General features: G+C 60.5%; 55 protein-coding genes and 3 pseudogenes (1 of these 58 cut by a window edge). 16 read left to right on the forward strand and 42 right to left on the reverse strand.

The window, feature by feature from the left end; translation table 11 throughout:
* Positions 1–127 precede the first annotated feature (127 nt).
* From KGB03_RS11630 to KGB03_RS11640, 3 genes are all read left to right on the forward strand, one after another.
* Positions 128–781, forward strand: a complete 654-nt coding sequence (locus KGB03_RS11630) for a DUF2238 domain-containing protein (RefSeq protein ID WP_223527128.1) — start codon at positions 128–130, stop codon at positions 779–781.
* Between the two features lie 155 nt (positions 782–936).
* Positions 937–2,157 carry a GntR family transcriptional regulator gene (locus KGB03_RS11635; RefSeq protein WP_223527129.1) on the forward strand — a complete coding sequence of 407 codons (1,221 nt, stop codon included), beginning with the start codon at positions 937–939 and terminating at the stop codon, positions 2,155–2,157.
* 36 nt (positions 2,158–2,193) lie between these two features.
* The gene (locus KGB03_RS11640) at positions 2,194–2,820 is read left to right on the forward strand and encodes a glutaminyl-peptide cyclotransferase (protein ID WP_223527130.1); all 627 of its coding nucleotides are present in this window, start codon (positions 2,194–2,196) and stop codon (positions 2,818–2,820) included.
* 20 nt (positions 2,821–2,840) lie between these two features.
* Here KGB03_RS11640 and KGB03_RS11645 read toward each other — a convergent pair whose 3' ends face one another.
* Positions 2,841–3,701: a CAP domain-containing protein gene (locus KGB03_RS11645; protein WP_223527131.1), complete on the reverse strand. Its 861-nt coding sequence runs from the start codon at positions 3,699–3,701 to the stop codon at positions 2,841–2,843.
* Between the two features lie 173 nt (positions 3,702–3,874).
* Between KGB03_RS11645 and KGB03_RS11650 the strand changes: the two genes are divergently transcribed.
* Positions 3,875–4,282, forward strand: coding sequence for a hypothetical protein (locus KGB03_RS11650; protein ID WP_223527132.1), 408 nt, complete (start codon positions 3,875–3,877; stop codon positions 4,280–4,282).
* Here KGB03_RS11650 and KGB03_RS11655 read toward each other — a convergent pair.
* Positions 4,230–5,120: a DMT family transporter gene (locus KGB03_RS11655; RefSeq protein ID WP_223527133.1), complete on the reverse strand. Its 891-nt coding sequence runs from the start codon at positions 5,118–5,120 to the stop codon at positions 4,230–4,232. The two genes, KGB03_RS11650 and KGB03_RS11655, sit on opposite strands and share 53 nt — an antisense overlap.
* Before the next feature lie 83 nt (positions 5,121–5,203).
* On the opposite strand from KGB03_RS11655, the gene KGB03_RS11660 reads away from it, so the two are divergent.
* Positions 5,204–6,535: a PLP-dependent aminotransferase family protein gene (locus KGB03_RS11660; protein WP_218538566.1), complete on the forward strand. Its 1,332-nt coding sequence runs from the start codon at positions 5,204–5,206 to the stop codon at positions 6,533–6,535.
* A gap of 198 nt (positions 6,536–6,733) precedes the next feature.
* On the forward strand, positions 6,734–8,005 hold the full coding sequence (locus tag KGB03_RS11665; protein ID WP_223527134.1) for an epoxide hydrolase family protein: 1,272 nt from the start codon (positions 6,734–6,736) through the stop codon (positions 8,003–8,005).
* A gap of 10 nt (positions 8,006–8,015) precedes the next feature.
* Here KGB03_RS11665 and KGB03_RS11670 read toward each other — a convergent pair whose 3' ends face one another.
* A complete protein-coding gene (locus tag KGB03_RS11670; RefSeq protein ID WP_223527135.1) occupies positions 8,016–8,804 on the reverse strand; it encodes an alpha/beta hydrolase in 789 nt (262 codons plus the stop codon).
* 234 nt (positions 8,805–9,038) lie between these two features.
* On the opposite strand from KGB03_RS11670, the gene KGB03_RS11675 reads away from it, so the two are divergent.
* A complete protein-coding gene (locus tag KGB03_RS11675) occupies positions 9,039–9,983 on the forward strand; it encodes an aldo/keto reductase (RefSeq protein ID WP_223527136.1) in 945 nt (314 codons plus the stop codon).
* 18 nt (positions 9,984–10,001) lie between these two features.
* On the opposite strand, the gene KGB03_RS11680 is transcribed toward KGB03_RS11675, so the two are convergent.
* Positions 10,002–10,682, reverse strand: coding sequence for a glutathione S-transferase family protein (locus tag KGB03_RS11680; RefSeq protein WP_223527137.1), 681 nt, complete (start codon positions 10,680–10,682; stop codon positions 10,002–10,004).
* Positions 10,683–10,829: 147 nt separating this feature from the next.
* On the opposite strand from KGB03_RS11680, the gene KGB03_RS11685 reads away from it, so the two are divergent.
* On the forward strand, positions 10,830–11,201 hold the full coding sequence (locus tag KGB03_RS11685) for a nuclear transport factor 2 family protein (RefSeq protein ID WP_111448673.1): 372 nt from the start codon (positions 10,830–10,832) through the stop codon (positions 11,199–11,201).
* Between the two features lie 45 nt (positions 11,202–11,246).
* Here KGB03_RS11685 and KGB03_RS11690 read toward each other — a convergent pair whose 3' ends face one another.
* Complete coding sequence (locus KGB03_RS11690) at positions 11,247–12,638, reverse strand: aldehyde dehydrogenase family protein (RefSeq protein WP_223527138.1); 1,392 nt, start codon at positions 12,636–12,638, stop codon at positions 11,247–11,249.
* A gap of 100 nt (positions 12,639–12,738) precedes the next feature.
* On the opposite strand from KGB03_RS11690, the gene ptrR reads away from it, so the two are divergent.
* Entirely contained in the window at positions 12,739–13,623 is an 885-nt protein-coding gene (gene ptrR, locus KGB03_RS11695; RefSeq protein ID WP_223527139.1) for a putrescine utilization regulator PtrR, read from the forward strand.
* 35 nt (positions 13,624–13,658) lie between these two features.
* Here ptrR and KGB03_RS11700 read toward each other — a convergent pair whose 3' ends face one another.
* The 4 genes from KGB03_RS11700 to KGB03_RS11715 form a co-directional block, all read right to left on the reverse strand.
* Positions 13,659–14,117 carry a MarR family winged helix-turn-helix transcriptional regulator gene (locus tag KGB03_RS11700; protein WP_111448670.1) on the reverse strand — a complete coding sequence of 153 codons (459 nt, stop codon included), beginning with the start codon at positions 14,115–14,117 and terminating at the stop codon, positions 13,659–13,661.
* A 133-nt stretch (positions 14,118–14,250) separates the two neighbouring features.
* Positions 14,251–14,691: an Ohr family peroxiredoxin gene (locus tag KGB03_RS11705; protein ID WP_111448669.1), complete on the reverse strand. Its 441-nt coding sequence runs from the start codon at positions 14,689–14,691 to the stop codon at positions 14,251–14,253.
* Positions 14,692–14,800: 109 nt separating this feature from the next.
* Complete coding sequence (locus KGB03_RS11710) at positions 14,801–15,253, reverse strand: Ohr family peroxiredoxin (RefSeq protein WP_223527140.1); 453 nt, start codon at positions 15,251–15,253, stop codon at positions 14,801–14,803.
* 76 nt (positions 15,254–15,329) lie between these two features.
* Entirely contained in the window at positions 15,330–15,770 is a 441-nt protein-coding gene (locus KGB03_RS11715) for an Ohr family peroxiredoxin (RefSeq protein WP_223527141.1), read from the reverse strand.
* A gap of 236 nt (positions 15,771–16,006) precedes the next feature.
* Here KGB03_RS11715 and KGB03_RS11720 point away from each other — a divergent pair, with 236 nt between their 5' ends.
* On the forward strand, positions 16,007–17,014 hold the full coding sequence (locus KGB03_RS11720) for an Ldh family oxidoreductase (protein ID WP_111449110.1): 1,008 nt from the start codon (positions 16,007–16,009) through the stop codon (positions 17,012–17,014).
* A gap of 138 nt (positions 17,015–17,152) precedes the next feature.
* Here KGB03_RS11720 and KGB03_RS11725 read toward each other — a convergent pair whose 3' ends face one another.
* The 24 genes and pseudogenes from KGB03_RS11725 to KGB03_RS11840 form a co-directional block, all read right to left on the reverse strand.
* Positions 17,153–18,733 (reverse strand): aldehyde dehydrogenase (NADP(+)), encoded by a 1,581-nt coding sequence (locus tag KGB03_RS11725; protein ID WP_223527142.1) that lies wholly within the window; start codon positions 18,731–18,733, stop codon positions 17,153–17,155.
* Positions 18,734–18,946: 213 nt separating this feature from the next.
* Entirely contained in the window at positions 18,947–20,344 is a 1,398-nt protein-coding gene (gene abaF, locus KGB03_RS11730) for a fosfomycin efflux MFS transporter AbaF (protein ID WP_223527143.1), read from the reverse strand.
* Positions 20,345–20,415: 71 nt separating this feature from the next.
* The gene (locus tag KGB03_RS11735) at positions 20,416–21,333 is read right to left on the reverse strand and encodes a dihydrodipicolinate synthase family protein (protein WP_059402454.1); all 918 of its coding nucleotides are present in this window, start codon (positions 21,331–21,333) and stop codon (positions 20,416–20,418) included.
* Positions 21,334–21,472: 139 nt separating this feature from the next.
* Positions 21,473–22,501, reverse strand: a complete 1,029-nt coding sequence (locus KGB03_RS11740; RefSeq protein ID WP_223527144.1) for a trans-3-hydroxy-L-proline dehydratase — start codon at positions 22,499–22,501, stop codon at positions 21,473–21,475.
* A gap of 131 nt (positions 22,502–22,632) precedes the next feature.
* Positions 22,633–23,355: an amino acid ABC transporter ATP-binding protein gene (locus tag KGB03_RS11745; protein ID WP_008157200.1), complete on the reverse strand. Its 723-nt coding sequence runs from the start codon at positions 23,353–23,355 to the stop codon at positions 22,633–22,635.
* The gene (locus tag KGB03_RS11750) at positions 23,348–23,998 is read right to left on the reverse strand and encodes an amino acid ABC transporter permease (protein WP_008157201.1); all 651 of its coding nucleotides are present in this window, start codon (positions 23,996–23,998) and stop codon (positions 23,348–23,350) included. The genes KGB03_RS11745 and KGB03_RS11750 overlap by 8 nt, the downstream gene beginning before the upstream one ends.
* A 10-nt stretch (positions 23,999–24,008) precedes the next feature.
* Entirely contained in the window at positions 24,009–24,674 is a 666-nt protein-coding gene (locus tag KGB03_RS11755; protein ID WP_218538576.1) for an amino acid ABC transporter permease, read from the reverse strand.
* On the reverse strand, positions 24,667–26,370 hold the full coding sequence (locus KGB03_RS11760) for an aconitase X (RefSeq protein WP_223527145.1): 1,704 nt from the start codon (positions 26,368–26,370) through the stop codon (positions 24,667–24,669). Before KGB03_RS11760 ends, KGB03_RS11755 begins: the two co-directional genes overlap by 8 nt.
* A gap of 10 nt (positions 26,371–26,380) precedes the next feature.
* The gene (locus KGB03_RS11765) at positions 26,381–27,199 is read right to left on the reverse strand and encodes a transporter substrate-binding domain-containing protein (RefSeq protein WP_008157204.1); all 819 of its coding nucleotides are present in this window, start codon (positions 27,197–27,199) and stop codon (positions 26,381–26,383) included.
* 250 nt (positions 27,200–27,449) lie between these two features.
* Positions 27,450–28,199 (reverse strand): AraC family transcriptional regulator, encoded by a 750-nt coding sequence (locus tag KGB03_RS11770; protein ID WP_074877194.1) that lies wholly within the window; start codon positions 28,197–28,199, stop codon positions 27,450–27,452.
* Positions 28,200–28,273: 74 nt separating this feature from the next.
* Positions 28,274–29,530, reverse strand: a complete 1,257-nt coding sequence (locus tag KGB03_RS11775; RefSeq protein WP_223527146.1) for an FAD/NAD(P)-binding oxidoreductase — start codon at positions 29,528–29,530, stop codon at positions 28,274–28,276.
* Positions 29,527–29,763, reverse strand: a complete 237-nt coding sequence (locus tag KGB03_RS11780; protein WP_008157207.1) for a (2Fe-2S)-binding protein — start codon at positions 29,761–29,763, stop codon at positions 29,527–29,529. The genes KGB03_RS11775 and KGB03_RS11780 overlap by 4 nt, the downstream gene beginning before the upstream one ends.
* Positions 29,756–30,871 (reverse strand): NAD(P)/FAD-dependent oxidoreductase, encoded by a 1,116-nt coding sequence (locus KGB03_RS11785; RefSeq protein ID WP_223527147.1) that lies wholly within the window; start codon positions 30,869–30,871, stop codon positions 29,756–29,758. Before KGB03_RS11785 ends, KGB03_RS11780 begins: the two co-directional genes overlap by 8 nt.
* Positions 30,868–31,800, reverse strand: coding sequence for a 4-hydroxyproline epimerase (locus KGB03_RS11790; RefSeq protein ID WP_218538582.1), 933 nt, complete (start codon positions 31,798–31,800; stop codon positions 30,868–30,870). Before KGB03_RS11790 ends, KGB03_RS11785 begins: the two co-directional genes overlap by 4 nt.
* A gap of 114 nt (positions 31,801–31,914) precedes the next feature.
* Entirely contained in the window at positions 31,915–32,586 is a 672-nt protein-coding gene (locus KGB03_RS11795; protein ID WP_176471612.1) for a GntR family transcriptional regulator, read from the reverse strand.
* A gap of 99 nt (positions 32,587–32,685) precedes the next feature.
* Complete coding sequence (locus KGB03_RS11800; RefSeq protein WP_223527148.1) at positions 32,686–34,176, reverse strand: M15 family metallopeptidase; 1,491 nt, start codon at positions 34,174–34,176, stop codon at positions 32,686–32,688.
* A gap of 34 nt (positions 34,177–34,210) precedes the next feature.
* Positions 34,211–34,573, reverse strand: coding sequence for a DUF6463 family protein (locus tag KGB03_RS11805; protein ID WP_111448657.1), 363 nt, complete (start codon positions 34,571–34,573; stop codon positions 34,211–34,213).
* A 209-nt stretch (positions 34,574–34,782) separates the two neighbouring features.
* Positions 34,783–34,944, reverse strand: coding sequence for a DUF2986 domain-containing protein (locus KGB03_RS11810; protein ID WP_111448656.1), 162 nt, complete (start codon positions 34,942–34,944; stop codon positions 34,783–34,785).
* Between the two features lie 85 nt (positions 34,945–35,029).
* Positions 35,030–35,104 (reverse strand): annotated as a pseudogene (locus KGB03_RS11815) (phosphotyrosine protein phosphatase); the annotation flags it as partial.
* Positions 35,105–35,106: 2 nt separating this feature from the next.
* On the reverse strand, positions 35,107–35,562 hold the full coding sequence (locus tag KGB03_RS11820; protein ID WP_223527149.1) for a VOC family protein: 456 nt from the start codon (positions 35,560–35,562) through the stop codon (positions 35,107–35,109).
* A gap of 131 nt (positions 35,563–35,693) precedes the next feature.
* On the reverse strand, positions 35,694–37,259 hold the full coding sequence (locus tag KGB03_RS11825) for an amino acid permease (protein ID WP_223527150.1): 1,566 nt from the start codon (positions 37,257–37,259) through the stop codon (positions 35,694–35,696).
* A 155-nt stretch (positions 37,260–37,414) separates the two neighbouring features.
* Positions 37,415–38,575 (reverse strand): iron-containing alcohol dehydrogenase, encoded by a 1,161-nt coding sequence (locus KGB03_RS11830; protein ID WP_192409653.1) that lies wholly within the window; start codon positions 38,573–38,575, stop codon positions 37,415–37,417.
* 3 nt (positions 38,576–38,578) lie between these two features.
* Entirely contained in the window at positions 38,579–39,970 is a 1,392-nt protein-coding gene (locus KGB03_RS11835; RefSeq protein ID WP_223527151.1) for an aldehyde dehydrogenase family protein, read from the reverse strand.
* A 10-nt stretch (positions 39,971–39,980) separates the two neighbouring features.
* Positions 39,981–41,354 carry a glutamine synthetase family protein gene (locus KGB03_RS11840; RefSeq protein WP_223527152.1) on the reverse strand — a complete coding sequence of 458 codons (1,374 nt, stop codon included), beginning with the start codon at positions 41,352–41,354 and terminating at the stop codon, positions 39,981–39,983.
* A 212-nt stretch (positions 41,355–41,566) separates the two neighbouring features.
* On the opposite strand from KGB03_RS11840, the gene KGB03_RS11845 reads away from it, so the two are divergent.
* Positions 41,567–41,884 (forward strand): carboxymuconolactone decarboxylase family protein, encoded by a 318-nt coding sequence (locus KGB03_RS11845; RefSeq protein ID WP_223527153.1) that lies wholly within the window; start codon positions 41,567–41,569, stop codon positions 41,882–41,884.
* Positions 41,885–41,969: 85 nt separating this feature from the next.
* On the opposite strand, the pseudogene KGB03_RS11850 reads toward KGB03_RS11845, so the two are convergent.
* Positions 41,970–42,173: pseudogene (locus KGB03_RS11850) on the reverse strand (helix-turn-helix domain-containing protein); the annotation flags it as partial.
* 288 nt (positions 42,174–42,461) lie between these two features.
* Between KGB03_RS11850 and KGB03_RS11855 the strand changes: the two are divergent.
* Complete coding sequence (locus KGB03_RS11855; RefSeq protein ID WP_218538589.1) at positions 42,462–42,998, forward strand: dihydrofolate reductase family protein; 537 nt, start codon at positions 42,462–42,464, stop codon at positions 42,996–42,998.
* 38 nt (positions 42,999–43,036) lie between these two features.
* Here the strand turns inward: KGB03_RS11855 and KGB03_RS11860 are convergent, their stop codons facing one another.
* Positions 43,037–43,489 carry a hypothetical protein gene (locus tag KGB03_RS11860; protein ID WP_223527154.1) on the reverse strand — a complete coding sequence of 151 codons (453 nt, stop codon included), beginning with the start codon at positions 43,487–43,489 and terminating at the stop codon, positions 43,037–43,039.
* A gap of 238 nt (positions 43,490–43,727) precedes the next feature.
* Here KGB03_RS11860 and KGB03_RS11865 point away from each other — a divergent pair, with 238 nt between their 5' ends.
* The gene (locus KGB03_RS11865) at positions 43,728–44,000 is read left to right on the forward strand and encodes a DUF2790 domain-containing protein (protein WP_223527155.1); all 273 of its coding nucleotides are present in this window, start codon (positions 43,728–43,730) and stop codon (positions 43,998–44,000) included.
* A 63-nt stretch (positions 44,001–44,063) separates the two neighbouring features.
* On the opposite strand, the gene KGB03_RS11870 is transcribed toward KGB03_RS11865, so the two are convergent.
* The 5 genes from KGB03_RS11870 to KGB03_RS11890 all read right to left on the reverse strand — a co-directional run bounded on the left by KGB03_RS11870 (position 44,064) and on the right by KGB03_RS11890 (position 50,173).
* On the reverse strand, positions 44,064–45,002 hold the full coding sequence (locus KGB03_RS11870) for a LysR family transcriptional regulator (RefSeq protein ID WP_223527156.1): 939 nt from the start codon (positions 45,000–45,002) through the stop codon (positions 44,064–44,066).
* A gap of 66 nt (positions 45,003–45,068) precedes the next feature.
* The gene (locus tag KGB03_RS11875; protein ID WP_223527157.1) at positions 45,069–46,019 is read right to left on the reverse strand and encodes an aldo/keto reductase; all 951 of its coding nucleotides are present in this window, start codon (positions 46,017–46,019) and stop codon (positions 45,069–45,071) included.
* Between the two features lie 23 nt (positions 46,020–46,042).
* On the reverse strand, positions 46,043–47,533 hold the full coding sequence (locus KGB03_RS11880; RefSeq protein WP_223527158.1) for an efflux transporter outer membrane subunit: 1,491 nt from the start codon (positions 47,531–47,533) through the stop codon (positions 46,043–46,045).
* A gap of 19 nt (positions 47,534–47,552) precedes the next feature.
* Positions 47,553–49,037, reverse strand: a complete 1,485-nt coding sequence (locus tag KGB03_RS11885) for a DHA2 family efflux MFS transporter permease subunit (protein ID WP_223527159.1) — start codon at positions 49,035–49,037, stop codon at positions 47,553–47,555.
* Entirely contained in the window at positions 49,037–50,173 is a 1,137-nt protein-coding gene (locus tag KGB03_RS11890; protein ID WP_223527160.1) for an HlyD family secretion protein, read from the reverse strand. Before KGB03_RS11890 ends, KGB03_RS11885 begins: the two co-directional genes overlap by 1 nt.
* Before the next feature lie 226 nt (positions 50,174–50,399).
* On the opposite strand from KGB03_RS11890, the gene KGB03_RS11895 reads away from it, so the two are divergent.
* Entirely contained in the window at positions 50,400–51,026 is a 627-nt protein-coding gene (locus KGB03_RS11895) for a TetR/AcrR family transcriptional regulator (protein ID WP_223527161.1), read from the forward strand.
* Between the two features lie 8 nt (positions 51,027–51,034).
* Positions 51,035–51,556, forward strand: a complete 522-nt coding sequence (mug, locus tag KGB03_RS11900; protein WP_218538598.1) for a G/U mismatch-specific DNA glycosylase — start codon at positions 51,035–51,037, stop codon at positions 51,554–51,556.
* Positions 51,557–51,577: 21 nt separating this feature from the next.
* On the opposite strand, the pseudogene KGB03_RS11905 reads toward mug, so the two are convergent.
* Positions 51,578–51,995: pseudogene (locus KGB03_RS11905) on the reverse strand (dienelactone hydrolase family protein); the annotation flags it as partial.
* A gap of 452 nt (positions 51,996–52,447) precedes the next feature.
* Here KGB03_RS11905 and KGB03_RS11910 point away from each other — a divergent pair.
* A complete protein-coding gene (locus KGB03_RS11910) occupies positions 52,448–53,977 on the forward strand; it encodes an MFS transporter (protein WP_223527162.1) in 1,530 nt (509 codons plus the stop codon).
* Positions 53,978–54,079: 102 nt separating this feature from the next.
* Here the strand turns inward: KGB03_RS11910 and KGB03_RS11915 are convergent, their stop codons facing one another.
* Positions 54,080–55,792 carry the 3' portion of a malate synthase G gene (locus KGB03_RS11915; protein ID WP_223527163.1) on the reverse strand. 468 nt of this gene lie beyond the right edge of the window, so 1,713 of the gene's 2,181 nt are visible here — the last part of the coding sequence; its start codon lies off the right edge, out of view — the gene reads right to left on this strand; the stop codon is at positions 54,080–54,082.

A 55,792-nucleotide genomic window follows, 5' to 3' on the forward strand; every position in this document is an offset into this window, starting at 1 on the left:
CGGCAGCCGGGGTGGGCGGCGGGACGATGACGTTGTGAGGGCAACCTTTTGTCGGTGGGCGTGAACCGGACTCGCGATCAATTGATCCCTGTAGAAGGACTCACTCTCCGACTGAGGAACTCAAACCATGCAGCCCAAGGCACACCAGCGATACGACCTGACGCTGCTGATGCTGTTTGTGTTGATCGTCGTGGTGTCGGGTTATTCACCCCGCAGCCGAGTGGATTGGGCACTGGAAAACCTGTTGGTGCTGTTCCTGGTGGGCACACTGGTGGCGGTTTCTGGCCGGTTTCGCCTGTCGGCGGTTGCCATCAGCCTGGTATTCGTTTTCCTGTGCATTCACGAACTGGGTTCCCACTACACCTATGCCAAAGTGCCGTACGACCAGTGGTGTTCAGCCTTGACCGGGGTCAGCCTCGATAAAGCGCTGGGGTTGCAGCGCAATCATTTTGATCGGCTGGTCCATTTGAGTTATGGGCTGTTTATGGTTTATCCCATTCGAGAAGTGTTGGTGCGCCTGACGCCGTTGCGGGGTTTCTGGTTGGTGTTTATGGCGTTGAACATCATTCTGTCGACGTCGGCCATTTACGAAATGGTGGAATGGATCGGCGGCGCCTACCTGGGCGACGACACTTCGCGTGCCTTCGTCGGTGCGCAGAACGATCCCTGGGACTCACAGAAAGACATGGCATTGGCGGTGGTCGGCGCCTTCGTCAGCGAGTGTGTGGTTTTGCTGTGCAAACAAAAGCGCGCAGTTCCTCAGGCTGAGCAACCGTTTTAAATCACCGATAAGAAAAACCGATACCCGCTTAAGGATTTCCCTGCGGCGGGGCAGGTACTTGCGGCTTTAGAGTCACGCCCTCGTGATGGCGCATCGTGAGATAGACTCAACAGCGAACATCCGACAGTGGGAGTGACAACGGTGGCGGGATTGCGATGGACTCGCTGATCACGGCCGCAGCGCATGCACTGGCAGCGGGTGATCCGCTCGGCGCGCTGAACCGGGTCGCATTGCGCGACGATGCGCCGGCGCTGGCGTTGCGCGGGATTGCGATGGCGCAACTCGGCGATCTGGTGCGAGCCAAGGCGCTGGTGCAGAGGGCGGCGCGGGCCTTCGGTCCGAAGGAGGCCTTGGCTCGGGCGCGCTGTGTGGTCGCCGAGGCCGAGATCGCGCTGGCCTCCCGGGAGTTGGGCTGGCCGGTGAAGGCGCTCGAGTCAGCGCGGGTGACGCTTGAGACGCACGGCGATCGAGTGAACGCCGCTCATGCGCGGTATCTGCAGATTCGGCGTTTGCTGCTGATCGGGCATCTCGAAGAGGCTGACGTGCTGCTCGCCGAGCTTGACCCCGCGCCATTGCCGCCGGCATTGCGCGCCGCCCACGAACTGGTCGTGGCGGGGATCGCGATGCGACGACTCGAGACGAACAAGGCGCGGTCTGCACTCACAAGGGCCGAGCACGCTGCGCGCGATGCCGATATTCCTGCGCTGACGGCCGAGGTGGAAAACGCTGCCCTTGTCCTGAACACGCCCGTCGCGCGTTTGATTGCCCATGGCGAAGAACGGCCTCTGTTGCTGGAGGAGGTTGAAGCGTTGCTCGCGTCCACGTCGCTGGTCGTTGACGCCTGTCGCTACGTGGTGCGTGGCGCCGGCATGTCGGTCTCCCTCGCCACACGCCCTGTCTTGTTCGCCCTCGCACGGGCACTGGCCGAAGCGTGGCCAGCCGACGTGTCGAGGGAAATGCTGATTGCCCGGGCCTTTCGTTTGAAGCATGCCGATGAGTCCCTTCGCGCGCGGTTGCGAGTCGAAGTCGGGCGACTGCGCGCGGCGCTGAAACCCTTGGCCGGTGTGACGGCTACCCAGCGCGGGTTTGCCCTGGTGTCGCTGGTTGCCTCCGACGTTGTGGTGCTGGCGCAACACGTCGAAGAGAAGCACGGGTCGGTGTTCGCTTTCCTTGTCGATGGTGAGTCGTGGTCGAGCTCGGCCCTGGCGCTGGCCCTTGGCGTCAGCCAGCGCACGGTGCAACGGGCACTCGACGAACTGGCCCGCGCGGGCAAGGTGCAGTCGTTCGGTCGCGGTCGGGCGCGTCGCTGGATGACCCCGCCGGTGCCGGGTTTCGCGACGACCTTGTTACTCCCGGTGCCACTGCCGGGTGACTAGGATGAACGTCACCCACCCGTAACGAGGAATGCCAACATGAAACAGTCAGCAGCCAAAATCGTTCGTGAATATGGACCCTTTGCCGGTGTCGACAAGGTGCACGGCGTCACCTGGGACGGCCGGCACGTGTGGTTTGCCACCGGCGACAAACTCAACGCCCTGGACCCGGCGAGCGGCAAGACACTGCGCTCAATCGATGTCGCTGCCCATGCCGGCACCGCCTTCGACGGCCAGCACCTGTTCCAGATCGCCGAGGATCGCATCCAGAAAATTGACCCGCAGACCGGCCGTGTACTCGCGACAATTCCGGCGCCTGGCGGCAGTGACTCAGGGCTGACGTGGGCGGAAGGGACGCTTTGGGTCGGCGAGTATCGGGATCGCAAGATCCATCAGATCGATCCCGAGACCGGCGCGATTCTGCGCACCCTTGAATCCAATCGTTTTGTCACCGGGGTGACCTGGGTCGACGGTCAGTTATGGCATGGCACCTGGGAAGAAGACGAGAGTGAATTACGCCATATCGATTCGACCACCGGCGAGGTGTTGGAGAGCGTGAAGCTGCCGGCCGGCGTCGGGGTGTCGGGGCTTGAATCGGATGGTGGCGATCAGTTTTTCTGCGGCGGCGGTGGCAGTGGAAAGGTGAGGGCGGTGCGGCGCCCCTGAATAAGGCGCCGCTCAATCATTCAAGGCGCGCCAAACAACATCGTCCAGTAAACGCCTTCATCACTGCGCGCGTCCGCCGCATAGGCTGCGCCCATCTGGGTAAACATCGGGTTCATCAGGTTGGCGCAATGTCCCGGGCTGGCTAGCCAGCCCGACATGGCCTTGCTCGGTGAGCCCTGGCCGGCGGCGATGTTCTCGCCGATCTGCCGGCCACGGAAACCTGCGGCTCTGGCCCGGTCTGCGGGCATGTCACCGTCGGGGTCCTTGTGGGCGAAGTAATTGCCGTAGGCCATCGCCTTGCTGTGCCCTTGCGCCGCTACGCCCAGGGCTGCGTTCCAGGCCAATGGCCGTGCGGCGGCGAAGCGCTGACGACCGCAAAGTCGCGGCGTGGAGCGTGCCGCATTGACCTGTGCCAGCAACGCTTTGCTGACGGCACGCGAATCACCCACGCGACTGTCCAGCACGGGCTGCGCCAGCACCACCTGCCATTCACTCCGGGCGCGACTGACGCCAATGTCGGCATATTGGGTATCGAGCAACGCCCCGCAGTAATCGCTCTGGAGCATGTCGAAGGCCTCATCGGCATCCTGAGCCCCGACCACGCGAATCGTGCGAACGGTCACCGCCTGATAGCCGGACGCCTTCAATCGATCGCGCAAACCGCCGCCATAGCCGATCGGCAAAGCCAGGTTCGACTTCAACGCCAGCGGTGATAACGCACGACCCGCGCGCCCCAGGCATCGATCGGGATGAGCGCGGTAGTCGTTGATGGCTTCCACCAACTGCCTTTCAGCACCGGCGTGGGCGGGGTTGGCGAACAGGGAAAACAGAGGAATGAAACAGAGCGAGGCAACGCGAACGAACAGGCGGGTTTGGCGCATGGATGAATAGCTCTGAGCGGGCAAGTGGAATTCACGGCTCGGCTATGACTGGCGCTTCAACACAAGGTTCACGGGCGAAAGAGACATATTTGCGGTGGCATCAGTGCGTCCGTCAAAGAGGACATGGAGGTGTCGTATGATGGCTTCTTTTTACCCGTCACAAGGATTCACCCATGCCGTTGAGCAAACGCGATCAGGCGCAGATCGAGCGTCGCCTGATTTCCACCCTGACCGAGGCGTGTGAGACGGCCAAAGTGGACATCGTCGGGTTCTGCTGGCTGACCCACGAGATCGACTACGACCTGTTTCCCTCCAGTCTGCGGGTCATCTGGGTCTTCGATACGCAGGCCAACAAGGATCAGGCGCTGGCCAGCGGGCAGGGCGAGCGCATGTTCGAGTTGACTGCCGTTGCGTTACGCGAAGCGGACGTTCTCGTCAGCCCGGTATCGGCCCATGTGCAGTTCGATTCTGAAGAAGCCTGCCAGCGCGCCAATGGCGGAAACTGGCAGCAACGCTTGTCGCGCTCGCTCACTTCGAAAACTTTCGCGCCCCGGCCACGCAAAGGATCACCGCGACGGTAACCCCCAGCATGCCGATGCTGACGTGCTCGTGAAGCAGCGTGGCCGCCAGCGCCAACCCAAAAAACGGCTGCAGCAGTTGCAGCTGGCCGACGGCGGCAATCCCTCCTTGGGCCAGCCCGCGGTACCAGAATACGAAGCCGATCAGCATGCTGAAGAGCGACACGTAAGCCAGGCTCAACCACGCGGCTGGGGTGACTCCCGAGAACGAAGCCGGGGCCATGAACCAGGTCAGCGGGACCATGACGGGCAGCGACAGGACCAATGCCCAAGAGATCACCTGCCAGCCTCCGAGGGTTCTTGAAAGCTTCGCACCTTCGGCATAACCCAGCCCGCAGGCGAGGATGGCCAGCAGCATGAGGATGTCGCCAGTCGGCGAAGCGGTCAGGCCTTGGGAGACGGCAAACCCGACGACCAACGCGCTGCCCAGCACTGAGAAGAACCAGAACACCGGCCGTGGACGCTCCCCGCCGCGCAACACGCCGAACACCGCAGTGGCGAGTGGCAACAGGCCAACGAAGACGATGGAATGCGCCGACGTCACGTACTGCAGCGCCAGCGCCGTCAGCAGCGGAAACCCCACTACAACGCCCATTGCCACGATCGCCAAAGGCATAAGCTGATGCTTGGCCGGACGTTTTTCTTTAAACAGCACCAGCATGCAAAGGGCCAGGAGCCCGGCAATCGCCGCTCGGGCAACGGTCAGAAACACCGGGTCGAATTCCAGCACGGCCAGCCGTGTGGCCGGCAGCGAGCCGCTGAAAATCAGCACGCCGATGAACCCGTTGAGCCATCCGCTCGCGGTCTTTTCCGTTGTTGGGTTTTGCAGGGTCCGTTCCATGTGAGGGCTCTCTGAATTTGCAGAGATCCATCGTATGGTCGATGATCACTACAATCAAAAAATTGTCATGGATACATCTCGACATGCCTCGCTCACGGTACAAGTCATTAGTGGATGCTTTGGCGGCTGACATCCGGTCTGGCCGATTGTTGCCAGGCACGCGCTTGCCGACGCATCGCCAACTGGCGGCGACAGAAGGGCTGGCGCTGGTGACCGCCAGCCGGGTCTATGCAGAGCTCGAAGCCATGGGCCTGGTCAGCGGCGAGACGGGGCGAGGCACGTTCGTGCGGGAGACGTCTTTGCCGCCGGGCTTGGGCATCGACCAGAAGAACGTTGCCGTGGGAATGACCGACCTCAACTTCAACTATCCCTCGCTGCCAGGGCAGGCAGAACTCTTGCGAAATGCCCTGCGCCAACTCGCCTCGGGCGGTGATCTGGAATCCCTGTTGCGCTACCAGCCACACGCCGGGCGCCTGCATGAGCGCGCCTCGGTGGCGCGTCATTTACTCGCCCGAGGGCTGACGGTGGAGGCCGAGCAAGTGCTGATAGTCAGTGGCGCTCAGCATGGGCTGGCCGTGACGATGATGGCGCTGCTGCAACCCGGTGATGTGATTGCTGCGGATGCGCTGACCTATTCAGGGTTCATCGTGCTGGCCGAAGCCTTGCACCTTGAAATCGTGCCCATTCCCGTGACCGAACAGGGGCCTGATCTGGAGGCGCTGGACCGTCTGTGCCGAAGTCGCCGCGTGCGGGCGGTGTACTCGATGCCGACGCTGCACAATCCACTGGGGTGGGTGATGAGTGCCGATCAGCGCGATTCGCTGGTGACGATTGCGCGCAAGCATGACTTGCTGATCATCGAGGACGCCGCCTATGCGTTCCTTGCCGAGAACCCGCCGGCACCGATAGCGCAACTCGCACCCGAGCGGACCGTTTACGTTTCAGGACTCTCCAAGAGTGTGGCCACCGGACTGCGCGTAGGTTTCGTCGCCGCCCCGGCCGAAAAAGTCCCCGCGCTGGAGCGCACGATCAGGGCGACCACCTGGAATACTCCGGGTGTGCTGACGGCGATTGCGAGCACGTGGCTCGACGATGGCACCGTCATGCAACTGGAAGCTGAAAAACGCCAGGATGCGCAGGCCAGGCAAGCCATCGCCGCAGAAGTGCTGACGGGCCTTCCCTGCATTCGCCACCCGTCGTCCTATTTTCTTTGGCTGCCTCTGTCTGAAGATGCGAGGGCCGACCAGATCGCCGCGGCGCTGCTGCGTGAAAAAGTCGCGATTTCAACCGCTGAGCCTTTTGCGACTTCTGCCCATGTACCGCATGCGATTCGCTTGGCGCTGGGGTCGGCAGAGATGGGCGCACTGCGGGAGGCACTGGAAAAAGTGAAGTGGGTGATTGGTGCCTATTCATAGCCCGAAGTCGCCCACCGCCATCTATATTGAAAGGTCCAGTCCGCTGCAGATTACGCAAGCGCCCTGACGCGTGGCGAAGCTTTCGCCCTTGCGATATGGCATTACCCAATGCGTTCTCTGGCCGGTTGGTAAAGCGTCTTCGGTGACCGATAAGCGCACACTCATCACTCATCGTGACCCTCAACTGAGGTAATGAAGATGAAGCACCCATTCGCGGTCGCTATCGCGACCCTCGCGCTTTGCGTCTCTGCCCTTGCCAGCGCCGCTCCCGCCGCCGATCCCCAGGTCATTCAACCCTTCCACGTCAATGTTGCGGACAAGGACCTCACCGATCTGCGCAACCGTATCGCGGCGACCCGCTGGCCGGACAAAGAGACGGTTTCCGATCGATCACAGGGCGCACAGCTGGAACAACTGCAGGCGCTGGTTCGCTATTGGGGCACGGACTACGACTGGCGCAAGGCCGAAGCGCAGCTCAATACTCTGGCGCAGTACGTGACCACCCTCGACGGGGTCGAGATCCACTTTATCTGGGTGCGCTCCCCGCACCCGAACGCTTTGCCGATGATCATGACCCACGGTTGGCCAGGCTCGGTGTTCGAGTTCATCAAGGTCGTCGGTCCGCTCACCGATCCGACCGCGCACGGGGGCAATGCGGCAGATGCCTTCGATGTGGTGATTCCGTCCATTCCTGGCTACGGCTTCTCCGGCAAACCGAGTGGTATCGGTTGGGACCCGGACCACATCGCGCGGGTCTGGGCGCAGCTGATGCAGCGCCTCGAGTACACCCACTACGTCGCCCAAGGTGGCGACTGGGGCGCGCCCATTACCAGCGCGATGGCGCGCCAGGCGCCGACCGGGTTGCGCGGCATTCACCTTAACCTGCCCGCCACGATACCGGCGGAAGCGAGCGCGGCGCTCGCTGTCGGCGGACCGGCACCGGCGGGATTTTCCGACAAGGAACGCGCGACCTACGACGCCGTCGCCACGCTCGTCAAACAGGGGAACCTGGCGTACAGCGCGATGATGGCCGCGCGGCCGCAGATGATCGGTTACGGCGCGACGGATTCACCGGCCTTCCTCGCCGCGCTCATGCTCGTGCATCCAGGCTTTGCCCGGTGGACATACGGCGCCGACCCCCAACAGTCACCGACCAAGGATGAAGTGCTGGACGACATCACCCTCTACTGGCTGACCAATAGCGCCGCCTCGGCAGCCAGGCTCTACTGGGAGAACATGGGGCGAAGCCCGCTTTCTTCGGCCGCACAGAAGACCACCGAGATTTCGCTGCCGGTGGCCGTCACTGTGTTTCCAGAGGATGTCTACTGCCCGCCAGAAACCTGGGCCCGGCGCGCTTATAGCAACCTGATCTACTTCCACCAGGCCGACAAGGGCGGCCACTTCGCGGCCTGGGAACAGCCGCAGCTGTTTACCGAGGAGCTTCGCACCGCGTTCCGGTCGCTGCGCTAGTCGCCGCCATTTACAAACCAGCGCCCAACACCTTGAGGTACTGGGGGCTCTCGGATATCGAGTTGTGCCCCGTACCCGGTATGACCTTCAGCGACGCCACCCCCTTGGCGAAATGCGTGAAGAGCCGCTCGGTGCTGGAACGCGGTATCACTTCGTCGTGCTCCGCCGCGATCAACAGCGTCGGCACCGTGATGTGGGCGGCGTATTTCCAGGATTCAAAGGTGTCCTTGAGCAACCACTTCACCGGGAAAATGGGGAACTGCCGGGCGGCGAGTTCTTCAACACTGTTGTAGGGCGTGATCAGCACCAGACGCGCCGCCGGGCGTTGGCTGGCGAGGCGCACGGCGACGCCCGAGCCCAGGCTGCGACCGACCACCGTAATGTGTGGATGGGTGGCGTAGACCAGATCAAACAAGGTCAGGGCGTCGCGCGAAATCATCTCCTCGGAGGGCGATCCGGAACTGCCACCGTAGCCTCTGTAGTGCAGCAAGTAGACGGCGTGATCGGCAAAGGCTGCGGAAAACGAAGGCAGGCTCCGGGAGACATCTTCGGCATTTCCACCGAAATAGATCAACGCGTTCGGCCCCTCGTGAGGCCTGACAGACACCAGCACCTGCGCGTCGTCGACCGATAACGTGAGCAGCGTTGCCGAGGTGCCGACGGCGCGGGGTTGCGGGAAGTAGATGAGGGCGCGCTGGAACACGAACAGCGCAGCGCAGAGCGCCAGATACACGACGGCGATGATGACGACGGTTGACACCAGGATGCGTGGCATTCGGCTAACTTTAGTGGGCGGCATTGGCGGCTCTGGCCTGAAGACGGCTATCGCTTGATCGCTGTCAGAGTGTAGTAGACCGATCGCGCGACGCACCGGGAGGGCGCCCGGCCCATCGCTGTGAAATGGCTCAACGTCCTGCCGTCGGAAAGAGCGGCGCAGTCGCGGGTAGCTATGCTGATGTGGCCCGCCTCGTGCGTGCGGCGCGAGAAGTGCAGTGGACCGTGGCTGACAGCAAAAATGTGGAAGGGCAATTTCATGAGCCACACTGATGGCTACACGCGTCGAAAAATACTCACGCTGGCTGCCGGTGCTTCGGCGGTTTTCACCTTCGATCCGGCTTTTGCAGCATCCACGCCGTCGACCGAAACAGGAGGCAAGAACATGCTGACCCGGGCCATTCCATCCAGCGCCGAACGCTTGCCGATCGTTGGGCTGGGCACGTATCGCGGTTTTGATGTCGAGCCTTCAAGTCCGGCCTACAAGCAACTGCCTGCGGTGCTGCGTGCGTTGTTCGAGAAGGGCGGGAAGGTGATCGACAGTTCGCCCATGTACGGCCGCGCTGAACAGACGACCGGTGAGCTGCTGTCGATTCATGAGCCGCGCTCGCCGGCGTTTCTGGCCACCAAGGTGTGGACCCGTGGTCGCGAAGAAGGCATCGCGCAGATGGAACAGTCTTTCAAGCTGCTGCAGACCGACCGGATCGACCTGATGCAGATTCACAACCTGCTGGACTGGAAAACCCATTTGTCCACGCTGCGCAAATGGAAGGAAGAAGGGCGCATTCGTTACATCGGCATCACCCATTACACGGCGTCGGCGTATGACGAGGTGGAAGCGGTGCTCAAGGCCGAGCCGTTGGACTTTTTGCAAATCAACTATGCCCTGGACGATCGTGGCGTCGAGAAACGCATCCTGCCGCTGTGTCGCGAGCGGGGCGTGGCGGTGATCTGCAATCGGCCCTTCGGCGGCGGTGATTTGCTCGCGCGCTTGAAGGGCAAACCGCTACCGGGTTGGGCCGCGCAAGTGGGGGTCAACAGTTGGGCGCAACTGGCGCTCAAGTTCCTGCTGACGCATTCGGCGGTGACCTGCGTGATCCCCGGCACCAGCAACCCGCGTTACATGGCGGAAAATGCCGGTGCCGGTTTTGGTCCGATGCTGACGGGGGCGCAGCGCGAGCAGTTGATTGACGTGGTGGGGTAGGCGAACTTTCGAGGCCGGTCAGGTGTTGTCCGGCGGCTGGCGAAATCGCTTCGGGATCGCCTCTTCAAATGGATAAAACGAAAACCAGGGCCTGGCTTCGTCAATGACCCGCTGGACGGACGGCCTGTTCATCAGTCTGTCGAAATAGGCTTTCAAGTGGCCATAGTCGTCGGGGAACGGCTCGAGCGTGCTGGCATAGAAAAGCGCCGGGGCCGCGGCGCAATCGGCCAGACTGAAATCTGCACTGGCGAGCCAGATTCTCGACGCCATCTGGTGGTCGAGCATGCCGTACGTTGTCCGCAGTGTGGAACGTTCTCTGGTCAAATCGCCGTGAGCGTCGCGGATGCGATCGAGCACGATCTGTTGCAGCGGCGTTTGTAGGTAGTGGTCGCAGATTCGGTCCCACAGACGGACTTCCAGCGCGGTGTCCCAATCGTTGGGAACGAGTGGATGTTCACCCGGATAAAATCGGTCCAGGTATTCGATGATGATCGTGGTCTCCGCCACGTTGCGTTGGCGAGCATGGTCGCGGATGACCGGGAACTTGCCGAACGGCCACAGCGCTTGCAGCTCTGTTCTGTCTGCATCGTTGGCGAGATCGATGATCCGCTTTTCGAAGTCGACAGCGTTTTCATAGAGCGCGATGAGCACTTTGTGGCAGAACGACGACAACGGATGGTAGTAAAGAGTCAGCGACATCTCTCAGCTCCTCGAAAGGCAAGTGACCCTCATCATCATAGTCGCCGTCCAGGACGGTCAGGCGCGCGGTGCTAGACTTTCAGGGTGGAATAGACGTTCGAACAAACTGATCCGGCGGTGCGAGGACGAGAACGCTGGAGGTATGACATGACGACTCAATCGCTGGCTAAAGAACACATCAACGTGGTGGTCCGTAATTATGTGGAAGGCATGGTGTTCGCCGATGAAGCCTTGCTGCGACAAGCCTTTCATCCTGCTTGCCGCATCATTGGCCATTACGAAGACAAGCTTGAATGGTTATCGCTGGAGGAATTTATCGGCGCGATCAAGGCCGAAGGGCCGGCGCCCAAAGAGGTCAAACCATTTTGGGAAGTACTCAGCATCGATATCACGGGCGATGCCGCCGCGGTAAAAGTCATTGATGAATATCTCGGCATGCGCTTTACCGATTATCTGTCGCTACTGAACATCAACTATCGCTGGATGATTGTGAACAAACTGTATTACCTGAACGAATAGCACGTGAGCCCGGGAGCCAAAGGGCTCCCGGACATCGTTATGCAATCAGTGCCGATCCAGCCACACCGTCTGGGCATTGCAGAATTCGCGCACACCGAAATGCGAGAGCTCACGGCCAAAACCGCTTTTCTTCACGCCGCCGAAAGTGACACGCGGATCGGAGGCGCAATAGCCATTGATAAACACACCACCGGTTTCCAGTTCATCGGCCATCTGCTCGGCAAGCTCGACGTTGCGTGTGTAAATGGTTGAGGCGAGACCGAATTCGCTGTCATTCGCCAGTGCCAGAGCATGGGCCGCATCGCGTGCGGTGATGATCGAGGCCACCGGGCCAAACAGCTCCTGTTTGAACGAGGTCATCTGGTCGGTGACATCACCGAACACCGTGGGCTCGTAAAAGTTGCCGGGGCCTTCAGCCTTCTTGCCGCCCATCAACAGCGTCGCGCCTTCTTCCAGGGTGTCGCGCACCTGTTGATCCAGTTCATCACGCAGATCAAAGCGGGCCATCGGGCCGATGTAGGTGTCGGAGGCCAGTGGATCACCGACTACCAGTTTTTGCGTGGCTTCGACGAACTTACGTGTGAATTCCTCGACGATGCCTTGCTCGACGATCAAGCGTTTGGCCGCTGCGCAAACTTGCCCGGTGTTCTGATAACGGCCAATCACGGCGGCTTTGACCGCTTCGTCGAGGTCGGCATCGTTGAGCACGATGAACGGATCGGAACCGCCCAGTTCCAGCACGCACTTCTTCAGCGCCGCACCGGCTTGAGCGCCGATGGCCATGCCGGCTCGCACGCTGCCAGTGAGGGTGACTGCTGCGATACGGGGATCGGCGATTGCGCTGGAGACGCCGTCCGGCGTGACATTGATGACTTCGAAGACACCTTCGGGAAAGTCGGCTTGCTTGAAGGCTTCGCGCAACAGATAGGCGCTGCCCATCACGTTGGGCGCATGTTTGAGCACGTAGGTGTTGCCGGCGATCAACGCTGGAACGGCGCCGCGCAGAACCTGCCAGATCGGGAAGTTCCACGGCATCACCGCGAGAATCGGGCCGAGTGGGCGGTATTCAATGCGCGCTTTCCCACCTTCAACCAGCGTCGGCTCAGCGTTCAGCATCGCCGGGCCGTGTTCGGCGTACCACTCGCAGAGTTGCGCGCATTTTTCGATTTCGCCGCGCGCCTGAGTGATCGGCTTGCCCATTTCCAGGGTGATCATGTTCGCCATCGCGGCGGCGTTGTCGCGCAATGCCTTCGCCAGGGCGATCAACAACGGCGAGCGTTGATCAACCGGTTTGCTGCGCCAGGCGCGGAACCCGGCAGCGGCGCGGGACAGGGCGGCGTCCAGTGCTGATGCGGATTCGAAAGGGTAGTGGCCGATCTGCTCGCCGTAGGCGGGGTTGATCGAAATGGCATGGGTGAGGCTGGAAACTTGAGTCATGGCACCGTCCTGCGAGGTGGGGATGCGCTCAGGTTACGGTGGCGTTTGTTTTCTGGAAACTGAATAATACTGAGCATATCGTTCACGTTTGGAGAATGACTTGGATCTGGTTCAGCTGGAAATTTTCAAAGCCGTCGCCGAACACGGCAGCATCAGCGCGGCGGCTCAGCACATCCATCGGGTGCCGTCGAACCTGACGACGCGGATCAAGCAGCTGGAGCTGGATCTGGGCGTGGACCTGTTTATCCGCGAGAAGAGCCGTCTGCGCCTGTCGCCGGCCGGCTGGAGTTTTCTCGACTATGCCCGGCGCATCCTCGACCTGGTCCAGGAGGCTCGCGCGACGGTGGTGGGCGAAGAGCCGCAAGGATCGTTTCCGTTGGGATCACTGGAGAGTACCGCTGCGGTGCGCATCCCTGAGCTGTTGGCTGCGTATAACCAGAAGCACGCCAAGGTCGAGCTGGACCTGTCCACCGGGCCTTCGGGGACCATGATCGACGGGGTGTTGTCGGGCCGACTGGCGGCAGCGTTTGTCGATGGACCGGTGCTGCACCCGGCACTGGAAGGCGTGCCGGCGTTCGAGGAAGAAATGGTGGTGATCGCACCGCTCAACCATTTCCCCATCCATCGTGCGCGGGATGTTAATGGCGAAAACATCTACGCCTTCCGCTCCAATTGCTCCTATCGCCATCACTTCGAAAGCTGGTTTGCCAAGGACGCGGCGGTGCCCGGCAAGATTTTCGAAATGGAGTCCTATCACGGCATGCTGGCGTGCGTCAGCGCCGGTGCAGGCCTGGCGCTGATGCCCCGCAGCATGCTCAACAGCATGCCCGGATGCACCACGGTGAGCGTCTGGCCGCTATCGGAATCGTTCCGCTATTTGCGCACCTGGCTGGTGTGGCGCCGGGGCACGGTGTCGCAAAGCCTGACCATGTTTGTGCGCTTGCTGGAGGAGCGCGGGGTGGTGGGGGATGAGGCGGTGCGCTAGTTCGCGCACGAAAATGTCCAGATCGGCGTGCCGGCTCATTCCCCGGCTTTTGTCGATTTGATCAGATTGCCGCGCAACTTCACGATCGCCTTCTGCAAAATCGTGAACTCGTCGAGCGTCAGGCCCGTCGCGTCGGCGAGGCCCATTTCCGGTTGGCTTTCGCGCAGCTGTCGACCGTTCTTCGTCAGGCTGATCCGTACCTGGCGCTCGTCCTCGGGGTCGCGCTGCCTTTGCAAAAAGCCCATCGCTTCCAGCTTCTTCAGGATCGGGGTCAGGGTGTTCGATTCCAGAAACAGCTTCTCGCCAAGGCTGCCGACGGTCTGATGGTCTTCCTCCCACAGCGCGACGATGGTGATGTATTGCGTATAGGTCAGCCCAAGCTGTTCGAGTATCGGCTTGTATGCCTTGCCGAAGGCCAGGTTGGTGGAATAGACCGCAAAACACAGGAATTCGGAGAGCTTTAGATCAGCAGGGGTGTTGTCTGTGGGTTTCATGTGCTTCCTCGTTGGCCAAAGACGGATGGCTCGCAAAAACTGAAATATACCTCGTATGCGATTGTGTCGGAACGACTCTAACTGACGGTGGCGACCGGCTCGACGGCGGAAGTCGAACCGGTCGTACGGTGCATCATGCGGTCAGGGCGTTGATGACCACGTCGATATTGCCGCGCGTTGCCTTCGAGTACGGGCAGATTTGGTCTGCAGCGTGCGCCAGCTCCGTCGCGACGGCTTGCGTCAAGCCTGGCACGCGAAGCGTCAGCCGGGCCTGGAGGAAGTAGGCCGGACCGGTCTGACCCAGATCGACCTCAATATCAATGGCCAGATTGGGCGGCAGCGTCACCTGCATATTTTTCGCCGCCAGCTCGACGGCAGCGGTGTAGCAGGCCGACCATGCGCCGGCGAAAAACTGCTCTGCCGTTGGGTGCGGCACAATGGCGGCGAACTCGTGTGCCAGCCGAGGGTTTCCCGGCGACGAGAGCTCGATGGCGAGGCCGCGGGAAGAGTTGGCGCCGTCGCTGAATGTCGTGTGGGTTTTGCCTGTGGCCAGGACTTTTTCGATCTTGTTCATGGTTGAGTCCTCAACGTTTAGTTGGGTTTGTAATTCGTATGCGCTTAAAGCGCATACGTCATATGTGGCATATCGACAATGCTGATCGATAGCAACGCCGCGCGGTGCGTCAAGCCGTGAGGACGTTCAGGGCCACGTCAATGTTACCCCGCGTCGCTTTCGAGTACGGGCAGATTTGATCGGCGGTGTGCGCCAGTCTCGTCGCGATATCGTGGGACAACCCTGGCACGCGCAGGGTCAATCGAGCCTGTAGGAAATAAGCCGGACCTGTCTGACCCAGATCGACTTCGATGTCGACGGACAGATCCGACGGCAGCACCACGTTCATCTCACCGGCCACCAGCCCGACGGCGGCGGTGTAGCAGGCCGACCAGGCACCGGCGAACAGTTGCTCGGCAGTCGGGTGCGCCTGGGTAGCGGCGAACACGTGGGCAGGCTTGGCGATGCCGGGCGTCGACAGGGTGATGTCGAGGCTGCCGTCATGGCCGCGCGAGGTAGTGCCAGCGCTGCTGACGGTGGTGTGGGTTTTGCCGGTGGCCAGTACTTTTTCGATCTTGCTCATGATGATTTCCTGAGTGTTTACTGTTTTCGTATGCGCTTATATCGCATGCGATATATTTAATAAATTAAAGCGATCTTCACGCCGTCAGGACGTTCAGCGCCACGTCGATGTTGCCCAGCGTCGCTTTCGAGTACGGGCAGAGTTCGTGGGCGGCGTGCGCCAGTGCGGTGGCGACGTCGTGTGCCACGCCCGGCAAGCGGACAAAGAATCGAGCCTGGAGGAAATAAGCCTGACCGGACTGGCCCAGATCAATCTCGATGTCGACAGATGCATCGGCCGGCAGCACCACTTTTTTCGCCTTGGCGATGTGTTCGATGGCGGAGATGTAGCAGGCCGACCACGCACCGGCGAACAGTTGCTCGGCGGTCGGGTGCGCTTGGGTGGCTGCGAACACGTGGGCCGGTTTTGCGTCACCTGGCGACGACAGCTCGATGTCGAGCTTGCCGTGGGCACGGGTCGCGTCGCTGAACGTGGTGTGGGTCTTGCCGGTAACCAGTACTTTTTCGATCTTGCTCATGGAGTGAATCCTCAACGTTTCAATAGATGTGATTTGTCTGTCGTATACGTTTGTATCGTATGCGATTGAAATAATACTCGCCCAGAGCTCAATCGGTGTCAAGGGGTGGTGCGCGCTCCAGCCGACGAATGGCTTGTTGGTGGGATATGCCGAATTCGTCGTCGACCGGGCCTAAAGCGATCAAGCCGTGGCGTCTGGAATGGGCCAGTCTGGACGGTCTGTCCAAGGAGATGATGATGAAACGACTGTCCCTGGCCGAAGCTCGCGAGCTGGCCGAATCGATCTTGCTGCACCACGGTTTCAACCTTGCCCACGCTCAGGCGGTGGCCGCCACGGTGATTGCCGGGGAGCGCGATGGCTGCGCCTCCCACGGTTTGTATCGGGTATTGGGGTGTGTGAATTCGCTCAGGGCCGGCAAGGTGGTGGCCGATGCCGAGCCACGGGTGATCGACCAGGCACCTTCGATTGTGCGGGTCGATGCGGCGGGTGGTTTCTCCCAGTTGGCGTTTCAGGCGGGCCTGCCATTGCTGGAGGAGAAAACCCGGGCAAACGGGATTGCGGCTCTGGCGATCAATCGCTGTGTGCATTTTTCCGCGCTGTGGGTCGAGATCGAGCAGCTGACCGCTGCCGGTCTGGTGGCGCTGGCGTGTAATCCCAGCCATGCCTGGGTCGCGCCGGCGGGGGGCAGTCAGCCAGTGTTCGGCACCAATCCCATTGCCTTCGGTTGGCCGCGTTCGGGCAAGGATCCATTTGTGTTCGACTTCGCCACCAGTGCGATTGCCCGTGGCGAGATCGAGTTGCATCGACGTGCCGGCAAAGCGATTCCCGAAGGCTGGGGCGTCGATGCAGACGGGCAGCCGAGCACCGATGCGAACGTGGTACTCGATGCCGGCGCGATGCTGACATTCGGCGGGCACAAGGGCTCGGCGCTGGCCGCCATGGTGGAGTTGATCGCCGGGCCGTTGATTGGTGACCTGACCAGTGCCGAATCACTGGCGTACGACGCGGGCAGCAAGTCGTCGCCGTACCACGGCGAGCTGATCATCGCCCTCGATCCGCGACGCTTTCTCGGCGAGGCCACCGAGCAGCACCTGGCCCGTGCCGAAGTGATGTTCCAGAGCATACAAGGGCAGGGCGCCCGCTTGCCGTCGCAACGGCGTTACGAGGCGCGGGCGCGCAGTCTGGTGGAGGGCGTGCAGATTCCCGAAGCCTTGTACAACGACTTGAAAGCCCTGCTGGATTGAAGAAACGGAGGGCAACCAAACCTGTGGGAGCGGGCTTGCTCGCGAAGGGGCCGTAACCTCCAACATTTCTGTCGACTGTTACACCGCTTTCGCGAGCAAGCCCGCTCCCACAGGAGGTCGCTGCTCGATTGAGTGGTTTTACAGCGGTTCGCGGTGGCTGTTGCCATCGACCAGACGGGCGATGCCCAGCGGATTGGCGTTTTTCAGCGCGTCGGGCAAGAGCGCATCCGGGCAATTCTGGTAGCACACCGGGCGCAGGAAACGCTCGATGGCCAGGCTGCCGACCGAGGTGCCACGGGCATCGGAGGTGGCCGGGTAGGGCCCGCCATGCACCATCGCATCGCAGACTTCGACGCCGGTCGGGTAGCCGTTGAACAGTACCCGGCCGACTTTCTGTTCAAGCAGCGGCAGCAGCTCGTCATGGGTTTGCAGGTCACCGGCTTCGGCAATCAGGGTGGCCGTGAGTTGACCGTGCAAACTCTGCAACGCCCGTAGCAGTTCGGCCTTGTCGGCCACGTCCACCAACACGGTAGTCGGACCGAACACTTCTTCCTGTAACAGAGGATCGCCATTGAGCAGCAGGCTGACATCGGCCTTGAACAGCTGCGGCTGGGCCTGCTTGCCCTGTTGTTCACGACCGGCGAGGTGGCTGATGTGCGGATGCGTGTGCAGCGCCTGCACGCCCTTGGCGTAGCTGGTTAACGTGCCGGTGTTGAGCATGGTTTGCCCCGGCTGGTCGGCCATTACCGCGCTGAGCGATTGAATAAATGCGCTGAACTCGGGGGAGCGAATGCCGATCACCAATCCGGGGTTGGTGCAGAACTGGCCGCAACCGAGCACCACTGACGCGGCGAGTTCACTGGCGATTTTCTCGCCCCTCAGTTTCAGGGCTTCGGGCAACACCAGCACCGGATTGATGCTGCTCATTTCGGCGAACACCGGAATCGGCTGAGGCCGTGCGGCAGCCATGTCGCAGAGGGCGCGTCCACCCTTGAGCGAACCGGTAAAACCCACCGCCTGGATCGCCGGATGCTTGACCAGCGCTTCGCCGACACCCGCGCCGTAGATCATGTTGAACACACCCTTGGGCATGCCGGTTTGCTCGGCGGCGCGCAGGATTGCATCGGCCACCAGTTCGGCAGTCGCCATATGCCCACTGTGGGCCTTGAACACCACTGGGCAACCGGCGGCCAGGGCGGCAGCGGTGTCGCCACCGGCGGTGGAGAACGCCAGCGGGAAATTGCTCGCACCGAACACCGCGACCGGGCCCACGCCGATGCGGTACTGACGCAGATCCACACGAGGCAGCGGCTGACGCTCGGGCAAAGCGCGGTCGATGCGCGCACCGTAGAAATCGCCACGGCGCAGGACCTGAGCGAACAGGCGCATCTGGCCGCTGGTGCGCCCGCGCTCACCTTGAATACGCCCGGTTGGCAGCGCCGTCTCGCGGGTGACCAGGGTAACGAATTCATCGTTCAGCGCATCCAGTTGCGCGGCGATGGCGTCGAGAAATTCTGCGCGCCGGCTCGCCGGCAAGTTGCGGAAGGTTGGGTAGGCGGCAGCTGCGGCTTGGGCGGCGGCGTCGACTTCTTCAACGGTGGCTTGCATGAACGAGTAGGGCAGCGCTTCACCGGTGCTGGCGTCATGGCTTTGCACGGTAATGTTGCCGGCGGCACTGCGCGCACCGCCGATGTAGTTGTGGCCGATGATGTGGGGCATGAAAAACTCCTGTCGAAAAGGGGCAAAGGCAAAGGCGCGCCGGACACAAAACTGTGGCGAGGGGGCTTGTCGGGACGCCGCATCGCCCCGTTCGACCGCGTAGCGGTCGCAAATTCAACGAATGGGGAGTGCCTGACGCAGCCGATCACTGGTTTTGGGGCCGCTTCGCGACCCAACGGGGACAAGTCCCCTCGCCACAATTGATCGCCAGGCTCAAGCCAGCGAATCACCCCGGCGAGCGGTGGCGGGTTCGGCGTTGTTCAGGGCAGCGATCCGCGCCGCAGATTCGCTATCCACCAGGTGCAGCGACTTGCCACGGGTTTCCCGGGTCAGGCCGACGGCGACGATGGAGATCAGCGCGGCGCCGACCAGGTACCAGGCGATGGGTGTCGAGCTGTGGTACTTGTTGAGCAGGGAGAGGGCAATCAGCGGCGCCAACGAGCCGGCGAAGATCGGTGCCACCTGGTAGCACAGGGACAACGCCGTATAGCGCACGTGGGTCGGGAACATTTCCGCCATCAGCGCCGAGTAGGGGGCGTAGGTCATCGACTCGATCGCCAGGCCCAGGGTGATTGCCCCGATGATCAGCCAATTGTTGCCGGTGTCCATCATCGGGAAGCCGATGAAGCCCCAGAACGCGGTGAGGATCGCACCTGTCAGGTACACCGGTTTGCGTCCGACCAGGTCGGACAGATAACCCATCAGCGGGATCATGAAAAAATGCAGCAGATGCGCGCCGAACATCAGAAACAGAATCTCTGAAGTGTCCTTGTGCACCACCAATTTCAGGTAGGTAATCGAGAAGGTTACAACGGTGTAGTAAAGAATGTTCTCGGCAAACCGCGCGCCGATACCGACCAGCACCGCACGCCAGTGATGACGCAGCACTTCGACCACGCCCAATTGCTGTTGCTTGTTTTGCGCCTGACGGGCCTGGGCTTTCTTGAAGATCGGCGCGTCATCGACGCTGGTGCGAATCCAGTAGCCGATCAGCACCACCACCGCCGAGAACCAGAACGCTACACGCCAGCCCCACGCGAGGAATTGCTCCTCCGACAGGTTCGACGACAACAACAGCAACGCGACGGTCGCCACCAGGTTACCGGCCGGGACACCGGCTTGCGGCCAGCTGGCCCAGAAGCCTCGGCGATTGTCCGGGCAGTGTTCGGACACCAGCAGAATCGCACCGCCCCATTCACCGCCGAAGGCGAAACCCTGGATCAGCCGCAGCAGCACCAGTAACACGGGCGCGGCGTAGCCGATCTGATCGAAACCAGGCAGGCAACCCATCAGGAACGTGGTGATGCCGACCACCACCAGGCTCAGTTGCAACAGGCGTTTGCGGCCGAACTTGTCACCGTAGTGACCGAACACCAAACCACCCAATGGGCGGGCGAGGAAGCCGACCGCATACAGGGCGAAGGCGGCGAGGATGCCATCGATCGGGCTGTCGGTTTGACGGAAGAACAGCTGGCCGAAGACCAGTGCCGAGGCAGTGCCGTAGAGAAAGAATTCATACCATTCGGCGACAGTGCCGGCCATGGCGGCGGCCACGACACGTTTGAGTCCCGAGGGTGTGGTTGCGCGGGCGGTGCAGTGAGGAGTGGGCATGCTGACGTTTCCTGTAGAGGCGCAGAGACAGGCAGCCGGGCCGGGTCCTCAAGGACCCGCCCGGCAATCACTCAGAGACCGACGTCCGGCAGTTCCGGACGATTGGCCAGGGCCTTGGCCATGATCTGCTCGACGAAAACCCGATCGGCTTCCGGCAGGGCCAGGCGTGGTGGACGGGTCAGGGCACTGCCGCGACCGGCGATGGCTTCGCACAGCTTGATGCACTGCACCAGATCGGCACGGGCGTCGAGGTGCAGGATCGGCATCAGCCATTCGTAGATCGGCATGGCTTCGGCGAAGCGACCGGCCTTGGCCAGGCGGAAGATGGTTTCGCCTTCTTTCGGGAATACGTTGGACATGCCCGAGACCCAGCCTTCGGCCCCCACGGCGATGCTTTCCAGCACCACGTCATCAAGGCCAGCGAACAGCACAAAACGGTCGCCCACTTCATTGCGCACGTCGATGAAACGGCGGGTGTCGCCGGAAGAATCCTTGAAGCACACCACGTTGTCGCAGTCGGCCAGGGAAATCAGGATGTCCGGGGTGACGTCGTTTTTGTAGATCGGCGGGTTGTTGTAAACCATCAGCGGTACGTCGGCGTTTTTCGCCACGTAGCGGTAGTGTTCGGCGGTTTCGAACGGCTTGGAACCGTAGACCAGCGCCGGCATCAGCATGACCCCGTCAACGCCAACCCGGCGCACCGCGTTGGCCACCTTGGCCGCTTGAATGCTGGTGAATTCAGCCACACCGCAAATCACCGGCACGCGACCGCGGGAAGCGTCGACCGCGACTTCGGTCACGGCGATTTTTTCTTCGGCGCTCAGCGAGGTGTTTTCCCCCACCGAACCGCACACCACCAGGCCCGACACGCCGTCACGGATTACGTTGGAAATCACCTGGTGGGTTTTTTCCAGGTTGATGGAGAAGTCGTCGTTGAATTGAGTGGTCACCGCGGGGAAGACGCCACTCCAGTTAATGCGCTTGCTCATTGTTGCCTCCGGTTCGTTAATTGTATTTCGTATACGATATTTCAAGTGATAAGACTCGGCCAGTGCTTTTTTCAGTTACGAGGGGTTTTTTTACTAGCCGTTGGTCAGAGTTTTTGGGTGAGGGTGTGTAAGGCCGTGCTCAGGCCCCAGGCCAGGTGTCAGAGAGTCGATAGCCTTGTGGCCACGGATCGCTCGGATCGAGCAGCAATTGGTGAGTGCCGGTGATCCAGGCCCGGCCGGAAATGCACGGGTAAATTGCCGGGCGTCCGGCCACTTCGGTCAGCGAATCGATGCGGCAGTGAAACTCTGAACCGATGATCGAACGGCCGATAAAACGCTCGCCGACTTGCATCAAGCCCTTGGCCTGCAGCACCGCCATGCGCGCCGAGCAGCCGGTGCCGGTGGGCGAACGGTCGATCTTGCCGGGTTGAATCACCACCGCGTTGGCGCCGGCGGCGATGCCATTTTCATAGACGAGGGGCGCAGCAATCTGGCAGAAGGAAATGTGCGACCACTCAGGGTTCAGCGGATGGACGAAGCCCAATTGTTCGTTGGCCGCGCGGGTGATTTTCAGCCCGACCTCGACCAGCTCCGCCGCTTCATCAGGACGAATGGAAAAGCCCAGGCGCTTGGCATCGGCGATCACAAAACTGTCGCCGCCGTACGCGGTGTCGACTTGCAACGAGCCGACACCTTCAACTTCGATCCAGGCGTCGAGGCGGTCAGCGAAGGAGGGCACGTTCTTGATTTCCACTCGTTCGACCTTGCCGTCACGGCAGTCGGCCACCGCTTCGATCAGTCCGCCCGGTGCTTCGAGCACCAGCCGGGTTTGCGGTTCGGTCATCGGCAGGATGCCGCTGTCGAGCAACACGGTGGCCACGCACAGTGAGTTGGAGCCGGACATCGGCGGTGTGTCGGCCGGTTCCATAATGATCCAGGCCACCTGCGCCCGAGGATCCTTGGCCGGCACCAGCAAGTTGACGTGACGGAACACGCCGCCGCGCGGCTCGTTGAGGACGAAGTTGCGCAGGGTCTGATCCTTGGCAATCCAGCGCGACTGTTCCCACACGGTGGCCCCGGGTGGTGGCGCGACGCCGCCGACGATCACGTCGCCGACTTCGCCTTCGGCGTGGCAGCTGACTACATGGATGACTTTCGATGAGCGCATTGTCTGCTCCTTGTTTTGTCTGTTAGGGCCCCTTCGTCGGAACGCCGCCCGGAGCAAGCCCGCTCCCACAGGGTTTGATGGTGTACACAAAATCACTGTGGGAGCGGGCTTGCTCGCGAAGGGGCCATCCGCTACTTCACTGATTTCAGGAACGCCGCAGTTTCCGCATGCACCGGATTACCAATCACCTGATCCGGCGAACCAATCTCATGCACCAGCCCATTGCGAAAGAACGCCACACGATCAGACACATCCCGGGCAAAGCGAATCTCATGCGTCACCAACACCATGGTCATGCCGTCTTCGGCGAGCATGCGCATGGTGTCCAGCACCTCGCCCACCAGCTGCGGATCGAGGGCCGAAGTGGCTTCGTCGAACAGCATGTAGTCCGGCGACATGGCCAGGGCGCGGGCAATTGCCATGCGCTGTTGCTGACCGCCGGAGAGCTTGCCGGGAAAGGCCTTGAGCTTGTCGCCCAGACCGACGTGGGTCAGTTGTTTCACCGCCAGTTCCTCGGCTTCGGCCTTGCTCTTGCCCAGTACTTTGCGCGGCGCCAGCATCACGTTTTCCAGCACGGTCAGGTGCGGGAAGGCGTTCCATTGCTGGAAGACGATGCCGATCTTCTGCCGCAGGCGGTTGAGGTCCGTGGCGCTGTGATGGACCTCGACACCGTCGACGCGGATGTTGCCTTTCTGGATCGGCTCCAGGCCGTTGATGCACATCAGCAGGGTCGACTTGCCCGAGCCGGAGCCGCCAATGATCGACACCACCTCGCCCTTGTTCACCGTCAGGTTGACGCCCTTGACCACTTCGAGGTTGCCGAAGGATTTGTGTACGTTGTCGATCTCAATCATTTTCTTGCCACCTTCTTTCCAGACGAGCGCCGAGGCGAGCGACCACCAGGCTCATGACGTAGTAGATGAGGCCCGCGATGCACAGCACCAGCAGCGGCTCCTGAATGCGGGTCACGATGGTTTGCGAGGCGCGCAGCAGTTCGACGATGCCGATCCACATCACCAGCGCGGTGTCTTTCATCACGCTGAGCACCAGGTTCAGCCAGCCGGGAAAGGCTACGCGCGTGGCCATCGGCAGGACGATCCAGCGCAAGTCCTGCAGGAAGCTCAGGCCCAGCGAGCGACTGGCCCGGCGCACGGTGAACGGCACTGACAGCACACCGCTGCGCACGATCTCGGTGAAGTACGCGGCGGCGTAGACCCCGAGCACAATGCAGCCGACGCTGAAGGCACTGATGTTCAAGCCGACAATGCTTTTCAGCGAGTTGAACAACACAAACTGGATCAGCAACGGCACGCTGCGAAACACGTCCAGCACCCAGGCCAGCGGCAGGCTGGCGCGCGGCAACAACGCCCGCAGCAAGCCGAACAGCAACCCGGCGAAGGAGCCGAGGATGATCGACCAGAACGTGAGTTTCAGAGTGACCCAGGCACCATCCAGCAAGAACAGCAGGTCATTCCAGGAAAAACTGGTGGTCAACATGCTCACCTCCTCAGTAGCGGAACAGTCGCCAGGCCATCAGCCGGGCGACGGCGACGATCGCCTTGGCAATCAGGTAATACAGCGCCGCGGCGATGGCGAAGTATTCGAAGGTGCGGAACGTCTTGACGTTGTAATCCTGGGTCACGCCGGTGAGGTCATTGTTCAGCCCGACAATCACCCCCAGCGACGTCATCAACACCGCCCAGACCATCTGGTTACTCAACGGGTAGAACACGATCCGCAGCAGCTGCGGGACGATGATCATCCGGTAGGCCTGGAAGGCACTCATGCCCAGCGAACGCGCGGCGCGCACTTGCGTGCCGGGCACAGCCTTGAGGCCGCCGCGAAAGTTTTCCGCCAGGTAACCGGCGTTGTTGAAGGTGATCCCGGCCAGCAGCGCGAACCATGAGCTGACGTGTAAATCGAGCGAGCCGAGGCCGAAGTAGAGGACGTAGATCTGGAACAGCGACGGGGTGTTGCGGGCGATCGACACCCAGCCGTTGCCGATGCCGCGCAACAACGGTTGTTTGGCTTCGCGCATCACCGTCAGGGCCAGGGCGATCAGCACGCCGAAGATCATCGACAGCGCAGCGGTCTCGAAGGTAACCCAGGCGCCGGCGAGCATGTCCGGCAGGGCGCGCAGGGTCGCGCGCCATTGGAAGGTGTAATCAAACATGCGCGGGGTTCTCCAGAGAAGCGGCCGATTGCAGCCAGGCCGGCAAACGACCACTGGCCGTGGCGCTGCAGGCGGCGTCGACACATTCGGCGAGGTTGGCAAAGTGCACCTTGCGGCCCACCAGGCCGGGTGCGTAATGGGCGTACTTGCCCGAGTTGGTCATCAAGGTTTTGGCGGTCAGCGGGATCACCGGTTCGCCGAGCAGCTCCAGCACCGCACGACCGCAGGTAATGGCAAGCACTACTTCGGGGTGTTTGTGCCGACCCCGGCACAGCCGCGCCAGATGCGCGAATTCGCTGAGGGAGAAATGGGGGTTGCCCAGCGAGACCACATCCACCCGGTTGTCGCGGGCACTGTTGAGTTCGCGCCAGCTGAGCAGCAAATCCTTCTGGCGGATTTTTTCCACCGGCACGGGGACATTCGCCTCCAGCACCTGCCTCGGGTCGAGTGCTTCCGGGGTCACCCCGGCGATGTGAAACAGCGGCGCGGCAGAGGTGGTGGCGAAAGCCGCGCCGAAGGCTTTCAAATCATCCAGGCTCGGCTTGCTGCGTTCCAGTCCCAGCACCAGTGGAATCCGGCTGCCGGCCAGGGCACCGATGTGGTAACCGAGCAGCGGATAGAAGGCATCGTCCAGTTCAGCTAAAACCGGCAATTCGATTTGCAGTCTCGCTTTACGTTGCGCGTCCAGATGGCAACCGATCAGGGGCGCGCGGCCGGTCAGGGCGATGCAGATATCCAGGTAATCCGGGTATTTCAGGGTGCGTGCGCCGAGCACGCTGTTGGCATACACCACGGCGTTGGATTCGGCCCAGACGATTTGCTCGCCGGCCTTCGGCGCGCTGTCGAGCAGGTAGGGCGCGCAGGTAAAACTCAGCTGTGCGCCCATCGCCATGTAGGCATCGCCCAGAGCGCTGGCCGGTACCCCGAGTGCCGGATCAATGCCCAACTCGCGCCAACGGCGTTGGTCGACGGAAATCGAATTGAGGGTGGTCGGCACCCGCACTTTGGCTCCCCACTGCACCAGTTGTTCGGCGAAGCGCAGGCTCGCAGGTCCCGTATAGATGCAGCCGTCGATGTGTGCCTGGGTGACATCCACCAGACTGCGCGCACCTTGCAGTTCAGCCATGCGCAGGACGATCTGCATCGCCACTTGGGCGGCCTTGCCATGCTCGCCGTCGAGCAGTGCCTGATCGTGTTCGGTGAGTTCGATAGCGGTGCTTTTTTCTGTTGTCTGCAACGGACTGTCGAGTGCCTGCCAGGCATCGCCCGGCAGGTGTTCGAACAGGGTCACGGTTGAGGCTTCGACCCGAGCAAAGGCCTTGCCGCGCAAGGCGGCGAAGGCCTCCCGGCCGATGCACAGCACCGGCAGGGAACGCTCGAAAATGGTCTGTGCCACAAGCACGCCCAGGGTCAGGATCTCATCGGGTTCGGCCAGCACCAGTGCGGCGGGCGCGTGACCGTTGCTGATCAGTTCCATCAGCACACTGCTGCCGGTGCATGAGCCGCGACCACTGGGGATCGCCAGCACCCGGCCGGCTAGATGTTCGCCGCTGAGCGGGTGGTGACGGTCGATGATCTCTCCACTAAACGGATCGACCCCGCCCCAGAAACTCAAGCCCACATCGGCAAACAGCAGGGCGCCTTGGGCGGCGCCGGCGACCAGGCTGCGACCGGTCAGAGAGGTTGGCCTAGGCATGCCGGACACCTCAGTAATAGACCTTGGGCACGGTCAGGTCGGTGGGTGAAATCTCGGTGCCGACCCATTTGGTGAACAACTCGTTGTAGCGGCCGCTGCGCACCTGCTGATTGACGAACAGGTTGAGGTAGTTGAGCAAGCCATACTCGTTGCGCTTGGCGCCCAGGGACACGTAGTCGATGGTGTACGGCGCGTTACCGGCGATTTTCAGGTTCTTGTATTTGCCCGACTTGATCGTGGCAGCAGCCACGGTGTTGGTGACCACGGTAGCGTCGATGTGACCCTGGGCGACCGCCAGCAGCGTGTCGTTCTGCGACTGATAGGCGCGGAAGGTGCCGGTGCCCCAGTTCTTCACGTCTTTTTCCAGAGCAATGGCTTCATAGGTGCCGCTGGTGTTGCCCAGGGCTTTGCCTTTGATATCGGCGAAGCTGTTGATGCCGGTGTTGTCGCGGGTCAGCACGACCATTTGGAAAGCGAAGTACGGCACGGTAAGGCCGACGGTCTTGGCCCGTTCGAGGGTATCGGAGGTGGAGGCGACGATCACGTCTGCGCGCCCGGAGACCAGTGCCGGAATTCGATCCGGGAAGGGCGTTTCAACCACTTCCGCGTCGACCCCGAGGATTTTCGCCAGGTCGCGGCAGTAGTCCACGTCGAAACCGGCCGGGTTGTTGCCTTCATCGCGAAAACCCATCGGCGGGAAGTCCAGGGTCACGGCGCAGCGCAGCTTGCCCGAACCAATGATGTCGTCGAGCTTGTCGGCCTGGGCGGTGGCGATAAAGGAGGTACTGAGAACAGCGCTGAGGGCTACGGCAAATGCGGGGTTTTTCATAGAGGCCTCGTTGTCGGAAAGTGCTGTTGGATATCGTATTGTGAATTTCGTATACGATATTAGATTGGCAATGAGCGTGCCTGTTTCCGAACTGAGGCGAGAATTATTCGCCAAGCCTTGAGCTAAAGGTCTTACAAGATTGTGGGAACAGGGCGTAGGAAAAGAGCGCCTCGGCGGGCCGTATCAGGCGGTGTTACAGAAGGGAGCAATGGGAACGCCGGGCGCCCCTTAAAGGAACACTCGCCCCGGTTCAGCGACGGCTTTCGCGATACTGACTTGGCGCCAGGCTGGTCAAGGCGCGGAACTGCCGGCTGAACGCGCTGTGGTCGGTGTAACCGCAGCGCAGGGCGATCTCGGTGATGGGCAGGTCGGTGTGCAACAAAAGCCGGGAGCCTTCTTCCAGGCGCGCCTTGTGAATCATCTGCCGTGGGGTGAGCTGGAACACCCGTTTGCAGTGGCGCTCCAGTTGCGCCACGGAAAACCCGGCGATTGCGGTCAGTTCGGCGAGGCTGATCGGCCTGGCGAAATGGCTGCGGATATGCGCGTCCACCGCCGCAAGTTTCTGGAAGGCCGGATGACTGGACTGTGGCGCTTGCAGGTCGCGGGAAATGCCGGCCAAACCGACGATCTGACCTTGCAGGTCGCGCAATGCGAGTTTGTGGGTCAGGCACCAGACCGGTTGGTTACCGTAATACAGGTGCAGTTCGAGTTGGTCGGCCAGTTCACGGCCGGTGGACAGCACCCGTCGATCCTGCTCGGTGTACAGCGGGCCGAAACGCTCGGGAAAGACCATGTCGGCGGTGCGTCCGAGCAGCTCGTCACTGTGTTTGAAGCCGCAGCGCCGGGCCAGGGTCTGGTTGACGAAGGCGTAGCGGGCTTCGCTGTCCTTGATGAAAAACACCACATCCGACAGGGTGTCGAGCAACGCCGCGATCGGCTGCAGACTGCTCAGCAGGGTGGGCAGGTCGCAGGGTTTGAAGGTAGTGAGCGAGGCATACATGGCGCTGGGCGTCTGGAGGCAATGCCCGGGATCATAAAGACTCGGCGACGGAGCCGAAAGCCCCGGGCCGGCATTCAGGCCGGCGGGGTGTCGTCCAGGCACAGCAAGGTCTCGATCCGCGCCGGACTGAACGGCGGGCGTGGTGCCGCAGGTTGCCAGCCGAACAGGTGCTGCAACGCGCCGCCACACACCCGGCCCTGGCAGGCGCCCATGCCGCAGCGGCTGGCCAGTTTGGCCTCGCGCCAGTCAGTGTGCCCGGCAAGCGCTGCGTAAGGCACGTCTTCGCAACGGCACACCAGGGTGTCGGGTTGTGCCAGCGATTTGAGTTGCGGGTCGAGGGTGAATGCTTTGTTGAGGGCGTTGGCGAAACCCTGCCAGCGCGCACGACGCGGCCACAATGCTCGGGCCGAATCAAGGTCACCGACGGCGGCGTGGCCAGCGATGGCGCCTTCGACCAACGCCAGTTCACTGCCACCGAAACCGGTGCATTCACCGGCCGCGTAGTGATCGGCGCGGCGAGTGGTCTGCCAGGCATCGACGGCGATCGCCTGGCCATCGAGTTCGCAGCCCAGAGCCTGGCCGAGCTGGGTGTTGGGGATCAGACCGAAGCCACAGGCCAGGCGATCACATTCCAGTTCGATGATTTTCCCTTGCTGTTGCAGGCGCACACCTTCCAGTCGCTCACTGCCCAGGGCGGCCAGTACATAGGTTCCGGTACGGTAATGGCGGTCGAACAACGTGACCGACTGCATCAGCTTGTTGGGCCAGCGTGGCAGTTGCGCGGCGAAACCGCCAACGGCGGCCGCGCAGGCTTGCTCGGCGATGCGCAGCACTTGGGCGCCGTTGTGTTTTGCGGTGGCGGCGCTGGCCAGCAATAACGGTCCGCTGCCGGCAATCACAAGGCGTTCGTCCTGCACCGGCAGCCCGCCTTTGATCAATGCCTGAAGGCCACCCGCACCCGTCACGCCGGGCAGCGTCCAGCCGGGGAAGGGCAGCAGTAATTCGCGAGCACCGGTACACAGAATCAGTTTGTCGTAACCGATCACCCAGCCTCGATCGGCGTCTTCGACCAGCAGTCGTTTCGGCCCGGCGCAGGCGATCACTCGAGTGCCCGAATGACGGCGGATGTTGCTGCACGCTTCCAATCGCTCGCGCATCTCACGCGCCGGGTTCGGCAGCTTGGCTTGAGGCCCATCACGCCAGATTTGCCCACCCGGCAACGGGTTGTCATCGAGCAGGACGATGCGCGCACCGCTTGACGCGGCGGCGAGCGCAGCGGCCATGCCGGCGGGACCGGCGCCGATGATCAGCAGGTCGGCGTATTCGTTCATGCTTGAGTCTCCACGTGCATGCCGTCTCGGCACAGCGTCTGGCAGGCCAGTCGTCGCCGACCGTCGATGGTCACCCGGCATTCCTGGCAAATGCCCATGCCGCACAGCGGTGCGCGACGTTGGCCACTGACCGAGGTGCGCGTGCAGCCGTCGCCACTCAGGGCCAGTGCAGCGGCGACGCTGGTGCCCTCGGCAACTCGCAGGGCACGCCCGTCCAGCATCAATTCAGGCATAAACGGACTCTCCGAGAAAACGTTGCGGCAGATACGGTTGCGCGGCCAGCGGCGGCGTTTCGTCGAACAACTGCGCGACCAATAGGTCGGCGGTGCCGGGGGCGGTCGTCACGCCGAGGCCCTCATGACCGACCGCCAGCCATAAGCCTTTGCGTTGCGGATGCTGACCCACCAGCGGCAAGCCGTCGGGGCTGGCAGCGCGAAAACCGGTCCAGGCGCGGATGCCGTTGAGCTGCGCCAGCCCCGGCATGTAGTAGGTGGCACGCCGGAGCATTTTCGCCAGCATCCAGCCCTCGACCTGCGGGTCGGTGGTGCCGAATTGTCGTGAAGCGCCGATGAACAATTGCCCGGTCGGTCGAGGTTGGATATTGCATGCAGTCGATGGGCCAGTGGCGTTGTGGGCACTGGTGACGTAACCAAGTTCCACCAGGGTGTGCGTGACCTTGCCGGGGTAGCGGTCGGTGATCAGCAAGTGACCTTTCTTCGGCTCTATCGGCAATTCGGGGCAGAGCTCGTTGGCCTGGACGCCGTTAGCCAGAATCACCGCTTCGGCGCTTAGCCAGTGGCCGTTGTCGAGTCGCACGTGATTGCCGTCGACTTCGCTGACTCGCGCCCGGCGTTGGCTGATGTTCGGTGTGTCGAGCATCCAGTTGGCGGTTGCCGGCGCATAAAGAATGCCGTCGCCATTGATCAGCAGTCCGCCTTCCAGGCCCTCGCGCAGTTCCGGTTCGCGTTGGTGTAAGGCGCTGCTGGAGATCAATTCGCAGGCCACGCCTTGGGCTTGCAAGTTCAGGTATTTGCTGTGGGCGACGACCATTTCTTCGGCATTGGCGGCCAGCCAGAGGGTGCCATTGCACCGGTAGGCGCAGCCGTCGGGCAGGGCCGGCGCCAGTTCGCGCCAGCGTTGCAGGGAATATTGGCTGAGGGCCAGTTCGGCCGGGTTGTCGTCGAGGACCAGCAAGTGGCCCATGCCCGCCGCCGTAGCGCCGGGCAGGCCGGCGTCCAGCACCAGCACACGCAAGCCGCGTCCCGCCAACGCCTGGGCACAAGCGGCGCCGATGATGCCGGCGCCGATCACGATCACATCGGCCACCCGGCCCTCGTTCACGGACGAATGCCCCAGGCGAACGGGTCGTCCTGTTCGATGATCAGGCTGGCTTCGGCGCTGATAAAGGCGCGGCCGCGAATGGTCGGCACGATGCGCTCGCCCTGAAGTTCGTAGGAACCCTCGAACTCGCTGCCGATGACACTGGCCTGACGCCAGATCTGTCCCGGCTGCAATTTGTCGTCGGCCGCCAGGCACGCCAGTTTTGCGCTGGTGCCGGTGCCACAGGGCGAGCGGTCATAGGCCTTGCCGGGGCAGAGGACGAAGTTGCGGCTGTCGGCCTGCACGTCATCGGCGAACAGCTCGACATGGTCGATCAAGCCGCCGTCTTCGCCGCGAATACCCTGAGCCTCCAGTGCTTGCTGGACGGCGAAGGTGTAGGCGGTCAGCGCATCGAGGTTATCGCCGGCAACGCGCAGGCCATGCTCGGCAATCAGGAAAAACCAGTTACCGCCCCAGGCAACATCGCCGGTCACTTGACCGATCCCCGGCACCTGCAGCGACAGCGCTTTGCGGTAACGGTAGGCCGGCACATTGCGCACGCTGACCGAATGGTCTTCGTGCAGCGTCGCCTGCACCGTGCCCACCGGGGTTTCGATGCTGTGGACCCCAGGGCCGATCTTGCCCAGATGCGCCAGCGAGGCCACCAGGCCGATGGTGCCGTGGCCGCACATGCCGAGGTAACCGCTGTTGTTGAAGAAAATCACGCCGGCACAGGCGCTCGGGTCCACCGGCTCACAGAGCAGGGCGCCGACCAGCACATCGCTGCCCCGTGGTTCCAGCACGCAAGCGGCGCGCCATTGATCATGCTGTTCGGCCAGCCGCTGCCGACGCTCGGCCATGCTGCCGGTGCCCAGGTCAGGAAAACCGGCGGTCACCAGGCGGGTCGGTTCGCCGCCGGTGTGGGAGTCGATCACGGTGATGCGTTTCATGGGATGGCCACGTCCGTTCAGATGAGTGAACGAAAGAGTGGCCTGTAGAGAGGGGTGTCGGCTTGATGGTTTTATCCAGTGCCGATGACGAAATCGGCACAGTGTGGCGAGGGGTCAGTGGTGGTGAGGCAGGTGCTCGAACAGGGTCTTGCAGACCCCGGCAATGTGCTCGTCGAGCAACTTCACCGCCAGGTCCACGTCACCGGCGCGACAGGCCGCAAGGATTTCCCGGTGTTCGTGATCGGCGCGTTCCTTGCCGGCCGACAGGCTCATCTGCATGCGCAGGTAGCGCTCCAGCTTGTCGTTGACCGAGCGGATCAGGCCGACCAGAAATGGACGCTGTGCCGGTTCGTAAAGGCAAGCGTGCAGTTCCCAGTTGAGCTCGGCCCAGCGGCCCACATCATCTTCGCCGATGAACTCCTGGCAGATGCGTTCGGCACGGGCGAAGGTGTCTTCGGTCATGTTCGGAATGGCCAGGCGCAGCACCTTGTCTTCGAGCAGCATGCGCACTTCGAACATCTGCGCCAGTTCTGCATCGGAAACCCGGGTGACCATCGCCCCGCGATTACGCTGGAACATCACCAGGCCTTCGGCCTCCAGGCGCTTGAGGGCTTCGCGCACCGGAATCTTGCTGACGTTGAACTGGCGGGCAATGTCGTCCTGGCGAATCGGCTCGTCCTCGGCGAAATGCCCGGCGACGATGGCGTCACGCAGATGACGGGTGATGATTTCCGACGTCGAAGGCGAATTGCCAAGGTCGGGAGCGTTGAGTTTGGTCAGGGCCACGGTCGTGATCGTCAGGATTGGATTTCAGATAGGGTATACGAATATGCACTGGGTGGTCTTCGGCGATGATCAGGACCTCCAGCCGCCGTCTGCCAGCCATCAACGTTCGGGAAGGTTCCAGCTTTCGCGTATTTGCTCATATTCCGCCTCGGGCATTTGAAGCAGCAGCGGCGACTGGCGAGGGTCCAGCCAATTGAACAAGCGAGAAATATCCGCTGGGTCCATGGCGGTGCAACCCAGCGTCGGGGAGGCGGGGCCGCGCCAGATGTGGAAGAAAATGCACGAGCCCGAGGCGGGGGACGCCGGCGTATTGTGCTCGATGAAAATGCCTTTTCGATACATGTCGTCATCGCGACGCATCCGTTCGGAGCTGTTCCAGTCTTTTGAAACAGTCGCTCCATCGACCAGCTCGTTATAGCGTGCGGAGTGGCTGTCATCCACGCATTCGATGGTCGGGGTGAGTGCCAGGTAAGGCAGTCTGGTGTCGGCCGTGCTGTCGTAGCCAAACGCCGTTCCCAGTTTGAACACCCCGGCAGGTGCTTTTCCATCGCCTTCATGTTTGAGCGGGCCTTCGCGTTGCTCAACACTGCTCAGACCCTTGCCCCACGCCAGCCCGCTCTTGCCGACCACTACCGGAAATGACCCTTCATATTTTCGAAAGGTGTTGCCCTGCCGTTCATAGCGCTGGGCCGTGCCCTGGATGTCAGTCCAGTTTTTTGTGGTGACCACAATCAGCTGATTGGCGGTGTCGAGAACATCCCGTGCACCCAGCGGCGTGATGGGGAAGTCCATGACGTTCTTCGGCGAACCTTCCCCGCTGTAGGTGAAGTGCCACCATTCCTTCGAGTACCCGGTAAACCCTTCTTTCTCCATGGCCCTGCTGAGCTTCTGGCGATTGTCCCTGGCGGCAGCGCTGATCGTCGGGTTGTCGGTATGCGCGCGCTCATCGAAGCAATCGAACCCCGTGCCCATGTCGAGCGCGCCGTCTCGCCAACGCTGGCCATAAGGGGCCGTGCAATCGACTTGCCCGGCTGAAGGCGTCCAGGTCTCGGCGGGCAGGGCATCCGGGCCGGTCAGTGTCAGGTCCACGGTTGAGCCTTTGGAGTGGTTCGACACCCGGGCCACGTAGCCCAGGCGCCAGAAGTCCTGCTTGTCCACACGTGGATAGAACTCGGCCTTGCGTGGGTCACCCGGCTCCGACGCAAAACGCCCCATATCGGCAACGGCACGGCTGGGTCGATAACAGTCAAACACCTTCAAACCGTAGCCCTGCGCCCGCAAGGCCGTTTGTACCCGAGCGAGGGCCTTGGCGGCGTCCAGCGATAACAGGCACTGTGGCGCGGCGTAACCGTCGAGTGGGTGCCCGGTGAAGTTGTGAGCGCTGGCATAGCGAATGTCTTGCTCGATGCCCGGATCAATCGTACGCAGATACACCATGTTCTCGGGTCGTGTCTCTGCACCGGCGATGCCGGGCACGACAATGCTCAGGCACAGGATCCATCGCCGCCAGTGCCGCGCGAGCAGGCTGCGCGAACGCAGCGAAAACAGTGTCGAGGAGGGCAGAGGCAGGAGGGTGCAGAGACGGGGCATGCGAGACTCCAAAGAGGCCGATTCTCAAGCCGAATCAGGCGTACAAACCATACCCTGCCGCGATGATCAGCGGAGAAACCAGCAGCGTTGCCCAGAACCCCGATCTTGGAACAGCAATGACGCAAATGATCGAGATCATCAACACATAGAGGCCAACCATTTTAAGTAGCGCGAGATCGCCAACGGCTACGGCGTGAATCGCTGTTTGCCCTGCGAGCATAAAAAGCGGCCCCAGCATGGTGAACCAGAGGGCAGTGCGCCGATCTTCGTGCGCTCTGAATTGGTCAACGAAGCCAGAGTCTACAGCGGCGGCGAATGCTGTTTTGAACTTGATAATACCGAATGGAATATGGAAGACGCCCAAGGCGAACAGGGTCCATGCGACGATGTTTGACATGTCTTATATGCTCCGTAACGGTAAGGCTGGATAAGTGCCTGACGTTTGGTTAAGGGAGCGCGGCACGGTCCCGGTTTTATCGCGTAACGTCCAGCAACCGAAGAGAGCGATGTTGAGCGCATTGTCAGGCTGCGTCCTCACGGTGCGAGCCATAGGAATACCTGGCCCAAACAGATGTGTAAATTGCGCTGGTGTTTAAGGTAAATAGATCAGCTCTCCGGGGAAATGATCGAGTCTAGACCAGGTTCAGCCGCGAGCTTCAATCGGTCAGCTTTACTAATGTATTTAGACTTGTTGGCCGGTGCCAATTTGGCACTGGCCTTTTTGGCGTGAGCCTTTAACAACTGCTGTATTTTTTTACGACGATTCATGTTTTCTGCTCGGCTGGTAAGTTCTTCAATGATGGCAGAGGTTGGCGCACGAAGCCTAGGGAGTGAGAGAGGACTTCACTGCGTCTTCCATGACAAAGATGACATCGGCCCAGCGAATATCCGCTGGACCGATGGGGCTACGTGCGTTCGGGCTTGTGCCTCTCAGGCAAACGCAGTGTCGATAAAGGCCTCCAGCGCCTTGTCTTCCAGGATCTCGATAGAGAAGTGCCCGAAGCGCTTGGGCAACCAGATGATGCGTGTCCCGGACGGGGATTGCAGGTTCGCGCGGGCCAACGGCGCTCCGTTTTCGTCTTCTGGCTGAACACCGGCGACCATCAATTCGTCATAGGCCTTCTCAATGTCCGGTGTCGAGTAGCAGTGGCGATAAATCATCCCTTCACCCGAGGCGTCCAACAGTTCCCTCAGGTTCCCCGCCAACGGCTGTACCAGCATGAAACGTTCTTGGCCGATCAGCGCAATCGCGTAGCGCACGTGCAGACCACCTCGTTCCCAGACGAGCGTTTTGGAGATCCTGGCCTTCAGTATCTGTGCGTAGTAAGCACAGGCTTCCTCGAGATTGTTGACCAGTACATCGACGTGACTGAACTTCAGTTCCATTGCATGCCTCCTGCCGCCCCTGCGTCCTATTGATCCATGGGTACTGATCTTGGGATTGCCCAATCACAGACTGCGCAGTCTAGCGGGAGCAGCTCCCTCGCCAAAGGGTTAGCGTCACGCTTAACTAGCAATCAGCTCCCGGCCCGTTTATTCAACGCCTCTTCCGCCGCGGCAATTTCAGCCTGACGCTTGATGATCATGTCGCCAATCGGCGGCCCCTGAAAACGTCGGGCTTCAAAACCGAACCAGACGATGGCCGTCAGCACCAGAAAACCGAGGGTGATGTACAGCGCCCAATCGTTCGGTGGCTGGATGCCGATGACGAAAATGATCACCATCGAGAGGATCGAGAGGACGGCGAATACTGTGTACCAGAAGCGTCCCATGTTCCACGGTCCCATGGTCGGCCACTTCGACGTCCCGTAGGTAAACAGGCCCAGCACGATGGGAATGATGAAGGAGAAGAACAGGAAGATCACCGTGCAGGACACCACGATGGTATAGACCGGCGTTGCGCCGACCGATATCACCGACGATCCCCAGTCGAACAATACCGCCAGGGTGGCACCGGTCCAGATCGCCGCCACCGGGCTGCGATAGGTAGGCGACACCGAGGCCAGTGCTTTCGAACAGGGCAGGCCACCGTCACGGGAAAACGCAAAGATCATGCGTGAAACCGAGGTCACGGTTGCCAGCCCGCAGAGGAACTGCGAGATGAAAATCGCCACGTACAGCACGAGCTTCACGGTTGGGTTGACCTGCGTGTTCATGGCCCAGAAAAATACGTTCCAGCCTTGCTTCGCCGCCTCATCCATGTTCGGCAGCATCAGTACAAACGAGCAGAGCATGACCCAGCCGAACAGCAGTGACCAGACCACCGACGTGACCATGCCACGCGGCACGGACATGGCTGCCTGCCGAGTCTCCTCGGAGGTGTGCGCAGAAGCGTCATAACCCGTGATGGTATAGATCGGCAGCAGCAGGCCGAGCATGAAAACCCAGCCGTTCGACACCTGTGGCCAGACGCTGCCGCCAGCCTCGCCGGAATAGTTACTGAAGGTCCATAACCGGGCGAACTCATAACTGGGCGCCGAGATCAGGCAGACGATGGTCAGCGCGAGCGCCGTGGCGAAGATCAGATACCCCGAGAAGTCGGTGAGCTTCGCGGTCAGGCCGATACCCAAGTGGTTACACAAGGCCTGGATACCGGTCAGGATCGCCAGGAAAATCACCCGGGTCGTGGTGGTGTCTTCCATTCCCAGGGACGGTCCGAAGGCGCCGAAAAAGAAGTAATAAGTACCGACGTTGATCGCGCCGAGCACGGTGACCAGCCCCAGCAGGTTGAACCACGCGGTCAGCCAGCCGGTGAAGCGGTTACCGAGAATCGAGCCCCAGTGATAGAGGCCACCAGCGGTGGGGTAGGCCGAGGAAATTTGCGCCATGGCCATGGCGAAAACCCCGGAGATCAGGCAACCAATCGGCCAGCCGATACCGATTGAGGCACCGCCCGCACCCGAGGTGCCCTGAGCGAGTGAGTTGATGCCACCCGAGAGGATGCAGATGATCGAAAAGGAAATGGCAAAGTTGGAGAAAACGCCCATGCGTCGCGAAAGTTCCTGGGCGTAGCCCATGCTGTGCAGCACCTTGACGTCATCGTCTTGCGGCGCGCTCGTGCCGGGCTGGTTTGTTGGCTTCATGTTGTGTGCCCCTTCAGGTTTTGATACGCATCCATCCGGGTTTACGTTGCCGGACGGGCTGGCCTTCAACCCCTTGTCGTACTGCTCCTGTTGCTAACGGATAAACCCCGTCCATGCTGCGCGTTCGCACCTTGGCCATGGACAGACAACTGCTCCTACAAACGGCCGTGGTACGCCGCTTCGAAAATTTCTGCCGCGCCATTTCGGGTCAATGGCAGCGGGTTGCCGCTGGCGCAAGGGTCAACAATCGCCATGTCCGCGATCAGGTCGGCCTGCCGGTCATCCACCCCCAGCTCAACCAGCGTATGGGGCACGCCGATGTCCTTGCGCAACTTGAGGACAAAGGCCAGAAAACTGTCGAAGCCGGGCGAGGGCAGACGCAAATAAGCCGCGAGGCGGGTGATGCGTTCCTCGATGGCCGGTCGATTGAATTTCAGGACATAGGGCATGAACGTGGCGTTCGTCATGCCGTGATGGGTGTCGTACAGGGCGCCCACCGGATGTGAGAGGGCGTGCATCCCGCCCAGCCCTTTCTGGAAAGCGGTAGCGCCCATCGCGGCAGCCGCGAGCATTTCCGCTCGCGCCTCCAGGTCCGAGGGGGTGTGTACGGCTCGCACCAGGGCATTGGCGACCAGGCGCATGCCTTCCACCGCAATCCCTTCGGCCATGGGGTGAAAGCCGGGAGCGCAATACGATTCCAGACAATGCGCAAACGCATCCATGCCGGTGCCCGCAGTGACCTTGGCCGGCATGCCGACGGTGAGGGCCGGGTCGCTGATGACCACGCGCGGCATCATCTTCGGGTGGAAGATGATGCGTTTGGTGTGCGTACGCTCATCGATGATCACCGCGGCACGGCCCACCTCGGAGCCGGTACCCGCCGTGGTCGGCACAGCAATGATCGGGGCGATGCTGCCTTCGTCGGCGCGGGTCCAGTAGTCGCCGATGTCTTCGAAATCCCACACCGGTCGGGTCTGGCCGCTCATGAAGGCGATGAGCTTGCCCATGTCCAGTCCACTGCCCCCGCCGAAGGCGACCACGCCATCGTGTTTGCCGGCGCGCCAGGCGTCGAGCCCGCCCGCCAGATTGGCTTCGACCGGATTGGGTTTAAGGTCGCAAAACAGCGCGACGCCAAGGCCGGCGGCGCGCAAGGCATCCAGCGCTGAAAGGGTGATCGGGGCACGCGCCAGGCCACTGTCGGTGACCAGCAACGGTCGCTGGATTCCTTGGCTGCGGCAGATCTCGGCAAGCTCGGCGATGCGGCCGACACCGAAGCGGATGCTTGTGGGGTAGTTCCAGTTCGCGGTCAGGCTCATGGCTCAGATCTCGTGGCGCAAATGGAAGGATTTCGCGCGGGTCAGATGTTCGTAACCCAGGCGCGACAGCGTGACGCCGCGTCCGCTGTTCTTCACGCCGGTCCAGGCCAGGGCCGGGTCCAGGTAATCGCAGCGGTTCATGAACACAGTGCCGGTGTCGATCTCGTTGCCCAGGCGTTCGGCGGCGGCAAGGTCTTGGGTCCAGATGGACGCGCTGAGCCCGAACTCACTGTCGTTCATCAAGGCAAGGGCTTCGTCGTCGCTGGCCACCGGCATGATGCCGACCACGGGACCAAAGCTTTCCTCGCGCATCACCGACATTTGATGGGTGACGTCGACTAACACTTGCGGCGCGAGGTAGGCGCTGCCCGGTGCGTCGGCGGGAAAGGTCTTCGGATCGATCAGCGCCTTGGCGCCTTTTGACAGTGCTTCGGCGATCTGACCCCGAACGAATTCAGCGGCGGCCGGATTCACCAGCGGGCCGAGGGTGGTGGCTTCGTCCAGTGGGTTGCCCAGCACGTATTGGTGGGTCAGCGCGACGAAGCGCTCGACAAACGCCGGGTAGATTTTTTCATCGACATAGATCCGTTCGACCGCGCAGCAGCTTTGCCCGGAGTTGAAGTAGCTGCCATCCACCAGGTTTTCCACTGCGTGTTCGAGGTTGGCGTCTGCGCGGACATAGGCCGGGTCTTTGCCGCCGAGTTCCAGGCCTACGCCGAGGAAACTTCCGACGGCAGCCTGTTCCATGGATTTACCGGCTTCGACCGAGCCGGTGAAGTTCACTTGCTGCACGCGTCCAGAGGCAATGATCGCTCCGGTATAAACATGACTCAGCAGCAGGTTCTGGAACAGCCCTTCGGGCAGATGGGCGCGGCGAAAGGCCTCGGCGAACCGTTCACCCACCAGCAATGTTTGCGACGCGTGTTTGAGGATGACACTGTTGCCGGCCATCAGCGCCGGGATAATCGTATTCACCGCTGTCAGGTAGGGATAATTCCAAGGGGCGACGACCAGCACCGTACCCAACGGTTCGCGTTTGATATGGCGTCGAAAACCGGCAACAGGCGTGGGTTCAATCGCTGCCAAGGCTTCAGGCGCAATGGCGATCATATGCCGGGCACGCTCTTCGAAACCTCGCAGTTCGCCAGCGCCAAAGCGCACCGGACGGCCCATCTGCCAGGCCAGTTCCGGCACGATGTCGGCCTTCATGGCCAGCATTGCGTCTACCGCGGCACTACAGAAGGCGGCGCGTTCGCTCAGTGGCCGGCGTTTCCATTGCGCCTGGGCCGCTTCGGCCGCCGCCAGCGCCTGGTCGATTTGCGCCGCATCGGCGCAGCGGCGTTCGGCATAGATCCGGCCATCGACCGGGGAGATGAGTTGAATGGTTGAAGTCATGATGGCGGTCTCAATAGCGCTCAAACCCGCGCTGCAGTTCCCAGTCGGTGATCCGCCGGTCGTACTCTTTCTGCTCCCATTCGGCGGTGTGCACGTAGTGGTCGATCACTTCATCGCCGAACGCTTCGCGCAACATGGTTGAGCCCTGGAGTGCGGCGCAGGCTTCGCGCAGGGTCTTCGATACTTCAGGCAAATGTTCGTCGACGTAGGCATCACCCTCGAAGGGCGACGCGAGGCTGAGCTTCTCGTCGATACCGGCCAGTCCCGCAGCGATCAAGGCGGCGAAGGCCAGATAAGGGTTGAGGTCGGCCCCGCCAATGCGACATTCGATGCGGATGGATTTGCTGCCTTCTGCGCATAAACGGAAACCAGCGGTGCGATTGTCCCGACTCCACACCGCCCGGGTCGGGGCAAAGGTGCCGGCCTGAAAACGCTTGTATGAATTGATGTAGGGCGCGAGAAAACAGGTGATGTCGTTGGCGTACTTGAGCTGCCCGGCCACCCAGGAGCGCATCAGTTTCGACATGCCGAACTCCGCCTTGGCGTCGAAGAACAAAGGCTTTTTACCGTTCTTGTCCCACAGCGAATTGTGGATGTGGCTGCTGGAACCGGCGGCGTCATAACGCCACTTGGCCATGAACGTGATCGCCTTGCCCTGCAGTTGCGCGATCTCTTTGCAGGCGTGCTTGATGATGACGTGGTGGTCGGCCATGGTCAGCGCGTCGGCGTAACGGATGTTGATCTCTTCCTGACCCGGCCCCCATTCACCCTTGGAATTTTCGACGGGAATGCCGCTGGCCTGCAGATGCTTGCGAATCGCCCGCAGCACCGGCTCTTCGCGGGTGGTCTGCAGGATGTTGTAGTCCTCGATGTAATGACCAGCCGTCTTCGGCTTGTGGTAATTGCGCTCGTGGATGGCCTCGTAGCTCTCGTCGAACAGATAGAACTCCAGTTCCGAGGCGAACATGCCGGTGTAACCGCGCTCGCGCAGTCGCTCGACCTGCTTTTTCAGAATCGCCCGCGGGCTGTGCGGCAGGTCGCGCCGATGGTGATGATCGAGCACATCGCAGAGCACCAGCGCCGTGCACTCGAGCCAGGGCACCCGCCGCAACGTGGCCATGTCGGGTTTGAGCACAAAGTCGCCATAGCCTTTGCTCCAGCTGGCGGCGGCGTAACCCGGCACCGGTTCCATGTCGATGTCGTCGGCGAGCAGGTAATTGCAGCAATGGGTCTCTTCATGGCCGCTGTCGATGAAAAACTCGACCTGGAATCGTTTGCCGACCAGTCGGCCTTGCATGTCGACCATGCAGACCAGAACGGTATCGATCTCGCCGGACGCGGCGGCACGCTTGAGTTGATCAAAACTGAGGAGGGGCTCGGTCATCACGTAGTCCTGCGTGAATTGTTTGGGCCTGTCTGAAATAGCTGTTGCAGACGCTCTCCAGAACCAACCAAAACCTGCAGACGCGAGCATCGTGTGCAATAAGCTGCTGTAAGCGTAGCCTACTGTTGCAGTGTGCAAGTTTCGCCAATCGCAGCCTGATGACTCGAGCGCAAAGGCGCGAATTGATCGCCCTCCAACGCGAGGAAACAAACATGACAAAGAAGAAAGCGAACAATACTTACCAACGTCTCGAACAGCAGTACCCGGATTACCTGGCCGCCGTGGAGGCCTTGGGGACGGCGGTGCGTCATACCGGCCCACTGGAAGAGATCGTTATCCAACTGATCCAGCTCGGTGCCGCGGCGGCCATCCGCTCTGAGGGCGCGGTGCACAGTCATACCCGACGGGCACTGGAGGCGGGCGCTACACCAGAGCAGATCCGTCACACGCTGATCTCCCTGACGAGTACGATCGGTTTCCCGACTGTCGTTGCGGCCATCAGTTGGGCGGATGATGTGATTGAGACGTGAACGAGTTCGCTGGAAGGCAGGGCGCCGGTCGCCTTGACCTAAGCAACGGGGTGGACTCCTTTACACTTCGGCAGTCATTTTTTGGCTATTTTCTCTGGCCCAGGGTTTCTCCAACAATCCGCGCGGCATCTCCTGAGGGCGGCAAGCCGAACACTCGTGCGTAATCGCGGCTGAATTGCGTAGCGCTCTCATAACCGACCTCGAATGCTGCACTCGTGACACTTCTGGCGTGGGCCACTAGCAGAGTCCGGGCCTGAAGCAAGCGGCCCCTTTTTTGATACACCGTTGGCGGCTGTGGAGGCTGCGCGCCGGGTGCTGAACGGTGATCGGCGACCAGGCTTTGAATCGTCTGCGCGGGTGTTTGGCGTCGGATTCGCGCAGACGATTGCAGGTTCGACAATCACAGATTTTTAGGGCGCGACAACGCTCGGTTTCGCACTGATCATGAGCAAGGCTGCCGACGTGACGCTGCTGGGTTCGATGGGCCGCATCATTAACATCAGCTCCATTCAGGATGGGCTTTGTGTTTGGTCTTTGTTCTGATAATGGTATATCGCGAATAAACAGGGAGCGTCCAATGATCACTGCACACGTTTTCATCGCCATAAGTCTGGATGGTTTCATCGCCCGGCAAGATGGCGACATCGAGTGGCTGTTACAGCGCGATGATCCGACCGAGGATCACGGCTATGCAGCCTTTATCGCTGATATCGACATGATCGTGATGGGGCGCGGGAGCTATGAAAAGGTGTTGACCCTCGACACATGGCCCTATGACCGCCCCGTACTGGTGCTTTCTGAACAGCTGGCCGATACACCCGTGCCCGAGGCGCTGCAGGACAAGGTTCGGTTCTGCAACCTCTCGCCAAAGGACACGATTGAGAAACTGGCTGGGCAGAACGTACGTCGGGTTTATGTCGATGGCGGGCGGCTGGTGCAGTCATTCCTGCGCGAAGGGCTCATTGCCGATATCGTCATCACCACTGTTCCTGTGTTGATTGGCTCGGGAAGGCCGCTGTTCGGTGCATTGATAAAGGACATTGATTTGAGACTGGTATCCAGCCGTAGCTTTCCTTCGGGTCTGGTGCAATCCACCTATCGGCTGGCCCCATGACCTGCCCGCGATGAAGGCGGGGGCAGGTCAAATCGAGGCTATTTCCCTGAGCCTTTGTGCCTGATATCTCCGCAAAAAATATCGATGTTGCCACTGTCCGGCGCACTTCGAACGACGATGGAGTACTCGCCGGCCAGCAGGACCGGCAGTGCAACCGGTGCGCTTCTTGAGAACGCCCAGCCGCGTATGGCCTGGCGTTCGGTGGTGACATGATCATTCATTGCGTAAGCGACTGGCCCGGGGTGCTGGCAGCTGCCTTTATTGATGAAGGTGAAGAGGCGCAAGGGCAGAGACGCCCCGCTTGGCGCACCACTGATGAAGAAACTGAGCCCGGTTTCTTTGCCCCAGTCGGACAACGTTACATTGCCGATCTGACCGGTGTTCTGCCGGGTAGCAACCAAAGGAACGCTCACGCCATGGTTTGATGAAGTGGTGCAGCCGAAAAGGCTTGCGGTGACCAATAGCGCTGCAAGTGAGTGTCTGCGCTTCATTGCCAACCTCCTGTGGTGAAGAACTGCAATGGGAGATTAGCGGGTATAGCTCATTCGTCGTCTTCCTGGCGTTGCCTGTTCGAAATTCTCCATTCATGCGGAATCTGGCAACAGTGTTTGTCCAGTGGGTCGCTGTTTGAGGGAGGGGTAAACACCTAGCATCGTCTCTACCGAATGAGCCAATAGCGTCAGTGTCAACACGCTCACGAGGTTAACTTTTGACGATAGGGTGAATACGATGAAAATCTCAAAAATTGCGATGTTTCTTGCGCTTGGCGTTTTAGGTACACAGGCCTTTGCAGGCGAAAGCCAGTCAACTGCCGCGGAGAGCAAGACGCCTGTAGACACGTACACTTACGACATGAAACTGGATATCCAGAAAGTCATTACAGTGTCAGATATTCCTGACCAGTGCGGGCCAGTCCCGGCGCAAATGACCTATGAAGACTCTCAGGGGCAACGGCATATCCTGCAGTATCAAGTCATGGGCACTGGCTGTTCAAACGGTTGAGTCGTGTGTGGAAGATGGAGGGTCGACACTCCATGCCTGCCGCACTCGTGATTTCAAATGTTGTTATCGTTTCCTGGGTGAACCGGTGATTGTTTCATCGGATGCCAACAAGCCTGGAATATAACTTTTAAGAAATTCCACCCATGTCTTGATCTTTGCATCCACGAACTTTCTTGATGGGTAGATTGCAAATAGATTCAACTCTTCAAGATGATAGTCGGGTAGTACCCGCACTAACGTACCCGCCTTGAGACCGTCGACTGCCGAAGCAATCGGCTGAATGCCGATGCCCATCCCGTTGGTAATCGCGATGGTCATGCCATCGGCGGTGTTGATGTGCAAGGGCGACAGCGGGACGTTGACGGTTTCCATGCCTTCGGGCCCCTCAAATGCCCAGTTTTCAGCCGGCATGACGCTATTCACAATTCTCAGACAATCATGTGAGCCCAGTGCACTCGGGGACTCCGGGTGTCCGCGTTTCTTCAGGTACGCAGGCGAGGCGCAGAGGATGCTGTAGGTCATGCCGAGCCGCTGAGCGACAAACCCTGAATCGGGTAAATCCCGCGCCAAGACAATCGACATGTCATAGCCTTCTTCCAGCAAGTCAGGGAGCCGGTTGGTCAGGGTCAGATCAAACATCACCGAGGGATGAGTCTCTCGATAGCGGGCGATGGCATCGATCACGTAATGGTTGCCAATGGCTGACATCGCGTGAATCTTCAGCCGGCCAACAGGCAAGGTATGAGCAGTGCCTGCTTCTTCGTCCGCTTCACGCATCTCTTCAAGAATTTTCTCGCAGCGTTGCAAGTAGCGCAGACCGGCTTCGGTCAGCGCCAGGCGTCGGGTTGTACGGTTAATCAGGCGTGTTTGAAGCCTGGCCTCCAGGCTGGAGACCGCTTTGGAAACGTTGGTTGTTGTGGTGTCCAACACCTCAGCCGCCGCGGTAAAGCTACCGCTCTGAGCGACCGCAACAAAAAAACGCATGGTTTGGAAAACGTCCATCGTTTCCACCTCAAGGGTATGGATAAAGAGGGTGGCCCTGCAAAAAGACCGCCCCCTCGTGGTGTATTACTTTTTCTGCGGAATAAATCCAGGTACACCCGTTTCCACGACTGAGTTGAATCGAACCCGGGTCGTAATCTCTTCCTTGATTTCAAGCATGGCCCTGTGCGGCAGGGTAGAAATATCAATGTTTTCCTGAATATGGCTCGGCGTCGCAGACGTGGTCAGGAAAGCGACTCCCCGCTGGACCGACCAGGCCAATGCTACTTGAGCCGGGGTTTTCTGTATGCGCTTGGCGATCCCTGTAATCACCGAGTCTTCCAATACGTTCGGCTCCATGCCATGCCCGAGTGGCGCAAAGGCAAGGACGATAATTCCGTGCTGCTGACAATACTCAAGCAGTTCCCATTCAGGCAAATAAGGGTGGGATTCAACCTGCACGACGGCGGGTTTTATCCGGGCCACTGCCACAATCTCTTGTAACCGCTCCAGCGTGATATCAGACAAGCCGATGGACTTGCAGCGGCCTTCATCCACCAGGCGCTCGAGCGCCCGCCAGGTTTCAATTAACTTCACGCCGGAGTCGTAGATAACTCGACCGTGCTCGTCTCTTGGGTCCTGATCATCACCGGGCTTAAAGGCAAACGGCGTATGGATCAGATAGCAATCGATGTAATCCACTTGAAGCCGTCGGCAACTGGCCTCGAAAGCAGGTTCGACGCGCTCGGGACGATGGTTGGTGTTCCACAGTTTCGTGGTAATGAACACGTCCTCGCGCCGGACCTTGCCTGCCTCAATCACTTCCTGCAGGGCAACGCCGACCCTCTCTTCATTTCGATAACGTTCTGCACAGTCGAAATGGCGAAATCCTGCTTCCAGCGCGTCTTTGACCGCTTGAGTTGTGACGCTGAGATCCCGAAACAACGTGCCAAAGCCAACGGCCGGCATCTCACCCGAACCGTGTATCAGAGGGAATCGGGAATCGCGAAGTGCATCGTGAAATGATTCGTAAGGCATAGCTTTTACTCCAATATCGGGCTCTATTGATAGGAAGGTTTCTGCTCTTCGCGACTGGCCACTCGTTGCTCAAATACACCGACGGAATTACCGCCGAGTGCCACGTACAGCCGCACCGTGTCGAGGTACTGCGCAGTCTTCACTCTGATTTGACCCAGTAACGCTTGCTCATAAGCACGTTCAGCCTCCAGCACCTGGAGAATGCTGTTCTCGCCTTGCGCGTAGGCTTGCTGGTTCAACCGAAAGCTCGTTTCCGCCGCTCGCAACGCGTCCTCCTGGGCCAGGTTTTCCTCGGCGTCATGATTAATCGCCTGCAGCGTGTCGGCGACCTGACCGAACGAACTAATGACGGTTTGCTGGTAGCCGGCGAGGGTTGCCTTGTAGCCGTCGACGGCGGCCTGGCGTTCAGCTTTCAGCGTTCCGCCATTGAAGATGGGCGCCGTGAGCCCGGCAGCGAAACCCCAGAGTGCGGCGCCGCCATTGCCTGAAGCCGCTTGTGCAAGCGACGCGGACAGTTCGACATGCGGATAGAGGTTGGCTGTCGCCACGCCAACTGCGGCGCTGGCCATGTGCAGTTCTGCCTCGGCTTGCCGTACGTCCGGCCGGTCGTGGGCCATTTCGGAAGGGAGGCTGACCGGCACGTTTGCCGGCAAGGCAAACTCGGCGAGCGTGAAGTCAGGTGCGATCCAGTCAGCCGGGCCTTTGCCCGTCAGAATCGAGAGTGCGTGACGTGCCGAGTCGCGCTGCTGGGCGAGGGGCGGAAACAGCGTGCGGTCCTGGGCGAGCCGGGTTTCGGCCAGTGAAACATCGATCTGCGTGGTGCTGCCATTGGCGTGCGCCATGCGCACCAGTTCGAGGTTCTTTGCGTCATTGGCGAGCAACTTCTCGACGGCTGCCATCTGCGCGCTGGCAGAGGCCAGCAACAACGCCTGGCTCGCGACATCGCCCGTCAGGGTCAGGTACGCCGCTTCGTAGCGATGCGTCTGCAGATCGGTAAACGCTTGCTGTTGTTCGACCTGCCGCTTGTTACCGCCGAAAACGTCAAGGTCAAAGCCAACCCGTGGCCCAATCGCATAGAAATTGGAGGTGGAAGGTTCTTTCGCGTTGTGCACCCGCTGGCGGCCCGCCTGGGCACCAAAATCGACTTGCGGATACAGCGCACCTTCCGCCGCAGCGACGGAGGAAGCCGCTTGCCGGATCGTCGCGTCTGCGGCCACGAGCTCAAGATTGCCGTCAATGGCGCGACGTACAAGCTTGTCGAGCTTCGGCGAACGAAACGCAGACCACCAGTCACCGTTGACCTTTTTGCCCAAGTCAATGCGTTGTTCACCGGGCTTGTAGCCGTCTTGGCCAAGACGCTGCTCGGCCTGCTGATCGTAGTGCTGCGACAGGCTCGGTGGCGGCATTTGATAGTCAGGGCCGACGGTGCAGGCGGTCAGGAACGCGAGAGCCGACACCGCACCGAACGTGGTTTTGAACATTTGTCTATTGATGAAGCGTGCAGGGAATTTCATTTGGCAAACTCCACGAAAACTAGTTGGTCGGAACGGGCTTGCGAAGAAAGACAACCAGTGGGCTGACCACCAGCATCGCGAACATCAAAATCTTGAACTGGTCGACCACCGCGATAAACGCGGCCTGGCCGGTGATCATTTCGTTGAGCCCCGCCAGTGCTTGCAGGGACGTCGGCGCGGAATGCGCAGCGGCGCGATACGGCGTCAGGTTACTGGCCAGCGCCATGTGCATCGCCTGCGTGTTGTTGAAGAAGAACAGCTGCACAATCGCAACGCCCAGGGTGCTGCCGTACACGCGTGACAGGTTGAACAGACCGGTGCCTTCCGGGCGTAACGTCGGGTCGAGCGTGCTGAACGCGACCTTGGTCAGCGACGGCATCAAGATGCCGATGCCAATGCCCTGGATCGCACCCGCCACCGCCACGGGCGACCAGTCCATCAACGGCGAATAGCCGAGCATCAGCCAGTTGGCATAAATCACCACGGCGACGCCTGCCGCCACGAACAACCGACGGTCGAAACGCTCGGGAACACGGCTCATCAACAGGAACGCACCGACCAGCCCGATCCCGCGCGGAATCGTCAGGGAACCCGTGGTGTCAGGCGGGTAGCCGAGAATCTCGTCGAGCATCGGCGAGGTCAGCGCCATGGTTGATAACAGCACGAAACCCACGGCGAAAAAGATCACCGTCGAGAGCACGAAGTTGCGGTCGTTGAACAAACGCTTGTTGAGGAAATGCACCTTCGTGGTCAGCACATGCGCAGCGAACAGGTAGAGCCCCAGTGCACAGCCGATCGCTTCCAGCCAGATTTCGGTCGAGGCAAACCAGTCCAGGCGTTCACCACGGTCGAGCAACATTTGCAGGCTGATCAAACCCAGCGTGAAGCTGCCGAAGCCAAAGAAGTCGAACGACGGACGTTTCTCGGCCTTTTTCTCGGCAAGCAACAGCGCCATCACCAGGAAGATAAACGCCGCCAGCGGAAGGCTGATGTAGAAGATCGGGCGCCATCCGAAATGCTCGCCGAGCCAACCGCCGATGCTCGGGCCGCTGACAATGCCGAACAGCACGATGGCCGTCCACGTTGCGCCAAATTTTGCACGCTTCTCGAGGGGCAATGTCTCCAGGGAAATCGCCATCGACAGCGCTGCCAGCACGCCACTCGCCAGGCCTTGAATAATGCGTGCGCCAACGAACTCCAGCGGCGTCGTTGCCTGCGTCGCGAGCAGCAAGCCAAGGACGAAGAAGGCCAGCGCGGCTTGATAAACCAGTTTCAAGCCATAGCGCCCGGCGAGCCATTGCGCAATCGGCATCGTGATGGCGCTCGCCGCGAGGTACGAGGTGAATATCCAGCCAGCCTGGTCGTCAGTCATCGACAGACTGCCCTGAATCAACCTGAGAACCGCATTCGGCAAAGGCAGGTTCGCCGACTGCATATAGGTGGCGAGCAGCGCGGCGAACCTTAATGTCCGCGCACCTTGAGGTCCGGCAAGTTTGGCGTTCATCAGAAGTTACCTGCGGACAACAGGGCCTTGAGCGGATGCCACCAAGGCGTGCGATAACCGGTATCGATCTTGACCGTGGCGCTGGTACCCGAGAAAAGCGGCAGGGCAGGGTCCATCTCATCGAGTTCGAGTCGGACTGGTACCCGCTGCACAACCTTGACCCAGTTGCCGGTCGCATTTTCCGGCGGCAGCAGGGCGAAGTCCGAGCCGGCACCGGGGCTCATGCTGGTCACGTGGGCTTTGAAGACGCGATCAGGATACGTATCGATCCTGATGGTCGCGTCCTGGCCTGGACGCATGTGGGTCACGTCGGTTTCGCGGAAGTTGGCCTCAACCCAAATCTCGCGATCGGACAGCAGTGCAAAGGCTGGCGCACCGTTGTTCACATAGTTGCCCACCTGCAAATCGTCGACCTTGGCCACGATGCCATCGTCCGGCGCATACACCGTCGCATACGAGAGATACAGCTGCGCCTCGTCGAGCTGAGCCTTGGCCTCGCGAACCGACGGGTGACTATCGGCTTCGATGTCTGGATTACCGTTCAAGGCAACGACCGTGCTGGCGATCTGTTGTTCGACCGATGCGATTCGTTGCCGGGCCACTTTAACGTCAGTGTCGGCGCGCTCGTAAATCGAGCGCGAGACAAACTCTGTAGCGACCAGCGCCTTCTTGCGGGCAAAATCCCGCTGGTCGAAATCGGCCGACTCTTTAGCCGATTGCAGTTCAGCCTGCTGCTGTCGGTAGCTGGCCTTGAGGCCATCGATGCGCAGCCGCGCGACGCTCAACTGCGCTTCTGCACGGTCAACCGCGATCTGCAGCGGTTTCGGGTCGATCCGGAACAGAATCTGGCCCTTGTGAACTGGCTGGTTGTCTTCGACTGCGATTTCGACGACTTGCCCGGAAATGCGCGCGTTGACCGATGCCTTCGCCACTCGGGCGTAAGCGTTATCGGTCGAAACAAAGGGCTCACCCGCGACATAGTGGGCGTACCCAACTGCAGCGAAGAGGACAGGGAACCCCACCATCAGCAATGGCCGAATTTTCTCTTTAAGCGGCTTCTTGATCGGTGAGTCAGACGGGTTCGGCCCTGGATGCTCGAAGGTCTGTGTAGCTGGGATGTCGAACTGTTTGGTCATGATCGATTGCACCTATTAACCGGGAAGTCGGGCTAACACCCGCAAAAACAGCCATACCGTGTGCGGTCAGGAGGATCGCTCCGCCGCCTCTGTTTCGTCGCCGCAATACCCAGTTCGAGCTCCGCTACAACAAACCTCAAAGCCAAGGAATTTCTGGTTCCTTAATTTTGTGCGATGGTGTAAGAATATCCCCCGGGCTCACTTTCATTCAAGGATTTTGTACGACATGGCACAAAAAAAGATTACAGAGGCGAAAGGCCGCGGCCGCCCACGCGCGTATGACCCGCAGACAGCGCTGCTGCAGGCGCTTGATGTTTTTTGGAGTACCGGATATTCCGGCGCTTCCCTGGACAGCATCGCCACGGCCGCCGGCATGAATCGTCCAAGCCTCTATGCGGCATTCGGTGACAAGCACGCGCTCTACATCAAAGCGCTGGAGCAGTATTGGGAGTTTGCCGCTGCGGCCATGCAGGAGGCGCTGACAGACAACGAACTGACCTTGAACCAGGCATTGATGCGGTTTTATGAAGGGCAGTTGTCGATCTACTTCTCGGGTGACGGCCAGCCGCGTGGGTGCTTTGCGATTGGCACAGCGACGACCGAAGCCGTCGAGGATTCTGAAATACGGGACGTGCTGTCGGACCGGCTCAGCAGGCTCGATGCCGATCTCGAAACGCGTCTGCGAACAGCCATCAGTTCTGGTGAATTGAAAGGCGATGTCGACCCGGCGGCCCTTGCCGTACTCGCGTCATCCCTGCTGCATAGCATTTCGATACGTGCACGAGCGGGCAAATCCCGCGCTGAATTGACCGAGCTTGTGCGCGGCGCGGTCAACGTGATTTGCGGTGGGTGAGGTTTTCGGTGAGTGAAGGACTCGACGATATTCTTGCCGAACAGCTGGCCGTGATTTTTTGTGGCATCAACCCAGGCATGACGGCCGCTGCCCAAGGCCACCATTTTGCGGGCAGGGGCAATCGCTTCTGGCGCACGCTGCATCTCGCGGGGTTTACGCCTGAGGAGGTGCGCCCGGAAAACGATCGGACGATCTTGCAGTATCAGTGTGGATTAACGGCCGTGGTGGAACGGCCGACGGCGCGAGCGGATCAGTTGTCTGCCCATGAATTCATCGCTGCCGCTGCGGATTTTGAACAAAAAATCCTGCGCTATGCGCCGCGCTTTGTGGCGTTTCTCGGTAAAGCGGCGTATTGCGCGCTATCCGGTCAACGAGACATTGCATGGGGGCTTCAGCCAAAGACCTTCGGCAATGCTTCGGTATGGATCCTGCCCAATCCCAGTGGGCGAAATCGCGCGTTCACGCTTGATCAACTGGTGGGCGCGTACCGCCAACTCTATTTAGCAACCGGCGAGCAACCTCACCCTTAAGCCAGGTACCGCCGAAACCACCCCAGCGTCCGGTTCCAGGCCATCAGGGGCGAGGGCAATGAAGCCTGCCTTGGCCACACGCCGCGCGACGTCTTCGATATACGGGTTGAGCCCGCGGTTTTCATGCACGACCACCACCGCGAGCACCTTGCCGGTGGCTTTCGCCGGGTGCACCAGATAGCCACGGACTTGCCCGTTACCTTTGGGTGATGGATAGGTGATGTACTCGGCAACGATGTCCGGGTCGGTAAATTCAACCTGCTCGGCGAGCGCATAATTCGGACTCAGGGCGGCGAGGAGCGCGCTGGCGGTCAAACCACCCAAAGTGAACAACGCCGCCCCGATCCAGAAAATCTCGCCGGTTGATCTTGCCGTGGGCGTAGTAGTCGTACAGTTCGAGTAGTTCCGGAGCAAAGTCTTTCGCAGTGAGACGGGGCATCTGTGCGCTTCCTCTTTGGCGGGTCGGTGAGCGATACCTATCGAGCGTAGGCGCTCACAAAAAAGAGGCCTCGAAGACTAATTCCAATCAGTTAAGCCAAAACGCGATCCGTAGCAGTTGATCGGCATTAGCTTCGAAGACTGGGTTAAAAACGCGGAGAGGGTGACTCAAGCAAGCGCCATAGATTGTTTGGGGCGCCTGCTTTTGGGGTGGGGCAGACGGAAAAGGGCTTTCAGCACATCGGTGCCATCAAACAATATGAAACAAATAGCCGATTGAGTCGTGGTGTAACGAAATTATAGAAGTGTCCTACTTTCCCGCGAGAAAAGTTAATTTTTCGTACGCTGAAAGTTGCTTTATTAAACCCTCGCCATGGAGGTGCGCAGGGTTCGTTTCACGGAAGCATTGAAAAATGTCCCGTGTTTTTTTGAGGTAATAAGGAGCTTCAAGCAATGGCGTTAATCAGTGAGACAACGCAACAAAAATCAAAATCAAAACGATGGTCAGCCCTAAGCGTGCTGATGCTGCCAGTTCTACTGGTGACCGTAGACAATACGGTGCTTGGATTTGCGTTACCCAAGATTGCCGAGGCCCTGAGTCCGACCGCCAGTCAGCAATTATGGATGATCGATGCCTATTCGCTGGTATTGGCGGGATTACTGGTGTCGATGGGGAGTCTGGGCGATCGAATCGGTCATCGAAAGTTGTTACTGGCCGGGTCTTTGGGTTTTGTCATTGTGTCGGTGCTGACGGCCTATTCCCATACGGCCATGCAACTGATTGCCGGGCGAGCGTGCATGGGGATTTTCGGTGCGATGTTGATGCCCTCGACATTGGCATTGATCCGGTCGGTGTTTCTCGATCGAGAGGAGCGCAGAGTAGCTGTCGCGATCTGGGCAACAACGCTGACGGTAGGATCAGCTCTCGGTCCTTTGGTCGGTGGGGTTTTGCTGGAGTTTTTCAGCTGGGAGGCGATTTTCCTGTTGGCGATACCCGTATTGGTGCCGTTGTTGGTATTGGGGCCGGTGTTGTTGCCCGAATCCGAGAAAGACTGTTCAGGGCTACTGGATCCGCTAAGTATCCTGCAATCGATGGTTGCCCTCAGTGCCATCGTTTATGGCATTAAACACAGCGCCAGTAATGGTCTCGACTGGATGGCGCTGACAGCATTTGTAATCGGCATGGTTGCTGGGTGGATGTTTGTGCATCGGCAGTTACGTCTGCCTGTGCCGCTGATGGATCTGAGTTTGTTCCGAAGTGGCACCTTTAGCGGCTCCGTACTGATCAATCTGATGAGCCTCGCGTTCCTCGTCGGCTTTGTATTCTTCACCACTCAGTTCTTGCAGATCGTCCTTCAGATGTCACCGTTGAATGCCAGCTTTGCGTTAGTACCTGGTCAGATCATGGCGATCGTAGTGGGAATGGCCGTCGTGCCTGTAGCGCGGCGAGTACCGGTGCATGTGCTGGTACCGATTCTGATGGCGTTTGCCGGGGCGGCGTTTTTGTTGGTCGCCAGCATCGGCAGCAGCCTGACCGTTCTGGTGGTGGCTTTTGCCTTGCTGAACATTGGCGTGGGCGCGATCGCGACGGTCTCCAACGATGTGATTTTGTCGGCTGCACCGCCGGAAAAGGCGGGTGCGGCGTCAGCCATTAGTGAAACAGCCTATGAAGTGGGCGTGGTTTTGGGGACGACGGTGCTCGGTGGTCTCGTCACGGCCTACTATCGCGGTGCATTGCAGCTGCCGGACTTTTTGAGCGAGGTGCAGACGATGCTGGCGAGTGAAACGCTATCGGGTGCTAATCATGTAGCGGTGCAGTTGTCGCAAGATCAAGCACAAGCGCTGATGACGCAGGCGGGAAGTGCCTTCGAGGGGGGAATTAATCTGGTGTCGTGGGTGACGTTCGGCTTGGCACTCATGGCGATTTTAGTTGCCTGGCGCGCTCTGCGGATACCGAAGACGAAGCTTGCTGAAGGGCAGTGATTGAAAACGAACGTCGGGCCGTTTGCCACACGGCCCGACTGTTTCAGCACTCGCAGTTACCACGCAGAATCCAGGTTTTCACCCAGTCTGCTCAGCCACTTTTTACACCCTCGACTGCTTATACACGCGCCGGAATTTATGCAGCAGCGGTTCGGTATAACCATTGGGTTGTGCGCATCCCTCGAACACCAATGCGCAAGCCGCTTGAAACGCAACCGACTGCTCGAAATCCGGCGCCATGGGCGTGTAGATCGGATCTCCGGCGTTTTGCTCATCAACGACCCGCGCCATGCGCTGCAATATCTCGATGACCTGATCCTGGGTGATCACCCCGTGTCGCAGCCAGTTGGCCATGTGCTGACTGGAGATGCGCAAGGTCGCGCGATCTTCCATCAACCCCACGTTATGGATGTCGGGCACCTTCGAGCAGCCGATGCCTTGTTCGACCCAGCGCACCACATAGCCCAGTAAGCCTTGTGCATTGTTTTCGACTTCCTGACGAATCTCATCGGCCGACCACGATGGGGCGGTGACGACCGGCACGCTGAGCAAGCCATCCAGAAGTGCCGGGCTGGCGGCACCGAAGTCGGTTGTTTCAAGGGACGCCTGCACCGAGCGCACGTTGACCTGATGGTAATGCAGCGCGTGCAGGGTCGCAGCGGTCGGCGAGGGCACCCACGCGGTATTCGCGCCCGCTTGTGGGTGGGCGATTTTTTGCTTGAGCATATCGGCCATCCGGTCCGGCATGGCCCACATGCCTTTACCGATCTGTGCTCGCCCACGCAATCCACAGCCCAGACCGACGAGCACGTTGTTGCGTTCGTAGGCCTCGATCCACGGGGTATTTTTCATGTCGCCCTTGCGCAGCATCGCGCCCGCTTCCATGGCGGTGTGCATCTCGTCGCCGGTGCGATCCAGGAAACCGGTGTTAATGAACGCGACCCGTGAGGAAGCTGCGGCGATGCAGGCTTTGAGGTTGATGCTGGTGCGCCGTTCCTCGTCCATGATGCCCATTTTCAGGGTGTGGCGTTCGAGCTGGAGCAAGTCTTCGATGCGGCTGAACAACTGCTCGGCGAAGGCCACTTCGGCGGGGCCGTGCATTTTCGGTTTGACGATGTAGACGCTACCGGTCCGGGAGTTGCCGCGACGTTGCAGGTCATGCAAGGCAATCAGGCTGGTGATGACGCCGTCGAGAATACCTTCCGGGATTTCCAGTCCATCCTTGTCGAGAATCGCCGGGCTGGTCATCAGGTGTCCGACGTTGCGGATGAACAGCAACGACCGCCCGTGCAGCGACAGTGAGCGGCCATCGGCCGCGGTGTACTCGCGGTCCGGGTTCAACCGTCGCGTGATGGTTTTACCGTTTTTCTCCAGGTCCTCTTTCAGGTCGCCCTTCATCAAACCCAGCCAGTTGCGGTACACCTGCACCTTGTCATCGGCGTCGACCGCCGCCACCGAGTCTTCACAATCAATGATGGTCGAGAGCGCTGCTTCAATTAGCAGATCCTTGACCCCAGCGGCGTCAGCCTGGCCGATAACGCTCTGCCGATCAATCTGAATCTCGACGTGCAGATCGTTGTTTTTCAGCAGTATGGCCGTGGGATCAGCGAGGGAACCCTGGTAGCCGACGTACTGCGCGGTATTCGATAAACCGGTTTGGCTGCCGTCTTTCAAGGAGGCTTGCAGTGTGCCGTTGTCGATTCGATAACGCGCCACTTCGGCTTGGGAACCGCTGCTCAAGGGGAATGCCTGATCCAGGAAGCCACGGGCAAACGCGATGACCTTCGCCCCGCGCACAGGATTGTAAGTCCGGCC

Origin of the sequence: Pseudomonas sp. BF-B-26, from assembly GCF_019956495.1 — a bacterium.
Lineage (GTDB): Bacteria > Pseudomonadota > Gammaproteobacteria > Pseudomonadales > Pseudomonadaceae > Aquipseudomonas.

Excerpts from the sequence above, each read along its gene's own strand:
- KGB03_RS11835 (WP_223527151.1), bottom strand. The coding sequence starts at position 39,970 with ATGACTTCAACCATTCAACTCATCTCCCCGGTCGATGGCCGGATCTAT.
- KGB03_RS11650 (WP_223527132.1), top strand. The coding sequence starts at position 3,875 with ATGCCGTTGAGCAAACGCGATCAGGCGCAGATCGAGCGTCGCCTGATT.
- KGB03_RS11755 (WP_218538576.1), bottom strand. The coding sequence starts at position 24,674 with ATGTTTGATTACACCTTCCAATGGCGCGCGACCCTGCGCGCCCTGCCG.
- KGB03_RS11675 (WP_223527136.1), top strand. The coding sequence starts at position 9,039 with ATGAGCCACACTGATGGCTACACGCGTCGAAAAATACTCACGCTGGCT.
- KGB03_RS11750 (WP_008157201.1), bottom strand. The coding sequence starts at position 23,998 with ATGTTGACCACCAGTTTTTCCTGGAATGACCTGCTGTTCTTGCTGGAT.
- KGB03_RS11715 (WP_223527141.1), bottom strand. The coding sequence starts at position 15,770 with ATGAGCAAGATCGAAAAAGTACTGGTTACCGGCAAGACCCACACCACG.
- KGB03_RS11690 (WP_223527138.1), bottom strand. The coding sequence starts at position 12,638 with ATGACTCAAGTTTCCAGCCTCACCCATGCCATTTCGATCAACCCCGCC.
- KGB03_RS11760 (WP_223527145.1), bottom strand. The coding sequence starts at position 26,370 with ATGCCTAGGCCAACCTCTCTGACCGGTCGCAGCCTGGTCGCCGGCGCC.
- KGB03_RS11790 (WP_218538582.1), bottom strand. The coding sequence starts at position 31,800 with ATGAAACGCATCACCGTGATCGACTCCCACACCGGCGGCGAACCGACC.
- KGB03_RS11810 (WP_111448656.1), bottom strand. The coding sequence starts at position 34,944 with ATGAATCGTCGTAAAAAAATACAGCAGTTGTTAAAGGCTCACGCCAAA.
- KGB03_RS11735 (WP_059402454.1), bottom strand. The coding sequence starts at position 21,333 with ATGAGCAAGCGCATTAACTGGAGTGGCGTCTTCCCCGCGGTGACCACT.
- KGB03_RS11895 (WP_223527161.1), top strand. The coding sequence starts at position 50,400 with ATGGCACAAAAAAAGATTACAGAGGCGAAAGGCCGCGGCCGCCCACGC.
- KGB03_RS11805 (WP_111448657.1), bottom strand. The coding sequence starts at position 34,573 with ATGTCAAACATCGTCGCATGGACCCTGTTCGCCTTGGGCGTCTTCCAT.
- KGB03_RS11630 (WP_223527128.1), top strand. The coding sequence starts at position 128 with ATGCAGCCCAAGGCACACCAGCGATACGACCTGACGCTGCTGATGCTG.
- KGB03_RS11705 (WP_111448669.1), bottom strand. The coding sequence starts at position 14,691 with ATGAACAAGATCGAAAAAGTCCTGGCCACAGGCAAAACCCACACGACA.
- KGB03_RS11680 (WP_223527137.1), bottom strand. The coding sequence starts at position 10,682 with ATGTCGCTGACTCTTTACTACCATCCGTTGTCGTCGTTCTGCCACAAA.
- KGB03_RS11645 (WP_223527131.1), bottom strand. The coding sequence starts at position 3,701 with ATGCGCCAAACCCGCCTGTTCGTTCGCGTTGCCTCGCTCTGTTTCATT.
- KGB03_RS11725 (WP_223527142.1), bottom strand. The coding sequence starts at position 18,733 with ATGCCCCACATCATCGGCCACAACTACATCGGCGGTGCGCGCAGTGCC.
- KGB03_RS11660 (WP_218538566.1), top strand. The coding sequence starts at position 5,204 with ATGCCTCGCTCACGGTACAAGTCATTAGTGGATGCTTTGGCGGCTGAC.
- KGB03_RS11635 (WP_223527129.1), top strand. The coding sequence starts at position 937 with ATGGACTCGCTGATCACGGCCGCAGCGCATGCACTGGCAGCGGGTGAT.
- KGB03_RS11770 (WP_074877194.1), bottom strand. The coding sequence starts at position 28,199 with ATGTATGCCTCGCTCACTACCTTCAAACCCTGCGACCTGCCCACCCTG.
- KGB03_RS11830 (WP_192409653.1), bottom strand. The coding sequence starts at position 38,575 with ATGAGCCTGACCGCGAACTGGAACTACCCCACAAGCATCCGCTTCGGT.
- KGB03_RS11700 (WP_111448670.1), bottom strand. The coding sequence starts at position 14,117 with ATGAAACCCACAGACAACACCCCTGCTGATCTAAAGCTCTCCGAATTC.
- KGB03_RS11780 (WP_008157207.1), bottom strand. The coding sequence starts at position 29,763 with ATGCCTGAATTGATGCTGGACGGGCGTGCCCTGCGAGTTGCCGAGGGC.
- KGB03_RS11710 (WP_223527140.1), bottom strand. The coding sequence starts at position 15,253 with ATGAGCAAGATCGAAAAAGTACTGGCCACCGGCAAAACCCACACCACC.
- KGB03_RS11870 (WP_223527156.1), bottom strand. The coding sequence starts at position 45,002 with ATGGACGTTTTCCAAACCATGCGTTTTTTTGTTGCGGTCGCTCAGAGC.
- KGB03_RS11855 (WP_218538589.1), top strand. The coding sequence starts at position 42,462 with ATGATCACTGCACACGTTTTCATCGCCATAAGTCTGGATGGTTTCATC.
- KGB03_RS11865 (WP_223527155.1), top strand. The coding sequence starts at position 43,728 with ATGAAAATCTCAAAAATTGCGATGTTTCTTGCGCTTGGCGTTTTAGGT.
- KGB03_RS11670 (WP_223527135.1), bottom strand. The coding sequence starts at position 8,804 with ATGCCGCCCACTAAAGTTAGCCGAATGCCACGCATCCTGGTGTCAACC.
- abaF (WP_223527143.1), bottom strand. The coding sequence starts at position 20,344 with ATGCCCACTCCTCACTGCACCGCCCGCGCAACCACACCCTCGGGACTC.
- KGB03_RS11655 (WP_223527133.1), bottom strand. The coding sequence starts at position 5,120 with ATGGAACGGACCCTGCAAAACCCAACAACGGAAAAGACCGCGAGCGGA.
- KGB03_RS11765 (WP_008157204.1), bottom strand. The coding sequence starts at position 27,199 with ATGAAAAACCCCGCATTTGCCGTAGCCCTCAGCGCTGTTCTCAGTACC.
- KGB03_RS11685 (WP_111448673.1), top strand. The coding sequence starts at position 10,830 with ATGACGACTCAATCGCTGGCTAAAGAACACATCAACGTGGTGGTCCGT.
- KGB03_RS11860 (WP_223527154.1), bottom strand. The coding sequence starts at position 43,489 with ATGAAGCGCAGACACTCACTTGCAGCGCTATTGGTCACCGCAAGCCTT.
- KGB03_RS11745 (WP_008157200.1), bottom strand. The coding sequence starts at position 23,355 with ATGATTGAGATCGACAACGTACACAAATCCTTCGGCAACCTCGAAGTG.
- KGB03_RS11775 (WP_223527146.1), bottom strand. The coding sequence starts at position 29,530 with ATGAACGAATACGCCGACCTGCTGATCATCGGCGCCGGTCCCGCCGGC.
- KGB03_RS11800 (WP_223527148.1), bottom strand. The coding sequence starts at position 34,176 with ATGCCCCGTCTCTGCACCCTCCTGCCTCTGCCCTCCTCGACACTGTTT.
- KGB03_RS11885 (WP_223527159.1), bottom strand. The coding sequence starts at position 49,037 with ATGAACGCCAAACTTGCCGGACCTCAAGGTGCGCGGACATTAAGGTTC.
- KGB03_RS11820 (WP_223527149.1), bottom strand. The coding sequence starts at position 35,562 with ATGGAACTGAAGTTCAGTCACGTCGATGTACTGGTCAACAATCTCGAG.
- KGB03_RS11845 (WP_223527153.1), top strand. The coding sequence starts at position 41,567 with ATGACAAAGAAGAAAGCGAACAATACTTACCAACGTCTCGAACAGCAG.
- KGB03_RS11910 (WP_223527162.1), top strand. The coding sequence starts at position 52,448 with ATGGCGTTAATCAGTGAGACAACGCAACAAAAATCAAAATCAAAACGA.
- KGB03_RS11640 (WP_223527130.1), top strand. The coding sequence starts at position 2,194 with ATGAAACAGTCAGCAGCCAAAATCGTTCGTGAATATGGACCCTTTGCC.
- KGB03_RS11875 (WP_223527157.1), bottom strand. The coding sequence starts at position 46,019 with ATGCCTTACGAATCATTTCACGATGCACTTCGCGATTCCCGATTCCCT.
- KGB03_RS11840 (WP_223527152.1), bottom strand. The coding sequence starts at position 41,354 with ATGACCGAGCCCCTCCTCAGTTTTGATCAACTCAAGCGTGCCGCCGCG.
- KGB03_RS11890 (WP_223527160.1), bottom strand. The coding sequence starts at position 50,173 with ATGACCAAACAGTTCGACATCCCAGCTACACAGACCTTCGAGCATCCA.
- KGB03_RS11825 (WP_223527150.1), bottom strand. The coding sequence starts at position 37,259 with ATGAAGCCAACAAACCAGCCCGGCACGAGCGCGCCGCAAGACGATGAC.
- KGB03_RS11740 (WP_223527144.1), bottom strand. The coding sequence starts at position 22,501 with ATGCGCTCATCGAAAGTCATCCATGTAGTCAGCTGCCACGCCGAAGGC.
- KGB03_RS11880 (WP_223527158.1), bottom strand. The coding sequence starts at position 47,533 with ATGAAATTCCCTGCACGCTTCATCAATAGACAAATGTTCAAAACCACG.
- KGB03_RS11665 (WP_223527134.1), top strand. The coding sequence starts at position 6,734 with ATGAAGCACCCATTCGCGGTCGCTATCGCGACCCTCGCGCTTTGCGTC.
- KGB03_RS11720 (WP_111449110.1), top strand. The coding sequence starts at position 16,007 with ATGAAACGACTGTCCCTGGCCGAAGCTCGCGAGCTGGCCGAATCGATC.